Below are 56,003 nucleotides of genomic sequence, written 5' to 3' on the forward strand. Positions count from 1 at the left end.
CAAGGCGTCGCCGGCCATGCAGACGGCCACCACCGCCCCGATGTGCTCGCGCCGGATGCCCTGGCGCAGCACGAAGGCGTTCTGGGCGCCGATCGCCACGATCAGCGCCATCCCGGTGAGCATTCCCGTTATTCCAGCAGTCCACATACCTACTGACGGTAGGATCCGCATGACATACAGGCAAATGAATGATTCTTGGTATTCATTAGGATGTCTTCATGAATTTTGAGCACCTGAAGGCCCTGGTGGCTGTCATCGACGAAGGAACGTTCGAGGCAGCGGCCGATCTGCTCCGGATCACGCCGTCCGCCGTGAGCCAGCGGATCAAGGCACTGGAAGCGTCGGTAGGCCAGGTCCTGGTCCGCCGAAGGCTGCCCTGCACGGCCACCGACGCCGGCGCGCTGCTGCTGCGGATGGCCCGCCAGGTGCAGGTGCTGGAAGCGGAGACGGCGGCGGCACTGGGCGCAGGGTCGCCGGCCCGGGCCCAGCTGCCGGTGGCCGTCAACGCGGACTCACTGGCCACGTGGTTCGTCCCCGTCCTGCATCAGGCCGCCGCGTGGGAGGACTCAGCCCTCGATCTCCACGTTGAGGACCAGGGCTACAGCAGCCAGCTGCTCCGCGAAGGCGAGGTCATGGGAGCGGTGACGTCGGACCCTGCCCCGGCGAGCGGGTGCAGGGTGGAACTGCTGGGCTCCATGCGGTACGTTCCGGTGGCCACCCCCGGGCTGCGCCGGCGGTTTTCCGTGTCCGGCGGCGTGGATTGGGCGGCAATGCCGGTCCTGAAATTCAACACGAAAGACAACCTGCAGGAGCAGCTGCTCACGGCCAGGAGCCTGCGGCAGCTTCCTCCAACGCACACCGTCCCTTCGTCCCAGGGATTCCTCGCGGCAGTCAAAGCCGGTTTGGGCTGGGGGATGATTCCGGAGCTCCAGCTCACGGACGAGCTGGAGTCCGGCGCCCTGGTGCGGCTCGAGGACGGCCCCCACCAGGACGTGGCCCTGTACTGGCAGGCCTGGACCCTGGACTCGGAACGGCTCAACCGGATGACCGGAGCAGTCCGCGCGGCCGCCAAAGACCGGCTGCTGCCAGGAGATGCGCCGGAGGCTAGCGGCCCAAGTAGGGCAGGATATAGACGGCAAAAATGACGAAGGCCGCCAGCAGGGCAAGCTTCCCTCCACTGGTGCCGCCATGCTGCTGCGCTTTGCCGTTCCTGCCGCGGCGCGCCGATCCCGCCGACGCCCCGGTCCGCGTTCCGGCCGGCGCTCCCGCCCTGTGCCCTGTGGGTTGTCCTGCCTTCGTTCCGCCCGGGGGGAGGGCCCGCCCTGCGGGGTGCCGGGATGCACTTTGGCTGCGGCCCGTTTCGTCCGGGGAGCCGGGCTTCCCGCGGGGAGTTGCTGCGGGGCCGGCCGGGGGCAATGCTCCCGCCGGGCGCACCACGGTTCCCGGCCGTACGCTGCGAAAAGCGGTGATGCCTGGTTCCTGTTCATGGGTGAGCTGCTGGCCCAGGTGCGCGTACAGGCCCACCACTGTTTGCTGGTCGAGCACGGCCGGCAGCGCTTCGATGGCTCCCACCACCCGCTGGGAACCGGCCACGGCAACGTCGGATTCAGTCACCCCGAAAAGGTCGGGCTGCGCGGACATGCAGATGAGTGGACGCACCAGGCGGCGGTGCGGCGGAGTCAGCACCGAGGCCACGGCAGCACACTGGGCCAGGGCCCCTTCCACTGCCTGGGTTCGCGCAAAGCGGCCCTGCCACAGCACCCCGGAAGCCACCCGCACCTCACCGGTCCAGTTCTTCGAGTCGATCACCACCACGCCGCCGGGGCCCACCAGGACGTGGTCAAGGTTCGCTTTGGGCCGGCCGGGCCAGTGGACATCGTGGAGGACGTACCAGCCGCGCGGGACCAGTTCGCTGAGCTTGTCGGCCACCACCCGCTCCCCTGCGGCGCCGGCGTCCCACGCCTTCGTGGAACGTTCGGCCTGGTCCAGTTGGCGCTTCAGCCTCGCAACGCGCTCGGCAGCCAGCCTGGACTGCTCCGCTGCCCCGTCTCCTGCCCCCATTGGACGTCCCCGTTTCCTAGCCGGACAGGACTCCGGCGGCGGCCCGCCGTCGTCCGTTCCTTTCCCTTGTTTCCTGGAATTTTTTGAAAGGTAGCAGGGCGTCAAAGGGCCGGTATATAGGTACTTTCCGGGCCGGGTACTCAGGTGGACTACTTGGTTTGACGAGCACATTGCGCGTCACAGGGTCCGGATTATGGGCGGGTCGTTTGGACTCCTGCCAGGTTCTGGCATGCTGGAGCCATGGCTAGCCGCGCGGGTACAGTTGCCCAACCCCAGGACCTTGTTGACATCACTGCGCTTCTTGACGCGTATTACGACATTGCGCCGGACCTGGGTGATCCCGGCCAGCGCGTCGTCTTTGGCACCTCCGGGCACCGGGGCTCCAGCCTCAAGGCCTCGTTCAATGAACAGCACATCGTTGCCATCACGCAGGCAATCGTGGAATACCGGGCTGCGCAGGGCGTCACCGGCCCGCTGTTCCTGGCCAAGGACACCCACGCACTGAGCGAGCCCGCGCAGAACTCCGCGCTGGAGGTGCTCGCCGCGAACGGCGTCCAGGTCCTCGTCGACGCCAGGCACGGCTACACCCCCACCCCGGCGCTGAGCCACGCCATCCTGACCTACAACCGGAAAGCCGCACCGGGCGCCCCGCAGGCCGACGGCATCGTGGTGACCCCCAGCCACAACCCGCCCGGCGACGGCGGCTTCAAGTACAACCCCCCGCACGGCGGCCCGGCGGACTCGGATGCCACCGGCTGGATCGCCAACCGCGCCAACGAGCTGCTGGAGAACGGGCTGCGCGGCGTGAAGCGGATCCCGCTGGCGGACGCCCAGGCCGCAGACACCACCGGCAAGTTCGACTTCCTGAGCAGCTACGTGGACGACCTTCCGTCCGTCCTGAACCTGGACGCCATCCGCAATGCCGGGGTCCGGATCGGTGCCGATCCCATGGGCGGCGCGTCCGTGGACTACTGGGGCGAGATCGGCGAGCGCCACCACCTGGACCTGACCGTGGTGAACCCCACGGTGGACCCGCAGTGGGCCTTCATGACCCTGGACTGGGACGAGAAGATCCGCATGGACTGCTCTTCGCCGTCGGCCATGGCGTCGCTGATCCAGCGGATGTCCGATGCCGCCGCCTCCGGCCAGCCTGCATTCGACGTGGCCACGGGCAACGACGCCGACGCCGACCGCCATGGCATCGTCACCCCGGACGGCGGGCTGATGAACCCCAACCACTACCTGGCCGTCGCCATCGACTACCTCTACCGCAACCGCAGCGGCTGGAACCCCGCCTCGGTGATCGGCAAGACGCTGGTGTCCTCCTCCATCATCGACCGCGTGGCCGAGAGCCTGGGCCGCAAGCTCGTTGAGGTGCCCGTTGGCTTCAAGTGGTTCGTGCCCGGCCTGCTCTCGGGTGAAGGGGCGTTCGGTGGCGAGGAATCCGCCGGTGCCTCCTTCAACAAGCTGGACGGCAGCGTCTGGACCACGGACAAGGACGGCATCCTGCTGGCACTGCTGGCCTCGGAGATCACCGCGGTCACCGGCAGCTCCCCGTCCCAGCTGTACAAGGGGCTGACGGACCAGTTCGGCGCCCCCGTCTACGCCCGGATCGACGCCGCCGCCACCCGCGAGCAGAAAGCTGCACTCGGCAAGCTGTCGCCGTCGGACGTTACCGCCACGGAACTGGCGGGCGAGACGATCACCGCCAAGCTCACGGAGGCGCCAGGGAACGGCGCACCCATCGGCGGCCTGAAGGTGGTCACCGAAAACGCCTGGTTCGCGGCCCGCCCGTCCGGCACGGAGGACGTGTACAAGATCTACGCCGAGTCCTTCAAGGGCGAGGAACACCTGAAGCAGGTGCAGGCGGAGGCCAAGGCGCTGGTGGACAGCGTCATCGCCTAGTACTGCGAAGGTTCCTGGCTCCACAACCGGAGGATGCGCCTGATGGCGTGGTCGCCGCCGGGCGCCATGTCCACCAAAGCCACGCGGTCAAGCACGACGGCGTCGCCCCGGTGGAGGCGCTTGGCGTCCGGGCCTGGGGTGGCCTGGTGGGAGACGTGCGGCCGGTAGCCGGACAACGTGTGGCGCGGCGTGAGGATCCTGCCGCCCGCGTCCACCACCACCTGCACCAGCCGCTCATGCAGCTCCTGCAGGGCGGGGTGCGGCTCCACCAGGTTGACGGGGACGGACCCGTTGCGGCCAAAGGCGGCGTCCTCCCCCACGGTCAGCTCCGCGCCAAGCGCTGCGTTGGCCGGCCCATCTGCAAGCGCGGCGATGCTTTGGGCGACGTCGGCACCGTCCGCGGCGGCGGCGGCGGCGTCGAACCTCACCAGGGTGACGTGCAGCGGCCACTCCGTCCGCAGAAAAACCTGGCCGTCCGCCACCGGTTCCACGAAGGCCACAAAAATGAGGTTCCGCATCGGCATACGCCCAGTCTCCCACCGGCCCACCTCCACGCCTCTAAACGCCCCATCACATCCCGCCCAAAAAACCCAAACGCCCCATCACCAGGTGATGGGGCGTTTGGAGAAAAGACGCAGGAAGTGATGGGGCGTCAGACGGTGCGGACAGCCTCGTCGTAGGAGAATTTGGGCTTTGCCTCGCCCCAGGCGTCCTCGCCCGGCTGGCCGATGTTGACCACCAGGAAGCTCTTCTGGTCGCCGGCCGGGAAGAAGGCGGCGTCGATGGCGTTGAAGTCAGCGCCGGTCATGGGGCCGGCGGCGAAACCGAGCGAACGGACGGCCAGGATGAAGTAGCCGGCCTGCAGGTGGGCATTGTTGTTGCCCGTGGCTGCGGCGAGCTGCGGGTCGGCGTCGTACATGGCCTTGGGGGCGTTGTAGCCGGGGAGGAAGTCGTCCCACTTGCCGGCCCAGTCGGTGTCGTAGCTGAGGATGGCCACCAGCGGGGCGGAAGCCGTCTTGGCCTGGTTGCCGCGGGACAGGGCATCCACCAGGGTGGCGCGGGCCTCGGCCGAGCGAACATAGGTGACGCGCAACGGCTGGGAGTTGAACGCGGTGGGGCCGAACTTGGTGAGCTCGTAGATGGCCTGGGCCTGCTCCTCGGTCACCTCGCCGGTGAAGGAGTTGGCGGTGCGGGCCTGGGCAAAGATGGCGTCCACGGCTGCCGAATCGATAACCGCTTCTTCGTGGGCAATGGTCATTGGCTTACCTTTCGCTGCGCCGCCCGCCTGCGGGGGTGGCCTCTGATGCTTTCCATAGTTGCAACTTCAACTGCTTTCCTCCTCTTCCCGTGACGCCGGGTGACCTTGGCCACAGCGGGCCCGCACAAACACTTGGCGGTATTCTGGAGCGAGTTGATCTTCGCCCCCTCGCGGCACCCCCTGAAAGGCATTCCTTCCCATGAGCATGCTCGGAATCAAATGGAAGCTGCACGGCACCGGCAAAACCATCAAGCCCGGCCAGGTGGTGGCCCCGGATGAGCGGCTGGCGTGGCCCCTGACCATCGGCGTGGGCATGCAGCACGTGGTGGCCATGTTCGGCGCCACCTTCCTGGTTCCCATCATCACCGGGATGCCGCCCGCCACCACGCTGTTCTTTTCGGGGATCGGCACGCTGCTGTTCCTGGTGGTCACCAAGGGCCGGGTGCCCAGCTACCTGGGTTCAAGCTTTGCCTTCATTGCACCCATCACCGCCTCGCAGGCGCAGTTCGGCATCCCCGGCGCCCTGGGCGGCGTGGTGCTTGCCGGCGTCACCCTGGCCCTGGTGGGGGCCGTGGTGCAGAAGTTCGGCGCCGGCTGGATCAACCGGTTGATGCCGCCCATCGTCACGGGTGCCATCGTGGCACTGATCGGCCTGAACCTTGCCCCCGCCGCCAAGCAGAACTTCGACGCCGCCCCGATTACGGCCCTCATCACACTGGTCACCATCATCCTGGTCAGCGTCCTGTTCCGCGGAATCCTGGGCCGGCTCAGCATCCTGGTTGGCGTTGTGGTGGGCTACCTGGTGGCCATGCTCCGCGGCGAGGTGAAGTACGACAAGATGGACGCCGCAGCCTGGGTTGGGCTGCCGCATTTCCAGACCCCCGAGTTCCACATCGGCGTCCTGGGCCTGTTCGTCCCGGTGGTCCTGGTGCTGGTGGCAGAGAACATCGGCCACGTGAAGTCCGTTGCCGCCATGACAGGACAGAATCTCGACGGCGTCTCCGGACGCGCGCTGATGGCAGATGGTGCTGCCACCGTGCTGGCCGGCCTGGGCGGCGGATCGGGCACCACCACGTACGCGGAGAACATCGGCGTCATGGCGGCCACCAAGGTGTATTCGACGGCGGCCTACTGGGTGGCGGGCATGTTCGCCATCCTGCTCAGCTTCTCGCCGAAGTTCGGCGAACTGATCGCCACCGTCCCGGCAGGCGTGCTGGGCGGCGCCGCCACGATGCTGTACGGCATGATCGGCATCCTGGGCGTGAAGATCTGGGTCCAGAACAAGGTGAACTTCTCCAACCCGGTCAACCTGACCACTGCCGCAGTGGCCCTGATCATCGGCATCGCGGACTACACCTGGACCATTGGCGACCTGAAGTTCACCGGCATCGCCTTGGGTTCTGCTGCCGCCCTGGTGATCTACCACGGCATGAAGGCCGTCGCGAAGGCGCGCGGAACGGTGGCCGAACCCGAAACCGAGCAGGGCGTACTGCCTCCGGCAGCGAAGGCCGCGATGAAGGCCGCGGCCAAGCGCTCCCCCAGGAAGCGCTAAGCCACCCTGCCGGTTTCCACCCCGGGGTCCACTCCAGGCTGTCCGTCATAATCCGGTCCGGAGGTCCTGGCCGCGGGATGTCCGGGCGGGAAGGGACCGGGACGGCCAAGGCCGAACACCGGGACCGGCTGCGGCCGCTTGGCCGCCAACCCGCTGACCTGGTGGGGCCGCATCCGCTTCAGCACCCACGGCACAAAGTACTGCTTGGCCCAGACCAGGTCTTCGGCCCGGGCCTGCGTCCAGCCGTGCGCGGGAAGCGGCCGCGGCTGCAGCGGCCTGAGCGTATGCGGTACGCCCAGGGCGTTGAGGGTGGCCACCGCTACGGAATGGTGGCCCAGCGGGGACAGGTGCAGCCGGTCCGGGTCCCACATCAGCGCATGCTGCAGCTCCGGCAGGCACCAAAGGTCAACCATGATGGCGTGGTGCCGGGCCCCGATCCTGTGGAGATGTTCGTTGTAGACCGCCACGCGGCCGCGGATCTTGCCGAAGACCGGCGTGTTCCCCCAATCGGGACCTGCATACAGCAGGATGGTGGCGCCCGTGTCAGCCAGGATACCCACGGCCTCGTCGATCTTTTCCGCCAGCTTGTCCGGGTCGCCGTGGCGGAACACGATGTCGTTGCCACCGCCGGACATGGCAATCAGGTCGGGCTTCAACGCCAGGGCCGGTGCCAGCTGCCCGTCGAGGATTTGCCGCAGCAGCATGCCGCGGATGGCCAGGTTGGCATAGGCGAAGTCCGGCTGGCTGTCCGCCAGTTCCTCCGCCACGCGGTCAGCCCAGCCCCGGAGGCCGCCCAGGCTGTGCGGCTCGGGATCGCCGATCCCTTCGGTGTAAGAGTCCCCCAGGGCGACGAACCGGTGCCAGGGGTGCCTGCCCGGTCCTTCCGTGATGGAGCGCAGTTCCTGTTTCCCGATAGTCATGCTGTCCTCCCTTCCGCAGCAGGCGGGGGTTCCGTCCCCGCCGCAGCGTCCTTGCGGGCCGACCTTCCGGTTGGAAAGTCCCGCCCCGCCGGCGACGGCCGCGGGAGCTCCGCCACGCCGTCGTACGTTTCCTGCCGCAGCCCCGACGGCTGCCCAACCCCGAGGTCCATCCCTGCGGGGGCCACAACGTTCAATGCCACGTCCCGGAGATCCAGCTCGTGGTGCAGCGCCTGCGTCTGCAGGAACCGCAGCGCACCCTCCCGGGTGAGTCCGTATTCGTTCATCAGGCTGCGCACGGCGAGGTCCACCAGGACCAGGGAGCTTTGGACGACGGCGAGACCCGCCGTCGTTTCCGCGCGTTCGGCCACCCGGACCACAACATGCATGGCCCGCGCCACCTCACGGGCATAGCTTTGGCTGCGCACCAGGTCATCGCTGGTGAAGGCGTGCGGGAACGGCGCGTAAAGATTGATGGCGGCGCTGGTCCCGCCTTCGGTGAGGATGGGGACGGAGAGCAGGGACTGCACCCCATGGGCCGCGGCAGCGCTGGAATACCCCGGCCAGCGGCGGTCCCGGCTCAGGTCCGACACCAGGACGAATTCTGCGGTGCGCATGGCTTCCATGACCGGCCCGTCAGCGAACGAGCATTGCTCCCGGTCCGCTTCGCGTGCCTGCTCCGTACTGGCTGCGATGGTCCGCGCCGTGCCCAGGCGGAAGAGGGTGGCCGCCCAGCTGATGCTGCGGCGCTCACCTTTGATACCCGCCATGAAGTCGCGGGTGACGTCCCGGAGGTAGTCTTCAACGTCCTTGCTGTCGAAAACCGGCTGCGGGGTAACTGGAAGCGGTCCCCAGCCAACCTGCCCCGTGGGTTCAGCGGCCATGCTCCAGCCCTGCTATCAGCGCACCGGGCCCACTGCAAAACCTTGCTCTAAGAATACGACCGCTGGCCGCCATAGTGGGCAAAGTTGGCGAAACAAGGGGGTTTCGTCTGGTTGGGGACGGACGGCACGCCGGCGTCCCCTCCACCGGCTCCGCTGAGCAGTAGCATCGGGAGAGGGAACGCCGAATACTCCCTGTTGCCCTGGGTACGTTTCCTTGGGCAAGGGGTCTTGGAGCATCCATGCCAGCACGGAAACGAGCAATGGAAAGAGGAGCTTATGCCTGAGCCGGGCACCAGCGGGAACACTTCGGAAGCGGATGCAGCCGCCCCCATCGGGGAAGTGGAAGCGGGCGCTGCGGAGCCGTCAACGGAACTGGACGTCAATTTCGACGAGCAGTTCTTCGCGGCCAGGCCAAAGGCGCTGCGGCCCATCGCGCGCCGGCGCCAGTTCGTCGGCAGCAGGCCGTCCTTTGAGTTCGACGGGCGGAACGCGGCGTACGTGGACTGGCTCCGCAACCAGGCGATGCTCGGGGACGCGAACACGCTGGCCCGGCAGCTGTCCGGCCAGGCCAGCATGTGGCAGAACTCGTACGCCCATCCCAACCCGCGGGCCGCCGTCGAACGCGCCTCCGTGTGGTTCACCGCCTACCCGCTGTCCTTCATCACCCCGTCCGGCCAGTCATTCCTTTCGGCGCTGGGCGATCCGGCCATGTGGAAGGCGTTCCGCGAAATCGGTATCCGCGGAATCCACACCGGGCCCGTGAAGCTCGCCGGCGGCATCAGCGGCTGGTCCCACACGCCCAGCGTGGACGGGCACTTCGACCGCATCAGCATGGCGATCGACCCTGTTTTCGGCACCGAGGATGAGTTCCGGCGGATGTGCGAGGTGGCCGCCGAGCACGACGGCACCGTCATCGACGACATCGTCCCGGGCCACACCGGCAAGGGCGCGGACTTCCGCCTGGCCGAAATGAACTTCCGGGACTACCCCGGCATCTACCACATGATCGATATTCCGGAGGAGGACTGGAACCTGCTCCCGGACGTCCCGGAGGGGGCGGACTCGGTCAACCTCAGCCCCGACTCCGAGCAGGCGCTGCAGAAGGCCGGCTACATCATCGGCAGGCTGCAGCGGGTCATCTTCTACGAACCCGGGGTGAAGGAAACCAACTGGAGCGCCACGCGGCCCATCGTGGATACCACCGGCAAGACCCGCCGCTGGGTCTACCTGCACTACTTCAAGGCCGGCCAGCCCTCCATCAACTGGCTGGACCCCACCTTCGCCGGAATGCGCCTGGTGGTGGGCGATGCCCTGCATTCGCTGGTGGACCTGGGCACGGGGGCGCTGCGCCTGGACGCCAACGGCTTCCTGGGCGTGGAGAAGAGCGCCGAAGAACAACCCGGCTGGTCCGAGGGGCACCCACTGTCCGAGGCAGCCAACCAGCTCATCGGCTCCATGATCCGGAAGGTGGGCGGGTTCTCCTTCCAGGAACTGAACCTGACCATCGACGACATCAAGGCAACCTCCGATGCCGGCCCCGACCTGTCCTACGACTTCATCACCCGGCCTGCGTACCACTACTCCCTGGTCACGGCCGACACCGAGTTCCTGCGGCTGACCCTCCGGCTGTCGCTGGAAATCGGCGTGGACCAGGCGTCGCTGGTGCATGCCCTGCAGAACCATGACGAACTCACTTACGAGCTCCTGCACTTCGCCGCCGGGCACCGGGACGAGATGTTCGAGCTCAACGGCGAGGAACTCACCGGGGCGCAGCTGGCCGAACAGGTCCAGCAGACCCTGCGGGAACGGCTCACCGGCGAAAACGGGCCCTACAACGCCGTCTTCACCACCAACGGCATTGCCTGCACCTCGGTGAGCTTCATCATGGCCGCGCTGGGCATCAAGGACCCGTCCACCACCACCCCGGAGCAGGAAGCCCAGATCCGGGACGTCCACCTGCTCCTGGCCATGTACAACGCCCTGCAGCCGGGCGTCTTTGCCCTTTCCGGCTGGGACCTCACGGGCATCCTGGCCCTGGACCGGAGCAGCGTCCGCGAGCTCACCTCGCAGGGCGATACCCGCTGGATCAACCGCGGCGCCCACGACCTCATGGGAACCAGTCCGGACGCCACCACCTCGTCCGCCGGGATGCCCCGGGCCCGCAGCCTGTACGGGCCGCTGCCCGAACAGCTCAAGGACCCCGACTCGTTCGCGCGCCGGCTGCAGCGGATCCTCGCCGTGCGGGAAGAGAACGGGATCGCCACCGGCACCCTGCTCGACGTCCCGGACGTTTCCAACCGCAGCGCACTGGTGCTGGTCAACCGGCTGAAGGACGGCAGCCTGCAGGTCACGGCGCTCAACTTCTCCGGGCAGGACATCGCCGGCAGCATCCAGTCCAACGAGCTGCCGTCCGGCGCCAACGTCAAGGATCTGTTCAGCGGCGAGACGGTGGGGCAGGTGGATGACCTGCACAGCTTCTTCCTGGAGCTGCCCGCGTACGGCGGCACGGCACTGATCCTGGCCGAAGCGCCCGAGCCGGAGGCGGAGGCGTAGGGCCCACGCCGGGTAGGCCGGGGATTCCCGGCTTTACCCGGCGATGGCGCCTGCCAGCGTGGCTTCGATGACGGCCGGCGAGAGGACGTACTGGGTGACCAGTTTGCTTGCGCCAAGGACCGCCGCCTGGCTCCCGGCACGGGAGCCGTTGATGCGCAGGTGCGAGGTGGCCAGCGGCGGGGAGCGCCGGTACACCACCTCGCGGATGCCGGCCACCAGGTGCTCGCCCGTCTCGCCAACGCTGCCGCCCACCACAATCACGGACGGATTGAGCAGGTTCACCACGGTGGCCAGAACCTCGCCGATGTCCCGGCCGGCCTGGCGCAGCGCCTGGATGGCCTGCAGGTTGCCGTCGGCGGCGAGCCGGAGCACGTCCGAGCCCTTTGCCACGTCCAGTCCCTGGTCCCGGAGGGAGCGCACGACGGCGGGACCGGACGCCAGCGCCTCCAGGCACCCATAGTTTCCACAGGCACACAGGACATCCGCGCCGCGGGCCACCTGGACGTGGCCCAGGTCGCCTGCCGTGCCGTTGGCGCCACGCTGCAGTTCCCCGTTGCTGATGATGCCGGAGCCGATGCCGGTTGCCACCTTCACGAAGAAGAAGTTGTTGTGTTCGGGCCAGTGCGCGGACTGCTCCCCCAGCGCCATGATGTTCACGTCGTTGTCCACCAGCACGTGGACGGGCAGGGACCGCTGGACGTAGCTGACCACGTCGAACCCGTCCCAGCCCGGCATGATGGGCGGCTTGACGGGCTTGCCGGTGTCATGTTCCACGGGCCCGGGCAGCCCGATGCCGATCCCGGCCAGTTCCGCAACGGTCCGTCCGGTGGACGCCAGCAGTTCCTTGCCCTGCGCCACCACCTGGTCTAGCACGGCTTCCGGCCCGTCGGCCACCTGCTGCGCCAGCCGGTGTTCGGCCAGGATGTTTCCGCCGAGATCCGTCACCGCAACGATGACGTGCGTGGCGCCCACGTCCACGGCCAGCACCAGGCGGGCTGACGGGTTGAAGGCAAAGCGCGACGGCGGCCTGCCGCCGCTGGAGAGCGCCTCACCCGCGGGACCCACCAGGCCGGACAGCATCAGCGCATCGATCCGCGAGGCGACGGTTGAGCGGGCCAGACCCGTGCTCAGCGCAAGCTCGGCGCGGGTGCGGGCCCGGCCGTCACGAAGCAGTTGGAAGAGGTCCCCGGCGCGCGACAGGCTGCCGACATCGGACTCTTTTCCGGCCTGCTTACCTGTCACTGAAGTCATGTCTAAGTCATAACACTCTTACTTTCTGCTGTCACCAATCAGAAGAATGACGCGCAACAAACAACTTTTGCTTGACGTGCGTCAAAAGTAGTTCTACGTTGTGACTCAAGGCACATTCGCGGATCCGATGGTGAACATCAGCCGCACTGATTCCGGCACCGTAATCCGCTTACACCCCCAGAGTCCGCTTACAAAGAGGTAACTGACCTTGTCCCAGCAAGCAGCGTCCCAGCACGCAGCGCCGGCAGACCGGCCGCTCCTCGGCGTCGGCATCCTCGGCGCGGGGCCCGTCACGCAGGCCATCCACCTCCCGGCACTGGCCCGCCTCCAGGACATCCTGGAAGTACGGCACATCATGGATGTGGATGCCGCCGTGGCCTCGTCGGTGGCAGCCCGCGTTGGCGCCACGGCCGGCACCAGCATGGCTGCCCTGCTGGACGATCCCGCCGTGGACGTCGTGGCAATCTGCAGCCCCCACCAGTTCCACGCCGACCAGGTCATCGCCGCCTGCAGGGCCGGCAAGAAGGCCGTCCTCTGCGAAAAGCCTTTCGCCATGAACGCCGAAGAGGCCGCCCGCATCTCGGCCGTCAGCTCCGAAACCGGGGTCCCAATCGTCGTCGGGGCCATGCACACCTTCGACCCCGGCTGGCTCGCGGCCGAACAGAACTGGGGCGACCTTCCCGGGCAGGTCCACACCATCCGTTCCTCCATCGTCCTGCCGCCCAATGCCCGGTTCGAGGACTTCGCCACCGAGATCGTCACGCGGCCGGCCGCAGGCCGGCCCGACTACTCGGACCCGGACGTCATCAAGAGCGCACTCCGGGGCGGGATCATGGGCCTGGCCATCCACGACCTGCCGCTGGTCCGCCGGTTCACCCCGGACTTCACGGACCTCGAAGTCCTCCAGGTGTTCCACGTCCGCCCGTTCGGCTATGCCGTTTCGCTGCGCACCCCAACCCGCGTCATCGAACTGCGTGCCGTCATGAACGGCACCTGGAAGCCCGAGTGGACCTTCGAGGCCATCGGGGACGATGCGGCCCTTCACATCGACTTCACACCGTCGTATGTCCAGGCCGGCTCCGCAGTGGCCACCCTCACCCGCGGCAACGGCAGCGATACCCGCACGTTCGGCCCGTACGGCCACAACGGTTATGAGGGCGAATGGCGTGAACTTGCCGGGCTTGCCCGGGGAACCCGCCAGGCACCCGCCGCACAAACCCTGATCGACGACCTCACCTTTGCCCTCGCCATCGCCGACGCCACGGCAGCAAGCGCCGGGGCGGGGCATGCCGGTGCCGCGGAAAAAGCAGGAGTTACGCCATGAGCGGCCAGTACACGGTCTCGGCATCACCTGCCGCGCGGGAAGAGGGCGCGGTTACCCAAACGGTGGCCTCACTGCCTGCAACCTTCGGCCCGGCTCCGGAGAGCCGGCAGGGCACGGCCGACGTCCTGGTGGTCGCAGGCGGACCCGGCTGGACCACCGAAGCCCTTCACGCCGTTGCCGCCGGCGCCCGCGGCGTTGTGGTGGCCAACCCGGCACCCGAGGACACCACGGAATTGGCCGCCGCGGTTGACGCCGCAGGAACCGCCGTCGTCCTGGACCTCCGCTGGGCCTCCAACCCCGCCCTGGTGGCGGAAGGCAGCACCCCGGACGCCCGCGACGCAGTGCGCAGTGCCCTGGGCAGCGCGTCCCTGCTGGACAGCGTTGCGACGGCGGCCCCCGGCACCGACCCGCAGCGGCTCCTGGGCGAACACCTCGCCGCGCTGCTGGCCGTCAACGGACCGCTCGACGGCGTAAGCCTCCTCCGCAGCGACGCCACGGGATACACGGTGGCCGGCAGGCTGGCCAACGGCGCGCCCTTCACCGCCCAGGGCGTGCTGACCGCTGCCCGCCCGGCCGCCGTCGACATCCGCCTCTACACCGCGGACGGCGGGGTGTCCGTCCAGGTCCCGGATCCGGACGCCGCCTGGCCGGCCGAAGTCCGGGTCACCGGAGCCCATGGCGAACTTTTGCTTCCCACGCTTTACGAATCCGCCCACCGGTCAGCGTGGCGGCGCCTGAAGGACCATCTTGGCGCCGGCACCCGGCCGGACGATCTGGCCGGGTTCGCCCGGCTGACCGACCTCTACGCAACCCTCGCTGCCACGTAACCAGACCCACCGATACGCAACCTGAACAGCAGTCCAGTCCCACCTCCACTCTCGACGATGAGCAGGACCGCACCAACGGCGCACTGCGCCGGCCGGTCCCGAAAGGACACATCATGAACGCAACTTCCGAACAGCGCCGCCCCTTCTCCCGGCGCGGTTTCCTGGGCCTGACGGCTGCCGCCGCCGCAGCACCCCTCCTCGCCGCCTGCGGCGGCGGCTCGGCATCGCAGGGCGGCGGAGGCGGCGCGGGCGGAACGGTCAAGTTCTGGGACATGCCGTGGGCAACGCCCGCCTACAACGACGCCGCCAAGGGCATCGCGGAAGGTTTCTCCGGAGCCAACGGCGCCAAGGCCTCGTACCAGATCATCCAGTGGAACAACTTCTACCAGACCTTCTCCTCCGCGATCGCCTCGAAGACGGGCCCGGCTGTCTCCACCGGCGGGGGCTTCCAAGCCTTCCAGTTCGAGCAGCAGGGCCAGATCGCGTACGCGGACAAGGTGATCGAGAAGCTGAAGGCCAATGGCCAGTTCAACGACTTCCTGCCCGGCGTGCTGGACCCCTTCAAGTCGGACAAGGGCTACGTGGCGGTCCCGTGGCAGCTGGACATGCGCGTCTTCTGGTACCGCAAGTCGCTGTTCGAGAAGGCAAACGTTGCCCTCCCCACGGACTGGCCGTCCCTGCTGGAAGCAGGCAAGGCCCTGAAGAAGGTGGGCGCATTCGGCTTCACCACCGGCGCAGGCGCGGGCAACAACTACGCCAACCACTCCATGATCATGATGATGGTCAACAACGGCGGCGGTGTCTGGAACAAGGACGGCGAGCTGGACCTGATGAACGACCGCAACGCGGAGGCCATGGAGTTCGTCCTGGAACTCGTGTCCAACGGCATCGTCGACCCCGCCGCTGTCAGCTACACCACGGACAACATGTCCGCGCAGTGGAAGGACGGCAAGGCAGGCTACGGCCTGTTCCAGGTCAACGTTCCGCAGCGTGTGGGCGATACCTCGGGCGACCTGCTGGTGGCTGACCCCATCAAGGGTCCGCACGGCGACAAGGCAACGATCGTCTTCCCGAACAACATCATGATGTACACCAACACCCCGTCCCAGGAGGCGTCGGAGGAGTTCCTGGTGTACTACCTGGGCCAGCTCAAGCAGCTGTGGCAGAAGAAGCTGATGTCCGCCCTTCCGGTCTTCAAGTCGATCACGGAGATTCCCGAGTTCGCCAACGACCCCAACAACGTCAAGATCGTCAAGGACTGGCAGCCCATCGCCAAGACCTTCGCCGCCCAGGGCAGCAGGCTCAACGCCAACCTCGCCGCACTCGACGGCGGGCAGGCACTGAACCAGTTCAGCCAGACCATCATCACCGGAAAGGCCGACGCCAAGACTGCCCTGCAGACCTTCCAGTCCGGCCTCGAATCAGTCCTGAAGAAGTAGGACGGACCGCCCATGTCCAGCACCACCACCCAGTCCGGCCTGGCCCGGGCCCGCCGCGGGATTGCCCCCGGCGGGTCCGGGACCGCCCCCGGCAAGCGCAAGAGCAAGCTCTCCGCCCAGGCGACCAGGACCTTCTTTTGGCTCCTGCTTCCCTCCGTGGTCCTCCTTGTCCTGATCCACGGCTACCCGCTGATCTATGCGGCCATCCAGGCCACGCATGACGGGGACCTGCTCCAGACCGGCAACTTCGTGGGCGCGCAGAACTTCGCCACCGTCCTGACGTCGCCGGCCTTCTGGAAGGCAGCACAGTTCACGCTGTGGTTCACCATTGTGGGCGTCTTCGGGTCATGGCTCGTGGGCCTGGGCCTTGCCCTGCTCCTGCGGACCAGGATTCCGGCCGGCGGCACCTTCAAGGTCCTGCTGCTCCTGCCGTGGGTGGTGCCCATCGTGGTCTCCTCCACCGCATGGAACTGGCTGGTGGCCACCCCGGACAGCCTGATCCCGTCGCTGTTCCGGAACCTGGGCATGGGCACCCCGCTCTTCCTGGCCGACCCCTCCCTTGCTTCCATCACGGTGATGGTGTTCAAGGTCTGGGTCAGCTTCCCGTTCATGATGATGATGATCTCGGCCGCGCTGGCCTCCGTGGACACCACCGTTTACGAGGCAGCCAGCATGGACGGCGCCAGCCGCTGGCAGCAGTTCACGCAGATCACCCTGCCGCTGATTGCCCGCTCCACCTACATCAGCTGGATCCTGATGACCATCTTCTGCGTCAACGACTTCCCCACCATCTACCTGCTCACCGGCGGCGGCCCGGTCAACGCCACCACCTCCCTGGTGGTCCTGGCGTACCGGACCGTGTTCCAGGACTTCGCCACCGGCCCAGGCGTGGCCATCGCCTTCCTCATGACCATGACCCTGGTGGTCATCTCGGTTATCCTGTACCGCCAGATCCGAAAGTCGAGCGTCGAATAATGAGCGCAGTACTCCACGCCCATCCCGAATCCGGCCCCACGCTCGGCGTCGATGCCGGCAAACGCCGCAGGGTCCTCTCCGAGGCGGGACAGCGCGGCCGCTGGTGGCGGTTCGCCGCGATCCTCATCATCACGGGGATCGTGCTGGTGCCCATCATGGTCACCATCCTCCTGGCCTTCACGCCCGGGCCAAACAGCACGGCCACCGGCCTGACCTTTGAAAACCTCGGCAACGTCTTCTCCAAGACCCTGGCCGCCACCTGGCTGAAGAACAGCCTGATCACCACCCTTTCCACGGTGGTGGTGTCCGTGGCCGTGGCCGCACCTGCCGGCTACGTCCTCTCCCGTGGCCGCAGCAAGGCGGTTTCCGGATATTCGCTGCTCCTGTTCGTGATGCAGTCGCTGCCCATCATCACGTCCGTGGTGCCGCTGTTCATCCTGTTCGCCGGCATGGGCCTGGTGGACAACCTCCTGGGCCTGACCATCATCTACGTCGGCTCCACCATGACGGTTGCCACCTGGATGATGGCCGCCTACTTCGATTCCATCCCGATCAGCCTGGAGGAGGCGTCCTGGATCGATGGGTGCTCCGTTTTCGGCTCCTTCACCAAGGTGGTCCTGCGGAACTCCCTGCCCGGCGTCCTTTCCACCGCGATCTTCGCCTTCCTCCTGGCCTGGAACGACTACCTGGTGGCCATCGTGTTCCTGCGCTCGAATGAAATCTTCACCCTTCCCATGGGCGTGCAATCCTTCTTCCAGCAGAATGCAACGGACTGGACCTCGGTCATGGCCCTGGCCGTGGTCATGATGCTCCCGCCCGTCATCGTCTTCGCCACCTTGAACAAGTACTTCAGCGTGGGCGGCATCGGCGGCTCGCTCGCCGGCCGCTGACCCCAACCCCAACGACCTCTACAGAACCGCTAAGGAAACCCATGTCCTACTCACTGCAGCTTTACACGCTCCGCAATGCCATTTCCGAGGATCTTCCGGGGACCATCAGGAAGGTGGCGGAGATCGGCTTCACCCAGGTTGAACCGTACAACTTCGTGGCCACCGCCAGGGAACTCGGCGCCGCCCTGAAGGAGAACGGCCTCACCGCGCCGTCCGGCCACGCGCCCCTGATGAGCCAGGACCAGGACGAAATCTTCGCGGCGGCCAAGGAACTGGGCATCACCACCGTCATTGATCCTTTCCTTCCCGCCGAGCACTGGCAAAAGGCCGAAGACATCCAGGCCACCGCCGAAAAGCTCAACGCGGCCGCCAAAAAGGGTGCTGAATACGGCATCCGCGTGGGCTACCACAACCACGCCTGGGAACTGGAGTCCACCATCGAGGGCCGCACGGCCCTGGAGTACTTCGCATCCCTCCTGGACCCGGAACTGGTCCTGGAGGTGGACACCTACTGGGCAGCCGTGGGCGGCCAGGACCCCGTGGAACTCCTGGCCAGGCTGGGCGACCGGGTGAAGTTCATCCACATCAAGGACGGCCCCCTGAACAAGGACAATAAGGCCCAGCAGCCCGCAGGCCAGGGCAAAGTGCCCGTCATGGAGGTCATCGCCGCAGCAAAGTCGCTGGAGGTGGGCGTGGTGGAGTTCGATGACTACGCCGGCGACATTTTCGATGGCATCGCCCAGAGCCTTGCCTTCCTGAACAGCGACACCGACAGCAACACCGCAGCCGAAGGAGCCAACGCGTGAGCACCCCCGCAAGCAAGCCGGCCCGCACCGGGCCGGTGGGCGTTGGCGTCATCGGCGCCGGCGTGATCAGCAAGCAGTACCTGGACAACCTGACCGCGTTCCCGGACCTCAAGGTCCATGTGATCGCCGACCTCTTCGAGGAAGCCGCCGAGGCCCGGGCCAAGGAGTACGGCGTCCCAGAGTGGGGCGGCGTGGACAAGGCCCTGAACCACCCCGACGTCGAGATCATCGTCAACCTCACCATTCCCGCCGCCCACGTGGAGGTGGCCACCGCCGCCGTCAACGCCGGCAAGCACGTCTGGACGGAAAAGCCGTTCTCCCTGGACCGCGAATCCGGGCTGGGCCTGCTCAAGACCGCCGACGCCGCCGGGATCCGCCTTGGCTGCGCCCCGGACACCTTCCTCGGGGCCGGCATCCAGACGGCCCTGCGCCTGATCCAGCGCGGCGACATCGGCACGCCGCTGACGGCGATGACCACGTTCCAGACCCCCGGCCCGGAATCCTGGCACCCCAACCCCGCGTTCCTCTTCCAGCACGGCGCCGGCCCGCTGTTCGACATGGGCCCGTACTACCTCACCACCCTGGTCCAGGCCTTCGGCTCCATCCGCAAGGTGGCCGCCGTCGGGTCCAAGGCCAAGGATGTGCGCGTGATCGGTTCCGGGCCCAAAGCCGGCGAGGAGTTCACCGTCGAGGTGCCCACCCACGTCTCCGCGATGGCGCAGTTCGAATCCGGCGCCTCCTCGCACAGCGTCTTCTCCTTCGAGTCCCCCCGGACCCGGATGGGATTCGTGGAAATCACCGGGACCGAAGCCACCATCTCGCTGCCGGATCCCAACTACTTCACGGGCGACATCAAGCTCTGGCGCGCCGGCGACGAGGACTGGACCACCGTTCCGGCCACCGGGCCCGCCAACGGCCGCGGCATGGGCGTGCTGGACATGGCACGCTCGCTGCGGGCAGGAACAGCCCACAGGGCCACCGGCGAACTGGCGTACCACGTCCTGGACACCATGGTCTCGATCTCCGAGTCCATCGATGCGGGCACATTCGTGAACGTCGAAAGCTCGGCCCCGGTATCCCCCGCCCTCCCCGAGGACTGGGCACCGGAAACCGCCACCCTCTAAATCCAGCACGTAGTCCAGCCAGCAGGAAGCACGCAGGAACGCATCATGACCACACCCGCACACCCGTCCGAACCTTCGGCCTCCCAACCGGCTTCCCGCCCGCTGGGTGTAGCCGCGATCGGTTACGCCTTCATGGGCAAGGCCCACTCCAACGCGTGGCGGAACGTGGCCAGCTTCTTCGACGTCCCGGCCTTCGAGCAGAAGGTCCTCGTGGGCCGGGACGCCGGCGCCGTCGCCGAGGCGGCGGCCAAGTACGGCTGGGCAGAATCAGCCACCGACTGGCGCACGGTGATCACCCGCGACGACATCGACATCGTGGACATCTGCGCCCCGGGATGGATGCACGCCGAGATCGCCATCGCCGCCCTGGAAGCAGGCAAGCATGTCCTGGTCGAAAAACCCCTGGCGAACACCCTCGCGGAAGCCGAGCTCATGACCGCCGCCGCGGCCAAGGCCCGGGCCAAGGGCGTGCAGTCGATGATCGGCTTCAACTACCGGCGCGTCCCGGCACTGGCCCTGGCGAAGGAGCTCATCGCCGAAGGCCGCCTGGGCACGGTCCGGCATGTCCGCGCCGCGTACCTGCAGGACTGGCTCGCGGACGCGCAGGCCCCCATGACCTGGCGGCTGCGGAAGGAAACCGCCGGGTCCGGCGCGCTGGGGGACATCGCCAGCCACGCCATCGACCAGGTCCTGTTCCTCCTGGGCGACCAGGTCACCGAGGTCAGCGGCCGGCTGAACACCTTCGTGGGCCGCCGCCCCGGCACGGACGGCATCGAGGACGTCACGGTCGACGACGCCGCCTGGGCCACGCTGTCCCTCACCTCCGGGGCGGTCGCCTCAGTCGAGGTCTCCCGGGTGGCCACCGGGAGGAAGAACTCGCTGCAGATCGAGGTGTACGGGGACAAGGGCAGCCTCCTGTTCGACCTGGAAAACCTCAACGAACTCGGCTTCCTGGATGCCACCGTCCCGGTCCGCGAACAGGGCTTCCGCCGGATCCTGGTCAACGAGCCGGAGCACCCGTACCTGGACGCGTGGTGGCCGCAGGGCCATATCATCGGCTGGGAACACACCTTCACGCACCAGGTCCGCGACTTCCTGCTGGCCATCCGGGACGGAAACCAGCCCTCGCCGTCGTTCGAAGAAGGACTGAACGTCCAGTACGTCCTGGACGCTGTGGAGGAATCCGCCGCCAACAAGAGCACCCTCACCGTCGTCCGCCACTAGCACCCCGTCTTCCAAGGAGCCCTGAATGCCCCGCCCGTTCACCCTGTTCACCGGCCAGTGGGCCGACCTGCCCTTCGAAGAAGTCGCCCGCCTGGCCTCCGGCTGGGGCTACGACGGCCTGGAAATCGCCGTCTCCGGCGACCACCTGGACGCCTGGCGCTGGGACGAACCCGGCTACGTCGAGTCCAAACTGGAGATCCTGGGCAAGTACAACCTCAAGGTCTGGGCCATCTCCAACCACCTGAAGGGCCAGGCCGTCTGCGATGACCCCATCGACTTCCGCCACCAGGCCATCGTCGGCTCCAAAGTCTGGGGCGACGGCGACCCCGAAGGCGTCCGCCAACGCGCCGCCGAGGAAATGAAACACACCGCCCGGCTGGCCAAAGCCCTCGGCGTGGACACGGTCGTCGGGTTTACCGGCTCCTCCATCTGGCAGTACGTGGCCATGTTCCCGCCCGTCCCGGAAAAAGTCATCGACGCCGGCTACCAGGACTTCGCCGACCGCTGGAACCCCATCCTGGACGTCTTCGACGAATGCGGCGTCCGCTTCGCCCACGAAGTCCACCCCTCCGAGATCGCCTACGACTACTGGACCACCGTCCGCGCCCTCGAGGCCATCGGCCACCGCGAAGCGTTCGGCCTGAACTGGGACCCCTCGCACATGATGTGGCAGGGCATCGACCCCGTCTCCTTCATCTGGGACTTCAAGGACCGGATCTACCACGTGGACTGCAAGGACACCAAGATCCGCCAGACCGGCCGCAACACCGTCCTGGGCTCCCACCTGCCCTGGGGCGACCCCCGCCGCGGCTGGGACTTCGTCTCCGCCGGACGCGGTGACGTCCCCTGGGAAGCCTCCTTCCGCGCCCTCGCCGCCATCGGCTACACCGGGCCCATCAGCATCGAATGGGAGGACGCCGGCATGGACCGCCTGCACGGCGCCCCCGAAGCCCTCGCGGCCCTGAAAAAGTACGACTTCCCCGCCTCCCAAACCAGCTTCGACGCCGCCTTCAGCAGCAAGGACTAGGACGAACTGACGTGGTCCGCACCCTTCAACCAGGCCAGCGCTGCGAGGTGTGGACCGCGTCGGTCACCGGCGAATCCTCGCTGGTGTTCCGCACCGGGGACATGCTGCTCGAGGCGCCCAACTGGACCCTCGACGGCCGGGCGCTGATCCTTAACGGAAACGGGGAACTGTGGCGGCTCAACCTAGCGGCCGGTTCGCTGGAGCCCCTCCCGCTGACCGGCGCCCCGGACCTCAACAATGACCACGTCCTGGACCCTGACGGCAGCAGCATCTTCCTCTCGGGCGAGGACGGCCACATCTACCGCGCACGACTGGCAGGCGGGCGGGCCACCAGGATCACGGACGACGACGGATCCTTCCACTTCCTCCACGGCGTCAGTCCGGATGGGCGCAGGCTGGCGTACGTGGACATTGCGGCGGGAGACTTCACGCGGCCCGGCCGGCTGCGCACCATCCCCGCTGGCGGAGGCCCGCCCTGGGACGTGGAGGTGGGCGGGGGACACTGCGACGGGCCCGAGTATTCACCCGATGGCGACTGGCTGTACCTCAACACGGAGTCGTTCACCACGGCACCCGGCCATGCCCAGCTTGCCCGGGTCCGCCCGGACGGCAGCCAGTTCGAGCGGCTCGTCAGCAGTGACACCGTCGACTGGTTCCCGCACCTGTCCCCCGACGGGCGCCTGGCCAGCTATGTGCGCTTTCCCGCTGGAACCCGGGGCCACCCCGCAGACCTGCCGGTCGACGTCGTCCTTGTCTCCACCGGCGACTGGACCGCGCCGCTGCACACCTGGCCGCTGTTCGGCGGCCAGGGCACGCTCAACGTCAACAGCTGGGCGCCGGATTCGAAGCGGTTCGCGTATGTGGCCTACCCGCTGGACGCCGCGCAGGGCCACTAGGGCCTGGTCACACAGCGTCCTCGTTCAGGACCACGTCGTACGCCTCTACCCGCCGGTCCGTCACGGTCGTGGGCGGTTCAAGGTGGACCGCGCCGGACGGCAGGATCCCGGCCCCGCCGTACCGTTCCATCACCTGCCACTGCGCCACCACGTCCTCCCCGGCGTGGTCTGCAGGGAGCGTGCTCCAGAAACGGAACCCGCCGGCGTCGTCCAGCGCCTCCCTGCGGTAGAGCACACAGCCGCCCAGCCAGGCCACGTGGTAGGGCACCCACTCGCCGGGCTGCAGCGACAGTTCCGCGCAGACGTGGCTGAGGTTGGCGGCGCTGTGCAGCGGCCAGCGTTCAAAACCCGGGGCACCCGGACGGATGCGCTCCGGAGCCACCGGTCCGTCCCAGGCCTGGAAGGAGGCCGTCTGTTCCGGCCTGCGGTCGTCCAGGAAGGACAGGCCCTGCGGTGCCATCCCCACGAAACCGCACTGGAGCTGGTCCAGTGCCTTGCTCAGCCGTTCCACGGCACCGGGCTCCAGCCAGACGTCGTCGTCCAGGAAGAGGCACTGATCCGCGGTGGACTGGTCCAGCAGGAACTGGCGGTGTTCGGCCAGTCCGCGCCGCGGAAGGTGCCGCAGCAGCGTGACGGGCCGGCCCTGCACCTGCAGCACCCGCACCATGGCGGCGGCAGCGGGATGGTCCCAGGCCGGCTGTCCGGCTGACTGGTCGCTGATGACGACGGCGAACGCGGGCTCGGACTGTGCGGCCAGTCCCGCGAGGGTGACGGCGAGTTCGGCAGGCCGGTTGCAGGTGGGCACCAGGACGTCCACCGCTACCTTGTCCGGCCGGTCCTGCGGCCGCGCCCACTGTTCGGAAGATCTCCTGCCCACACTCCACCTTCCTGGCGTTGACGTTGGTGCCGGCGGCAGCGCAGGCTGCTTGCTGCTGCCTGCCGACGGGATGGGGTTCCGCGTGTTCCGTACCCCGAGGGACGGGATGTATTCGCCTTGGCGAAACCGCAAAGGCCCCCGCTTCCACTGCCCGGGGGCAGCGGAAACGGGGGCCTTTGGTCAGGAGGCTTTATCCGGCGTCGAAGCTCTCGTCGTCGTCATTGGGCGACTCTTCCTTCGGAAGGTCGTTTCCGCTGCCGTCGGGAAGGCCGGTCGCTTCCTGGCCCGACTCCGAGGACACCGGCGCCGACCCCTGGGAATCGTCATTGGACTCGTCGATCTCGGCCGCGCTGGACGGAAGATCCATGTCGTGCGGGACGGGAGCCTGGCCCGCGCCCGACTGCGGTTCGTTCGTGTCCGCGCCGGCCGTGGACGCGCCGCCGCCGGACTGCTGGCCACCCTGCGTGCCTGCCGCCTCCTGCTCGGCCGTGGGGGTGCCGTAGCCGCCCGGAGCCGTCTCGGGTTCAGCCTGCTGGTTTTCCTGCGTCATGCTTCCTCCTGTTGTTCGTTGCCGATATTGCTGGTCTGGTGATGCCGGCCCGGATGCCCCAGCGGGTGGGACCCCTATTAAAGCCCCTTGCCGCCCGTGACCGGGAGGACTGCACCGGAAATGTAGGACCCGTCCTCGGATGCGAGCAGCACGTACGCCGCGGCAAGCTCGGCCGGCTGCCCCGCGCGCCCCAGCGGCGTGTCCTGCCCAAAGGAGGGGAGCTTGTCCGGCCATTCGGTGGCCGGGATCAGCGGTGTCCAGATGGGGCCCGGGGCCACGGCGTTGACGCGGATCCCCTTGGGACCCAGTTCCTGGGCCAGGGCCTTGGTGAACGCCACCTGCGCCGCTTTGGTCATGGCGTAGTCGATGAGCCCGGGTGACGGGTTGAAGGCCTGGATGGAGGCCGTGGTGATGATCGAGGCACCCGCCTTCAGGTGCGGCACGGCCGCCCGCGCGGACCACAGCAGCGAGTAGAGGTTGGTGCGGAAGACCCTGTCGAACTCCTCGGTGGGGAGCGTCTCGAGGCTCTCGCGGTTCTTCTGGTACGCGGCGTTCAGGACCAAGATGTCGAGGCGGCCGAATCCGGAGACCGTCTCCTCCACGATGCGGGTGCTGAACTCCTCCTCACGTCCGTCACCGGGAAGCAGGAGCGCGCGGCGGCCGGTTTTCCGGATCCATTCCGCCGTGTCCTGCGCGTCGTCTTCCTCCTCAGGCAGGTACGAGATCGCGACGTCGGCCCCTTCCCGGGCGAAGGCGATGGCGGCAGCCTTGCCGATGCCTGAGTCCCCGCCCGTGATGAGGGCTGCCTTGCCGTCGAGCTTGCCGTGCCCCTCGTAGCTGCGCTCCCCGTGGTCGGGTTTGGGGTCCATGGGGCCGGTCAGCCCGGGCTGCTTCTGTTCCTGCTCGGGAAACGGGTCCGAGTGGTAGCCGCCGCGCGGATCCTTCGGCTGGTCTGTTTGCTTGTCGGTCTCGCTCATAGTCCGCCTGCCTGTGTCGGTTGACCTGTGTCGGTGCGAAGGGCCCGCCGTGCTCCGGCCCTTCGAAGCTATCCCGGGCGGAGGACCAAGTCCACCGCCCAAGACTAATAATCAGTAAACTTATCAAATGTAGGAGCACGCGCAACGGCCTGCCTTGTTTCTGGGTACGGGAGGAGTAGAAAGAAAGCCTGGGCCGCGGCCGGAGAGGAAGGAGGGCCGATGTCTGAGGTTGAGGACTACACGGGCCGGACGGGACGCAATGAAACCCGCGAGGAGCAGCTTGACCGCAACTGGGCGGAACTCCTGCAGGAGCTCCGCGTACTTCAGACCGGGGTGCAGATCCTGGCCGGCTTCCTGCTGACGCTGCCGTTCCAGCAGCGGTTCGAAAAGCTGGACGGCTGGGAGGTTGGCCTGTATCTCGTCAACGTCGTCATCGCCGCGCTCACCACGGCCTTCATCCTCCTCCCGGTCAGTGTGCACCGCCGGCTTTTCCGCAAGCGGCTCAAGGAAACACTGGTCTCCAGCGCCGACAGCATCACCAAGATCGCACTGGGCGGCATCGCCCTGCTGAGCGCCGGAACAGCCGCCCTGGTGTTCGATGTTGCCGCCGGGCGGTCTGCCGGCGTCACGGCCGGGGGTGCACTGCTGGGCGTCATGGTGGTCATGCTGGTTTTCGTTCCGCTCCGCCTGAACAAGCGGGCTACAGGCAGGATCCTCCCGCCACCATCGGACAAGGAGTAAGACATGCGCAAATGGGCAAGGGAACATGGCCTGCTGCTGGCCAACCTGGGCTGCTTCCTGGCGTTCTTCGTGGGCATGATCCTCTCCGGAGCCGCTTCCTACAGTGAAGACCAGCAGGCCCACGGGGAGCCCGCCGTCTCGGTCCTGGAGTTCCTGGGCACGGGCGCCTTCGTCGAGGCCACCTTCGAGAACTGGGAATCGGAGTTCCTGCAGATGGCCATGTACGTGGTCCTCACCGTGTTCCTGTTCCAGAAAGGCTCATCCGAATCCAAGCCAATGGGCAAGGAGGCGCCGCAGGATGAAGATCCCCGCCAGGCGGCCCTGCGGAAGGCCACGCCCTGGCCGGTGCGGCGGGGCGGAGTGGTGCTCAGGGTGTACGAGCATTCACTGTCGATCCTGCTGTTCTCCCTGTTCCTTGGCTCGTTCTTCCTGCACGCCGCCGGCGGTGTGGACGAGTACAACCAGGACCAGCAAAGCCATGGCCAGCCCGCCATCACGTACCTGCAGTACCTGGGCACCAGCCGCTTCTGGTTTGAGTCCTTCCAAAACTGGCAAAGCGAGTTCCTGGCCGTCGCGGTCCTGGTGGGCGCGTCGGTCTACCTCCGGGAGAAGGGGTCCCCGGAATCGAAGCCCGTTGCCGAACCCCACTACGAGACCGGGACCTGAAGGCCCGGCCCACCTGGCCGATCCAACACCCGGCCCAATCCAGCCGGCAATCCAACCAGCCCCACCCAAGTGGCCGTGGGCTAGGCCCCTTCGAGTACCTGGCTTGTTGCCCAGGCCAGGTACTTGCCGGCGTTCGCCACAGCGTCCTGTGGGCTGGATGCGACGTCCAGCAGCTGCGCCGCGGAAACCACGCCGTGCCCGGCAAGGTCCTCAAGGGTCACCAGGATCCTGCCGGCCACCACGATGACGGGAATTCCGCGTTCCCGGGCTGCGTCCGCGAGCGCGATCGGCGCCTTGCCGGTGAGTGACTGGGAATCCATGGATCCCTCACCGGTGATCACCAGGTCTGCCTGGTCCAGCTGCGCGGCCAGGCCGGTCAGTCCGGCCACCAGTGCGAAGCCGCCTTCCAGCGTGGCGTCGGTGAAGGCAAGGAACGACGCCGGGAAGCCGCCGGCGGCGCCGGCGCCTGGGACGTTCACGTCCCGGCCCGTTGCTTCCCGCAGCACTGACGCCCAGTTGCGCAGCCCGGCGTCGAGCATTTCCACGCTGTCCTGGTCCGCGCCCTTTTGGGGGCCGAAAACGTGCGCGGCGCCGGACGGCCCGTACAGCGGGTTGCGGACGTCGACGGCGATGCGGAACGTGGTTGCAGACAGCCGCGGGTCCAGCCCGGTGGTGTCCAGGGCGACGATGTCCGCCAGGGAACCGCCGCCCAGGGGCACCACGTTCCCCGCGCCGTCCAGGGGCTTCAGGCCGAGGGCGCGCAGGGCGCCGCTGCCGCCGTCGGTCATGGCCGAGCCGCCCAGGCCCAGGACGATCTCGGTGGCGCCCGCATCCAGTGCGGCAGCAATGAGCTGGCCGCAGCCATAGCTGTGGGCACGCAGGGCGTTGGCGGGCGTTGGTTCCATGTCCGCCAAACCGGAGGCCTGGGCCGTTTCGATCACTGCCGTAACCTTGCCGTCCCCGGCCTTGTGGATGGCCCAGGCAGCGCCCAGCGGGGCAAGGATGGGCCCCACCACGGCGTTCAGCCGCTCTTCGTAGCCTGCGGCCACGGCCGCCTCAAGGGTGCCCTCGCCACCGTCGGCAATGGGGAACTGCGTGACGACGGCGTCCGGGTACACCCGCAAGGCGCCTTCCGCGATGGCAGCGGCAGCCTCGGCCGCCGTCAGGGACCCCTTGAACTTGTCCGGAGCGATAAGAATGCGCATGCGGTCCATCATGCCAGCAAGCCACCGGAAAGCGCTTGCCAGATCCGCGATATGGACTCTGTGACTGCCCCACGCTCAGGAGAACAGCCAGCGACAGGCACAAGGGGCCTACGCTTCGCGCCAGTCGTTGCTGGTGATGTGCGATCCCGCCTGCGGACCCATCTGGAGCATCCCGCCGTCGACCACCCACGCCGCACCGGTCACGTAACTGGAGGCAGGCGAGGCGAGGAAGGCGATGACGTCGGCGATCTCCCGGGCATGCCCGGGCCGGCCCAGCGGCACCCCGGGGCGCTTCGTCGTCGTCGGATCCTGGTCCTCCTGCCCCGTCATTGGCGTGGCAATCTCCCCCGGCGCCACCGTGTTGGCCGTAATGCCGTACTGGCCCAGCTCCAGGGCGAGCGTCTTCATCAGGCCGCCCAGGCCGTGCTTGGACGCATCATAGGCGGACGATCCGACGCGCGGCTGGAACTCGTGCACGCTGGACACCGCCACCAGCCGGCCGCCCTTCCCGGCCTTGACCATGCGCCTTGCTGCCGCCTGCAGGCAGACGAACGCGCCGTTGAGGTTCGTGTCCAGGATCCTCATCCAGTCATCGATCCCCATGTCCAGGAACTTTGTGCTCGCACCCGTCCCGGCATTGTTCACGAAGACATCCAGGCCGCCCAGCTCCCCGGCGAGTTCATCGATCACGCCGGCAGCGGCGTGGAGCTCGGTGGTGTCCAGCTGCCGGACCACGGCCTTGCGCCCCAGGCCGCGGATTTCTTCGGCGGTACCCTCGGCGCCTGCCTTATCCGAATGCCAGGTGACACCCACGTCCATGCCGGCGCGGGCGAGCGCCACGGCGGTGGCCTTGCCGATTCCTGAGTCTGAAGCGGTGACGATAGCGGTGGTGGGCGTGAAGTTGCTGGTATCCGGCATGGCGGGGCCTTTCGTCAGGTCTGGCGGGTCTTGTCAGGGCGGGTCTTGTCAGGGCGGCTCTGGTTCGGGCGTGCCGGCTCTGTTCAGGCGGGGCGGCTCTGTTCAGGCCGGGCGGCGGAGATCGGGCTGGTAGGACTCGTCGGCGGCGGTGGCCGGGCTGCCGCCGGCTTCCCGGGGCTCCGGCTGTGGTTCGGGCACGGCCATCAACGGAACAGCGAAGGTCACCACCGGCCGGGCACCGCCGTCGTCCGCCGACCTGATGGTCAGGCTCCTGGTGCCGGGCGGCACCGACGGGGTAAACACCTGCAGGTTGCGGGAACCGACGGTGGCCGATTCCTGCAGGGTGTATTCCGTGCCGAAGTGGTCCTCCACGATGAGGTGCGGTTCAGCCGCGTCATCCGAGGGAAGGTGGATGTTGACCACCAGGCCGGATGCCCAAACCTCCACTGACAGGATGGTGAACTCCGTGGCGGAGGTGACGTGCCGCCCATAGGTGGGCGGAAGGAGCATCCGGCGCAGGGCGCCGGATGGAATGAAGTTGCTCATGATGGTTCCTGTAGGTCTTGCGCCGGCGGTCGGGGTGGCGGCGCCGGAGGGTGATCCGGTGGTGGCCGAACGTGGTGGCGCGGGTGCGGCTTAGGCGTCTTCGCGATCCGCAGCATCCGCATCGCGGATCCGGTTGCCTTTATCTCCTGCCATCGCAGTCTTCCCTCCATCCCCAGCTAACTAGTAAGTCTACTTACCATGGAGCCTCCGGATCCGGCCCCTGTCAAGGGGATGGAAGGCAGCCTGCGGCCGGACTGCGGGGATATGCGTGAAGTCTGCGGAACAGTTCGAACACCCCGTTGCCAGGGCTACCGGCGGGGGCGGACCACCGCGTAATACCCGGGCACCCTGTCCTGGCCCGGCACGCCGGTTACCGGGTTGGTTTCGATGGCCACATGGCCATCCTCAAGGAGTTCCCAGTCCGACGCCGGGAACGCACGTTCGCGCTCTTCCGGCCCGAAGTGCCCCGGCATGGGAAGCCCGCGGATGGCCAGCTCCAACGGCGCCGGAATGCCATGCGTGCTTGCCCCAAGATGGGTGACGTACTCCAGCGGGTTTCCCTGGAAGTTGGTTTCCGCCATGAAGACCGTCCCGCGGCCGCCCACCAGGATCCGCAGGTTGTCGACCATCGCCGTTTGGTGGGCCGGATCGAGGACATGCAGCACGCCGCGGATAAAGACGTTGGCGCCGTCAGGGCCCAACTGGAAGGACTCCGCCAGTTGCCCGGCAGCACCCTCCGCCGTCATGTCCCTGGCTTCAAAGGCGGCGTTTCCGATTCCTGCGGACTCCGCCCGCGCCCGGGCAACAGCATGGGGTGAGACGTCCACGCCGATGACCTGTGGAAAGATCCCGGCGAGCGCGCGGGTGAAGCTGCCGTGCCCACAGCCGGTGTCCACAACGGGAAGCGCAGGGTCCAGGTTACGAAGGAGGCTGTCCTGGTAGCCCTGGAACTCATGGTTGCTCCCCGAGTCCCAGAGGACCTCGCCGCCCGGACCGGTGGAAGTAATGCCGGCCCAGTACCGGTCCCACGCCTTGTGCCGGTCCTTGGGGGCGCTGCGTGAGAGCCTGATGAGCTTGGGGATCATCAGGTACTTCTGCCAGGTGGACCGTGGCGACGTTGTTGGAGACACGGCTCAAATATATGGTCCTGCCCGTCCCGGTGGCGGACCTTCGGCAACATTACGGCGTGCCACAACTCCCTGGCAGCGCGGAAAGCGGGGGTAGGGGTGCGCACGCCGTGGACCCGCTTCGCCCGCATCCCCCTAGAATGTAGTCAACTGGGAGGGAAGGGAGCACTGTGACGGCTGTCCCGAGTGACGCGCGCCTGCCCCGCACGGCCGTCGTGGCCGATCCCGACGCAGGCCGGAGGGCCCGTAACGCCCAGGCGCTGCGCGACGCCGGATACACCGTCCTCGAAGCCACCGACGCCGGCAGCCTCGCCGCGGTGCTGGACGGCGGTGAACCGTCAGTCGTCGTCGCCGATGCCTTCCTGTCCGGCGTCCTGTCAACCACCACGTCCGCCGCCCCGGTCCTGGTGATGGTGGACCTGGACAGCCCCGCGGAGATCGCAGCTGCCAACCCGCCAGGTGTCCACGACTGCATCACCAAGCCGCCTGCACCCCAGGAGCTGGTGCACCGCGCGTCCGTCCTCATCGACCAGGTATCCCGCCGCCGCGCCTCCAGGCAGGAAGCCGAAGCGCTCCGGGAGCAGTTGCGTGAAGTCTCTGCCGCGGTGCGCGCCACCAACGACCCCCAGGAAATCGCAAACCACGTCGTCGCGGGATTCGGCCGCACCTTCAAGGCCGACCACGTTGTCCTGGCAACCTTCGAGGATCACCGCGTCCCCGTAATCACGGCCGGGTGGCACAGGCGGGGCCTCGCGGAGCTGCCCGCTGACGCCCTTCCACGCGAGGAAGAGGCCCGTGCCACGGCGGACATGCTCTGGGCCGGGACCGAGACGCTCTCCGCCGACGGAAACGAACCGGCCGCCCGCAGCGAGGCGAGGCCCGGCCCCGGTCCCGCCATCGCTGGAGCCGCCTCAACCCTGGCGGTGCCCATCGGCGAAGGAAATTCCTCCCTGGGCATCATCTGGATCGCCATGATGGACCGGCCCCGGACCTGGTCCAGCGCTGAACTGGGGCTGATCCAGCACGTGGCCGGGAACGCCGCCTACGGCCTCATCCAAAGCCACCTGATCAGCAGCCAGCAGCAGGTGGTCAAGCAGCTGAGGGAACTCGACAAGGCCAAGACTGACTTCCTGGCAACGGTGAACCACGAGCTGCGGACGCCGCTGACCTCGATCATGGCGTACCTGGACATGATCCAGGAAAGCACCGAGCATCCGGTGTCCCGGGAGGTCCACCAGATGCTGGACATCGTGGTCCGCAACACCGAACGCCTCCGCACGCTCATCGAGGACATGCTCAGCGTCTCCCGCGGCGGGCTGGACAACGCCGCGATGCAGCTGGCACCCGTGCGGCTGGGTCAGACCCTGGATCTGGTGGCCGCGGCGCTCCGTCCGCTGGCCACGCTGCAGAACGTCACCATCGACGTGGACCCCGTTCCGGAGGATCCGGAGATACTCGCGGACGAAGTGCAGCTGCAACAGGTCTTCACCAACTTGGTGTCCAATGCCATCAAGTTCACGCCCAGCGGTGGACGGATCGAGGTGGGCAGCGAGTCCCATGCCGCCGCGGACGGCTCCAAATGGGCCACCGTGCGCATCGCCGACACCGGCATCGGCATCTCGAGCGATGAAATCAACCACGTATTCACCAGGTTCTACCGCGCCTCCAACGCGATGAACGGCGCCATCCCGGGAACAGGCCTGGGCCTTGCCATCTCCAAGGACATCGTGGACCGCCACGGCGGCCGGATCGACGTCGCCTCCACCCTGGGCTCCGGGACCACTGTCACCGTCAGCCTTCCCCTCGGCACCGACAACGTCCAGGCCAACTAGGCGCCGAAGGAGGACCTGCCATGTTTGCCGACGACGATCCCCGGCTTTCGCAGCTGCTGGAAGGCATTGTCCGGCTGGCTTCCGGGGACCTCAGCTCCCGGATCGAGGTCTCACCCGCCCGGGATGAACTGGACGCGATCATCATGGGCACCAATCTCCTGGCCGAGGACCTGCAGATCATCTACGAGGAGCTTGAGCAGCGGGTGCAGGTCCGGACCCAGCTGCTGCACGAGGCGCACCTTGAAATGCAGAAGATGGCAATGCAGGACCCGCTGACCGGCCTGGCCAACCGGTCCGCACTGATCGAAGCACTGCGCACCGCCCTGGAAGCCCGCACCGCGGCCGGCGGCGAGCCGGCGGATGAAGGCCCCGCCATCTTGCTGATGGACCTGGACGCGTTCAAATCCATCAATGACAGCCTGGGACACACGGCCGGCGACCAGGTCCTGGTGACTGTGGGCGAAAGGCTCCGGACCGCGGTCCGCGCGGCGGACGTCGTCGCCAGGCTGGGTGGTGACGAGTTCGCGATCGTCATGCCGTCGGCGTCGGCAGACCAGGCCGCCATCGTGGCGCACCGCATCCTGGCCGCGCTCACCGAACCCATCGAACTGCCCGGCCGCAGCGTGCGTTGCGGTGCCAGCATCGGGCTCAGCGTGGGCAGTGAAGGCCACAGCCCGGAGGACATGCTGATGGAGGCCGACGTCGCCATGTATGCCTCCAAGGCTGAAGGGCAGAACAGGCTGCACCGGTTCGAGCCGGCCCTGCTGCTGATGCGGCGGCTCCGCAGCCAGCTGGTGGACGACCTGCGGGCCGCCATCAAGGATGACGCGCTGACGCTTTACTACCAGCCCGTGGTGGAGCTCGCCACGGGACGGATCGAGGGCGTGGAGGCACTGGTCCGCTGGAACCACCCCACCCGCGGCTTCATCATGCCGGACGAGTTCATTCCCCTTGCCGAGGAGGCGGGACTGATCTCGGAACTGGGCCTGTGGGTGCTCAGGACGGCTGTGAGGCAGCTCCGGGCCTGGATCGACGCATGCCTGCTGGACAGTACGTTTTCCGTGCGCGTCAATATCTCCGCCACAGACCTGCAGAGCCTGCAGTTCATCGAGGACGTGCGGAACGTGCTCCAGGAGACCGGGGTCAGGCCCGACCAGGTGGTCCTCGAATTGACCGAAGTGGCCATCGTCAAGGGCAATGAACTGGACCGGTACTCGCTGGGCGGGCTGCGCGGCCTGGGCGTGGGCATCGAAATTGACGATTTTGGCACCGGCTACTCCTCCATCAGCTACCTCCGCCGGCTGCCCGTGGACCGGGTCAAAGTGGACAGAACGCTGATTACCGGGCTGGAGACCGATCCCAGCCAGCCTGCCCTGGTGGCCGCCGTGCTGCAGCTGGTACGGGCGTGCGGGCTGGAAGCCGTATGGGAAGGCGTGGAAACCGCTGAGCAGGCAGAAATCCTGCGCGGGCTTGGCTGCCGCAGCGCGCAGGGCTACTACTTCAGCCGTCCGGTTCCGCCGGACCAGATACCCCAACTGCTGGCTGACCAGCAGGAAAGCGCTAACCAGTAACGCAAAACTACTGCGCTTTTGTGGCCGCCGTTATACGATCAGCGTGCGGTGTCTGGTTTTTCGCCGCCGCGAAATTCAGGTCTGGCAACACCGTACTTTTATAAGGCGTTTGGAAATTTGAACATTATTGGGCCATTGGGTCATTACTTCGTCAACTGGGGGCGTTGCTAATGTCGGTTCGGGTACAGGCATGGGGAATTATCGCTGCCGTGCTGGCGGATACGGATCCTGCGGGAGCCGCTGTCCGGCAACGGCTGAGCAAGAGCCTCGACGAGAATCCAGGCGTGCCGGAACGCGCTTTGCTGGAGTATCTCCTGGAGACCCGGCGCAGCGATGCCAACACCGTGGAAACACTGGAAGCGGCCAGGGACATGCGCCTCACAGCGCCCACCCTGCCGCCGCAGTTCGCTGAGCAGCTGGACGCCATCCGCAGCATCTCACGGATCAGCGCCCTGCTCGAGAACCAAATGCTGATGACCGCATTCCAGCCCATTTACGGCCTGGAAGGAAAAACCGTGGTCGGCGCGGAAGCCCTCTCGCGCTTCGTCAGCGATGACGGTGCCGCTGCGGAACTGTGGTTCGCCGAGGCCGCGGCCGTGGGCCTGGGCGCAAACCTGGAGTTCTCGGCTTTGGGATCCGCCGCGGCGGCAGCCCGCGACCTGCCGGACAACCTTTATGTGTCCCTCAATATTTCGCCCACCTCCTGCATGGACCCGCGGCTGCCGGAACTGTTCGACCATATTGAACTCCCCATCGACCGCATAGTGCTCGAATTGACCGAGGACATTCCGGAAGAGGAATATCTGCAGTTCATTTCCGCGATCAATCCACTGCGGGAAAAAGGCCTGCGGATTGCCGTCGATGACACCCACACCGGGGCGGGCGCCCTCAGCCGCATGATCCACCTGCTTCCAGACTTCCTCAAGGTGGGACGCAACGTAATCGGCGACGTCGACAAGGACGGCCTCCAGCGGGCACTGTCGGCCTGCCTGGTGGACTTCACCGACCAGATCGGCACCATCCTGGTGGCTGAGGGGATCGAAACGGTGGGCGAACTCAAGGTCCTCACCGAACTTGGCATCAGCGCCGGCCAGGGTTACCTGCTGGGGCGGCCGTCAGTGCGGCCCCAGGACTGGGCCAACTGGAACACGCGGCTGGACGTCGACGGCCTGGAGCGCCATTTGGCGGGACCAGGGGAGTCGCGGGGCCGCCATGGCAAAGGGACTTCCTGACACACAGCACGCTCACACCTGAGGCGAGCAGCGCGGCGCATGGCATGACGCCAGACGCCGCGCCTGCCATTTAACCGCTATTCGGAGTGGCCCTGGTCCCGGCTCATCTGGCCCTCGGCCGGCGGCGTCTCTCCCGGGGGCACTCCCCCGCCCGGTTCCAGCCCGGTGACATTGCCCTCCGCCGGGTCGGGGTTTGGCGAACCGGCCGCCTCCCTGCTGCGCTGCTCCGCCAGGTGCGGCTGGGCGGAGCCAACGTCTTCCTTCCCCGGGCGGTCGGGGTTCGCGGGGTCATTCTCCGGATGGTAAGTGCTCATGCTGGTCTTCCTTCCTCTCCGGCTGCGGTCCGATTCCCCAGCACTGGACTAATTGTAAGCATGCTGATAATTCTGGAGGAGTAGGGCCGGTATGCCGCTGGGCGCCGGCACGCAATGTCGGAAGGAGCAGTCAGATGGGAATCGGCGACAGCATCGGCAAGGCAGCAGAAAACGCCATGGAGGACCTGGCCGGAACATCCAAGCCGACGGAGAAGATGGATGTTCCCGACCCCACGAACCCCAATGACGACGTGGAAGTCCACTCGTCCCTGAGTGAAGGTTCAAATGCCATGGAGGCGGAGAAGCAGAAGGCGCCCGGCCTCAAGACAGGGGCTGCCCCGGAACCGGTCTCCAACCGTCCCCTGGGCGGTGACACCGACGAAACTGACCCTGGCCAGGCGGACCGCGACGGCCTTACCGGCGACGCCACCGCGCCGTCCGGAGGCTAGGAACCCGGCACAGGCGGGTGGCCCTGCGGCCACTCCCCGCGCTCCATGAGCACTTCGCGAAGCAGGTCCGCGCGGTCCGTGACGATGCCGTCCGCGCCCAGGTCGAGGAGGCGGTGCATTTCCGCGGCATCGTTGATGGTCCAGACGTGCACCGCCAGGCCAAGGGCGTGGGCGCGGCGGATGAACCCGGCGGTGACCACAGGGATCCGTCCATAGCGGACGGGGACCTGCAGCGCATGGACGTCCCTGAGCACCCGGCGCATGAGCCGGTGGAACACCGGGCGTGGAAGCACGGGGCCCAGCAGGGTGAAAAGGGCATTGGAGGACACGCCGGCGGAGGAGGCAACCGGCCGGCTGAGCAGTTTCAGCACCGCCCGCCGTCGACGGTCCGAAAAACTGGTGACCAGCACCCGCTGGTGCACTTGGTGCCGCTCGATGGCGGCGGCCGTGCTGTGGACGGAGCCCCAGTCCTTGACGTCCAGGTTCAGCCGGGCGTGTGGCAGCTGGGTCACCAATTCATCGAACGTCGGGATGGGCTCGCGGCCGTTGATCCTGGCCTTGGCGACGTCCGCGGCCGGCAGGTCCGCCACGCGGCCGCTGCCGTCGGTCAGGCGGTCCAGGGCTTCATCGTGGAAGAGCAGCAGCACGCCGTCGGCCGTGGTGTGCACGTCCGTTTCCAGGTACCGGAAGCCCAGTTCGACGCCGGAGCGGAACGCGGCCATCGAGTTTTCCAGCCCCTCAGCCGAGAACCCGCGGTGGGCCATGGCGATGGGTAGCTGCCGCCCGGCGTCGTCCTTGTGCTCGAAAAAGGGCAGGGTCACAATGTGAGCGTACCCGAGCCGCGCGGGGTTGGGGCCGGCGGGTCAGTCAGCGCAGTCGGTTTCCCCGCATGGCACAATGTCCACCCCGTCGCCGCAGTGCAGGAGCGTCCGGCCGCGGCCGCCGTCCAGGTGGACCCAGACTGCCGTGTGGTCGGCGGTGATGGTGTCCACCACGCCGCCTGCCTCAAAACCGGGCGACAGCAGGACGCGGACCCGGTCGCCCTGGCGCAGCTGCTTCCAGTGCGGAGCCGGGGTTGCTGGCCGGTGCGGCCCATCGGCCATGTGCTGTTTGACGTTCCTTGCCATGGTTGCCCCCTATGAGCCGGCGTAAGTCGTGCCTGCTTTCCATGGTTCACGCTAGGGGGCGAAGGTAAACGCCAGGTGAGCGGCAGCTGTGAATACGGGGGGCTGCTGCGGTCAGGAAAACTGGACGCCCAGGGAGGCGAGCCGCGCCTCCAAAACCTGGGCCACGCCGTCGTCGTCAAAATGCGGTGCCTGCTGCCCCGCCGCGCGGATGGCCTCCGGATGGCCGCTGGCCATGGCATAGCCGTGACCCGCCCACCGGAGCATCTCGATGTCATTGGGCATGTCGCCGAAGGCCACCACATCCGCGGCATCAATGCCCAGCCCCGAAGCGTACTCGGCCAGGGTAACGGCCTTGTTGACCCCCGGCAGGGAGAGTTCCAGCATGGCAACGCCGGGCGAGGAGTGGGTCGTCGCGGCCAGGTGCTCGACGGCGGGTGCCACCTCGGCGAGGAAATCATCGGGTGTGCCGTCGCGGACGATGGCAAGGAATTTGACCACCGAATCGTCACTGGTGAGCGTGTCCTTCAGCGGGGCCGGGGTGAATTCGGCCAGCAGCTCGCTGGATTCATTTTCGATGAAGCCCGGTTCCAGATGGAATCCGGTGAGCGTTTCCGCTGCGAACAGGGCCGCGGGGCGGAGCGCCTTGATGATGCCGCGGACCTCCAGGACGGTGTGGATCGCCAGGGTGCGGGCGGAGACCAGGCGGTCCGCCTCCAGGTCCCAGACCACGGCACCGTTGGAGCAAATCACCCGTCCCGTGTGGCCCAGCTGCTCCTCGAGGGGGTGCAGCCAGCGCGGCGGACGGCCCGTGACAAACACGAGCTCGACGCCGGCATCGCGGCAGGCGTGGAAGGCGCGGATGGTGCGGGGGCTGATTTTTCCGTCGTGCCCAAGGATCGTTCCGTCAATATCGCTTGCTACCAGCCGCATGATGCCAGTCTACGTGGGGGTTTGCGCACCGTCGCCGCCGGAGCGTCCGCTTCGGGTCCGCGGGCTGTCCAGGGACGGCCGGGGTGGTGCCGTTGTCAGTCTCCGGGTCTACACTGAAACTATCGAACATATATTCGAATAAGGGTGTGTTGTGGGCGTTATTATCGGTCCCCGCGTGATAGATGCGGGCGCCTCGTTATTCACGGTACTGATCTCCCCCGTGGCGGTGGCGGCAGGGTTTCCGTCTCCTGCGCAGGACTACTTTGACGGGCGGATCGACTTGAACGCGCACCTCATCAAGGACATCACCAGCACCTTCGTGGTCCGGGTCACCGGGGACTCCATGGAGGGCGCCGGCATCAGCGACGGTGACGAACTGATCGTGAACCGGGCACTGGAGCCGAAGGACGGGTGTGTGGTGATTGCGGTGCTGGACGGGGAGCTGACGGTTAAGCGCCTCCGCATCACCGGCACCGGCGTGGTGCTGCAGGCGGAGAACCCCAAATATCCGGATATCCACGTCCCCGCCCTGTCCGAGCTGACCATCTGGGGTGTCGCCACCAGGTGCCTGCACCACGTCTGAGATATTCCACGTTTGAGGAGCAGCATGCCTAAGCCGGTGCTCATGCGGCGGATGCCGCAGATCGCCCACGTGGATGTCAACTGCTTCTACGCCTCCGCGGAGCGCGCCTTCGACCCCTCCCTGGAGGGCCGCCCGCTGGTGGTGCTGTCCAACAATGACGGCTGCGCGGTGACGCGCTCCCCCGAGGCGAAGGCCCTGGGCATCGCCACCGGCGAGCCCTGGTTCAAGCTCGCGCCGCGGGCCAAGGAGTGGGGCCTGGTGGCGAAGTCCAGCAACTATGAGCTCTACGGGGACATCAGCTCCCGGGTGATGGAGCTGCTGGGCAGGTACTCGGCGTGGCTGGAGGTTTACAGCATCGACGAAGCGTTCCTGGGCGTGAAGGGAAAACCGGACGAGCTGCTGGCCCTGGGCCGCAGGATGAAAGAGGCCGTGCGGCGGCACGTGGGGGTGCCGGTCTGCGTGGGCATCGCCCCCACCAAGACCCTGGCAAAGCTCTGCAACAAGTGGGCCAAGAACAACGCCGCTTTTGGCGGGGTCTGCCTCTGGGAGTCGGTCCCGGCCGACGTTCGCGAGGCCCTCATGGGCCGGTTGCCGGTGGACGAGGTGTGGGGCATTGCCGGGCGGCTGATGAAGCGGCTCAACGTGTTGGGCATCTTCACCGTGCTGGACCTGGTCCGGGCGGATCCGGTGGCGATCAGGGACAAGTTTTCGGTGGTGCTGATGCGCACCGTCCTGGAACTGCGCGGCACCCCGTGCATTCCCATGGAGGAGGAGCGCATCGGCCGCGACCAGCTGATATTTTCCCGTTCCTTCGCCACTCCCGTGACCACCGCCGCCGGCCTGCGCGAGGTTCTGAGCATCTACGGGCAGCAGGCGAGCGCCAGGCTGTCCAAGCACGGACTGCAGGCGAAAGTGCTGACGGCCTTCGCTGCCACGTCCCCCTTCAGGGATTACGAACAGGCCTACCCTTCGGTCTGCGTCTCGTTGCCCATGCCCACCGCGGATCCACTCCTGCTCACCAAAGCCGCCCACGCGCTGCTGCCCAATATCCGGGATGGACTGAAATATGCCAAAGCGGGCCTGATGCTCACCGACCTGCGGCCCACGGGAAACCAGCCCCCGCTCGAACTGTTCGAGAACCGGCACGAGGAACGCGGCATCGGGCCATTGCTTGAGGATGTGAGCCGCCGGTTTGGACGGGGGTCCATCGGGCTGGGGCATGCGGGCATCAAGTCGGGCCTGGACTGGACCATGAAGCGGGACATGCGTTCGCCCCGTTACACCACGCACTGGGACGAGCTCCCCCTGGTGAAGGCCGCGTAGGGGCACCAGGAGGGCCGAATCAAGACGCTCCGCGACGATTTTTAACGCCCTGCTACGCCGCATTGAGGCTTCGCGTCTCCCCGTGAACCACTGCGACACGAATGATTGTGGGGCCGCCGGGCGCTCCGTAATCTCGTCTCAGCATCAGCCCCAGCAAAGGATTTCCCCATGGCAAACCCGCAGGACAAGAGTCCGCAAAACCAGCAAGCATCCACCCGCATCGTCGCCGGCGGGTCAGCCAAGCCCCAGCGCCCGCTCGGCCTCAAAATCGGCATCGCGGCAGCCGCGCTGGCCCTGATCGGCGGGGGTGCCGCCGTCGCCTCCGCCGTCAACAACGGCACCGCTGCACCGGCAGCCGACGTGGCGCCCGCCGGCAACCCGGCGGCCGAGCTGAAGCTTGGCTACTTCGGCAACGTCACCCACGCCCCCGCCCTGGTAGGGGTCAGCAAGGGCTTCATCGCCGATGAACTGGGCAGCACCAAGCTCAGCACCCAGGTGTTCAACGCCGGCCCCGCAGCCATCGAAGCGCTGAACGCCGGCGCCATCGACGCCACCTACATCGGCCCGAACCCGGCCATCAACTCCTTCGTGAAGAGCCAGGGCGAATCCGTCAACATCATCGCCGGTGCCGCGGCCGGCGGCGCACAGCTGGTGGTCAAGCCGGAAATCGGCTCCGCTGCAGACCTGAAGGGCAGGACGCTCGCGTCGCCGCAGCTCGGCGGCACGCAGGACGTCGCCCTCCGGGCGTGGCTTGCCACCCAGGGCTACAAGACCAACGTGGACGGCAGCGGGGACGTCGCCATCAACCCCACCGAGAACGCCCAGACCCTAAAGCTGTTCCAGGACGGCAAGCTCGACGGCGCGTGGTTGCCTGAACCGTGGGCGTCACGCCTGGTACTGACGGCCGGCGCGAAGGTCCTGGTCGATGAAAAGGACCTGTGGGATGGCACACTGTCCGGCAAGCCGGGCGAGTTCCCCACCACCATCCTGATCGTGAACCGGAAGTTCGCCGCCGACCATCCGGACACCGTCAAGGCACTCCTGAAGGGGCATGTGAAGTCGGTCGAGTGGCTGAACGCGGCACCGGCCAACGAAAAGGCAACTGCCATCAACGCCGCGCTCAAGGAAGCCGCCGGGGCCGAACTGAAGGCCGACGTCATCGACCGTTCACTGAAGAACATCGTCTTCACCGTGGACCCGCTCGCCGGAACCTACCAGAAGCTCCTGGCCGACGGCGTGACTGCCGGCACCACCAAGCAGGCGGACATCAACGGCATCTTCGATCTGCGGGCCCTCAACAGCGTCTCGGACGGGAAGACCTCGGCAGCGGGGCTTGGCAAGGAGTAGGCCCTCCCTCCATCGGTTGCTCCGCAGGTGTCCTTTTGAGTACTCAGAACGGCACTTGCGGAGCAGCCGATTCGACTCTTAGCCCTCTTCGGCCGTTCCCAGCCGGTCCATCTCAGCCCGCGTCGGCGGGTTGGCGCCGGGCCGCGACACCGTGACAGCCGCTGCACGGGCAGCATGCGCAAGGAGTTCGGCCAGCCCTTCGGCAGGCAGGTCGCGCAGCGCCCCGCGGTTCTGCGCGCCGTCCAGGTCCCGGTCCACCAGGCCGGACAGCAGCGCCGCCATGAAGGAATCCCCAGCCCCCACGGTGTCCGCCACGTCAACTTTCGGTGCGGGAACGGACGCTTCGCCGGCGCGGCACACTCCCCACGGCCCATCCGCGCCCCGGGTCACCACCACAAGCGCCGGCCCCTCCGAGCCTCCCAGGGCCAGCCACTTCCGCGCCGAGTCCAGGACGTCCTGCCCCGGATAAAGCCATTCCAGGTCCTCGTCGGAGGCCTTGACCACGTCCGCCAGGGTGACGAACTTCTCCGCCTGCCGCCGCGCAAAGTCCACGTCGGTGATGATGCTGGGCCGGCAGTTGGGATCGAAACTGATGGTGGCCGAGGGGTGGGCGTACTCGACGGCGGCCAGGACTTCGGTGGCACCAGGCATCAGCATCGTGGCTATCGAACCCGTGTGCAGCAGCGTGGTGCCCTGCAGCATGAAGCCGAGCCGGTCCGCGAGGCCCGGGAGCTCCCAGGTGAGGTCGAACGTGTAGGTGGCGGCGCCGTCGTCGTCAATCAACGCGGTGGCCACGCTGGTGGGCAACTCATCCGGCGGTACCGGCAGCATGACGGAACTGGCGCGCAGGTGGGCAGCCACCGAATCGCCGTACGCGTCCCGGCCGTAGCGGCCAATGAACTGCACCGGATGGTCCAGCCGGGCCAGGCCCACCGCAACGTTCAGCGGGCTGCCGCCCACATGGGCCTCAATTCCGGAGGCGCGCTGGACAACGTCAACAAGGCCTTCGCCGATCACTGTGAGCATGGTCATACTCTGCCAGAAAGCGGACCGGTCAGCAGGTCGTGTCAGCGGAGCAGCCCGCCCACCAGTTCCCGGCACGTGAGATACGCCTCCGCCGTGACGTCGATCAGGGCGAAGTGGTCCCCCGGCACCCTGACCAGCTGTGCCGGCACGGGTCCGGCCTGGCTGGCCTCAACATAGGTGGTGGACATGCTGAGGGGGACGTCGTCGTCCCCCAGCGCGTGGACGGCATAGACGGGAACGTCCAGCGGCAGCGCGGCCATGGGGTCGGCCATGCGGTGGCGTCCGGGAAATTCCGACGACGGCCCGGCCAGCAGGTTTGCCACCGCACCATCGCTGAGGCTGAGCCGCTCGGCCCCGCCCAGGTTGAGGACCCCCGACTGGCTCACCACCCCGGTGAGGCGGACGCCGTCCGTGCTGTTTTCCACCTGGCTGCCCTCTGCGGGTCCGAGCCCCTCCAGCCTGTTCCTGCCTGCCGCCCACACCGCCAGGTGCCCGCCGGCGGAATGGCCCAGCGCCACTACTCTGCCCAGGTCCAGCGCGTGCGGTGCTGCCAGGTCGGCCAGCTTGTCGATGCCGGCCAGGATGTCCTGGAAGGTGCCCGGCCAGCCGCCGCCGTTGCCGGCACGCCGGTACTCGAGGTTCCAGGCCGCCATGCCGTGTTCCGCCAGGTCCTTGGCCAGCGGCTCCCCCAGTTCGGCCCCGTAAGTGGAGCGCCAGTACCCGCCGTGGATGACCACCACCACGCCCCGGTGCCTCCCGCCAACCGGAAGATCGGGAAGGAAGAGTTCGCCCCACTGGCTGGGGTCGTCGCCGTAGTCATGGCGGTAGCGTCGCGTCACACTGGCCCACTTTAGCGGCCCGGATCGCCGGAAGAGCCCCGTGTTTCCGCGGCCAGGCCCATCAAAACTGGGCCAGAAGCGCGCGGTGCCGCCGTGCCCTGCCGTTTAGCCCCTCACTTTTCTGGGCACGGTCCCTGGCATGGAGGAACCTGTAGTGACCACCCAAGGGTCAACGGTGGAAGAGTGGACGCGCGCGCTGGCGGAATCCACAGGCTCACCCGGCGGAGGGGCGGGGACAGGGCTGATGCTCGCCGTCGCCGCCTCGCTGACGTCCATGGTGGCCGGCTACAGCGGGGACGACGGCGAGGAGCCGGCCCGGATACGCGCCCGGGCGCACGCACTGCGCCAGGAAGCCCTGCGGCTGGCAGATGACGACGCGTCCGCTTCCAAGGCGTTCGGCGCCGCCTTCCGGCTGGAGCCGGGCCAGGAGCGGGAGGAGGCGATCCGTTCCGCGTCGCTGGAAGCCGCGGCGTCCTCCGCCCTCCTGGGCGAACGGGCCATCGGGGCCATCGACGACCTGGGCTGGCTGGCAACAAACGGCAACCGGTCGCTCGTGGCCGATGTCGTCGTCGCGTTCGGCGCCCTTCGGGCTGCCGTTGCCGGGGCACGCACCAACGTCAGCTTTGACCTCGGGTCACTGCGGTCCGCCGGTGCAACCCTGGACCAGGTCCGGGAACAGCATCCGGACCTGTGGGCCGCCGTCGAGAAACTCAACGGAGCCATGGAGCGCATCGACGAATTGACAGCTGCGATTGACCACCGCGCCGCCCCCACCGACGCCGTCTGACGCCGGGATACTGGTACAAACCCAGGAACAAGGGAGGGCCGCGCATGGCACGCGTTTTCATCACCGGATCCACCGACGGGCTTGGCCTGGCCGCGGCGGAGACGCTGCTGCAGGACGGCCACGACGTGATCGTGCATGCGCGGTCCTCCCGGCGCGTCCCCGCGGTGCAGCACCTGCTGGACCGCGGGGCGAACTGCGTCACCGGTGACCTCGCGGTTGCACAGGAAGTCCGGCAGATCGCGGACCAGGCCAACGCGATCGGCGGCATCGACGCGGTCATCCACAACGCGGGCGTACTCAACGGTGCGGCCCTGCTCCCGGTGAACGTGGTGGCCCCGTACCTGCTCACCGCCCTCATTCCCGGCCCGCGCCGGCTCATCTACCTCAGCAGCGGCATGCACCGCGGCGGCAGCATCGGCCTGGACGGCCTGGACTGGGCAGGACGGACGACGACGGCCTCCTACTCCACAACGAAGCTGCACGTCACTGCGTTGTCGGCAGCGCTGGCCCGCCTTGTCCCGCATGTCGCCAGCAACGCCGTCGACCCCGGCTGGGTACCCACGCGGATGGGCGGCCGGTCAGCTCCGGATGACCTGGAACTGGGGCACCGGACCCAGGAGTGGCTGGCCACCAGTGATGATCCCGGGGCCCTGGCCAGCGGGGGCTACTGGTACCACCAGCACCGGCAAACGCCGCATCCGGCGGCCACCGACCCCCGGTTCCAGGACGCCCTCCTGGCCCGCCTTGCGGACCACACCGGGGTCACCCTCGACGCGCTGGCCTAGCTGTACTGCCCAGGCAGGTTGGTTAAGCGGCTGATGGGCGGGTGGCCTCCGATTGCGGTGTGGGGCCTGTGGTGATTGTAGTGGTGCAGCCATGCCGGGAAGGCGTTTCTGCGGGCTGATTCCGTGGCGTAGAAGCGCTTGAAGGCCCACCCGTCGGCAAGGGTTCTGTGGAAGCGTTCGATCTTGCCGTTGGTCTGCGGGCGATATGGCCGGGTCTTCTTTGCCGTGATCCCCAGTTCTTGGCAGGTGTCCCGCCAGAGATGTGATTTGTAGGCCGCCCCGTTGTCAGAGAGAACCCGTTCCACGATGACGCCGCGGGCAGCGAACCAGGACACAGCCCTTTGCAGGACTGCTACTGCGGTGGCCGCTGTTTCATCGCCATGGATCTCCGCGTAGGCGACCCGTGAATTGTCGTCAATGACCGTGTGTACGTAGGCGGTCCCGATCAGCGGGCTACGGTGTCTGCTGCGCGGCTTTGACGGAGTCGCAGCACGGTTCTGCTTGCCTTGCTGCCGCCCGACGTAGCGCCAGCCGCCGCCGTCGGGGATGTTGCCGAGCTTCTTCACATCCACATGGATCATCGCTCCGGGAGTCACGTGCTCATAGCGGCGGATGACTTCTCCGGTGCGCTTGTCCACGTGATGCAGGCGGTTCAGCCGGCACCGGACCAGGACCGCGTGCACGGTCGAGGCCGGCATGGCCAGCTTCGCCCCGATCGCGACCGGTCCCAGCCGTTGCTTCCAGCGCAGGTGCACAACTTTGCGCACCAGCTGCTGCGGCGTCCGGTTGGCCACCCGGTACGGGCGGGAGGACCTATCAGCCATACCGGCCTCACCCATCGCGGCGTAACGGGCCGCCCACCGTTTCGCGGTCGGCCAGGAGCAGTTGAACTGCTCGGCAGCCCGGGATACCGGCCAGCCGTGGTCAACGACCAGACGCGCGACGCGTAAACGTTGGCGCGGAGTCAAAGCGGCATTAGCGTGGGACATGAGGACCTCCTGGTCGCTGCAGCGGTTGTCTAAGCAACTCCACTGTGCAACCGGAGGTCCTCACCTTTGGCTCAACGACTCCAGCGAGTCATCACATTCACCGAACCAACGTCCCTGGGCAGTACACCTAGCCCTTCACGCGGGGGCCGCCAGTTCCCGGATGGTGATGCCGGAAAAGATGGCCGGGCCGCCGTCGGTGTACAGCGAGATGCCGGTATCGCCGTCCGCAAAGTGCACCTGCTGCGACAGCACAGTGTGGCCGGCGTTAACGAACACTTCCACGCTCTGGGTATCCACCAGGACGCGCAGGTGGACGGACTTGGCGTTGAGGTCGATGGGCGCCGCCGCCCGTGTGTAGGGCACCAGCGAGTAGCCGGGGAGGTCCGAGGGCGCCCGGTCAACGTACAGTTCGGCCCCATACTTGCCGATGTTCGTGTGGCGGGTCCCGTCCGCCGAGCGGCCAACGGAGACCCCCACATTCGTGGCCGCCTCCCATGAGATGTCGAGCTCCAGCTCGTAGGCGCGGCCGTTCCAGGGCAGGACGGCACTCCCCTCCACGGTCCGGTCCGGGAGCCCGGTGGTGGCCGTGGCATAGCCGGCGAGCGCCCTGACGGGGCTGCTCAGCAGGCTGTACCAGCCCCCTGCCTGGCGCTCCAGGCGCAGTTCGCGCACCACCGAGTTCTGTCCGTTGTACCCGTCCGTGGCATCGGTGGGGACATCCCGGGCGGCGTACTTCCAGTTGTTCATCCAGGCAACGGCGTAGCGGCGCGTCTCCGGTGCTTCGGCCGCAGGCCAGGTCACCGCCGCGTACCAGTCCCAGCCCCAGTCCAGCCATTGCGGATTGTCCACGTCGTCGGCAAGGAACTGGTTACCGTCCCAGGTTCCCGTCCAGTAGGCGTAGGTCATGGGCAGCCCGATGCTGTACGCATCCATGCTGGCGCCAAGCACCCAATGCCAGGTCCCGTCGTCGGCCTTCATCTGGAACAGGTCCGGACACTCGATGCCGCCCAGCGCGTGGTTGGGGTAGTCGAAGTTGCGCTTCAGCTGCCAGTCCCGCAGGTTCACCGACGTGTAGAAGGCAGCGTAGCGCGCCCGGCCAATCACGCACACCCACTCCCCGCGGGCTGCGTCCCAGTGGATCTTCGGGTCGCGGAACCATTCCGCATTTTCAATTTCCGCCTGGGTAACGGCCGTACGCCCGTCGGTGTTGGCAATGACCGGTTCGGGCAGGGAGGTGAAGGTGTAGCCGCCGTCCGTTGACCAGTAGAGGTACTGCTCCTGGTACTTGCGGATGCCGCCCGTGGGCTGCGTTGCCAGCACAACGACGGCACCGGTTCCGAAGCCTGCGGTATTGCCCGTATCCACCACTGCGGAGCCGGACCAGACAGGAAAGTCCGGCTGCAGCGGAAGGGCAACCCCGTGGTGCGTGAAGGCCACACCGTCCGCGGTGGTGGCGTGGTCCCAGCCGCCGGGGCCGTTGTTCTGCGCGGAACGCAGGTAGTAGAGGTGGTAGGTGCCGTCCAGGTGAACCGGACGCTGCGGGTCGCAGAGCCAGCCCGACGGCGGAGTCATGTGGTAGGCGGCCCGCAGTGAGGTTTGGGCGCGCGCGGGGACGGTGAGTCCGTTGCCCAGGAACAGGGCGAGCGCGCCTGCTCCTGAACCTTGCAGGACGTGGCGGCGGGACAGGGCGTGGGTCATCGTTGACTTCCTCTCATGGCCGGCGTCATCGCCGGGGCGCTCGACGGCGCCGGGACCCTCGTCAGCCCAGGACTCACCGCCGTGCTTAAGCGCTTTAGCAGGAGAGGGTAATGTCCATCCATTCGACTGGTCAAGCGTTCCAGCAAAATGGCGCCCGTCACAATGCGGCCGAAAACGACAGGGGAAAGTATTTTTGCTAAAACGCTTGATCAAGTGGCGCATTCCACGCTACCTTCGTGGTGATCAAACGCTTTAGCAGAAATGGACATCACCGCTGATGAGCTATCCCGTCTTCTTCCAGCCCGCCGATGCCTGGGTTGGAGACCTTATCCCCTTCCAGAAGGACGGCGAGTTCTGGCTGTTCTACCTTCACGAAGTCCGGGCCGAACCCAAGCCGGGCACCGCCTGGAACCTGGTGACCACCAAGGACCTCACCCAGTTCCAGGACCACGGGGTGGCCCTCCCCCACGGAACAACGGAGGAGCCGGACTTCAACTGCTACACCGGCAGCATCGTGGCCGACGGGTCCGGGGTGCACCACCTGTTCTACACCGGACAGAACCCCGCCAACCTCGGCACCGACGGGCTGCCCCTGCAGCTGGTCATGCACGCCACCAGCACGGACGGCATGGACACCTGGACCAAGCACCCCGGGCTCACCTTCGGGGCACCCACCGGGTATGAATCCGCTGACTGGCGGGACCCCTTCGTCTTCCGCGACGAAGCCGCCGGCCTGTGGCGGATGCTGCTCGCCGCCCGCCACTCCGACGGGCCCGAGCGGCGCCGCGGCGTCATCGCCCAGTGCGTCTCCACCGACCTGATGACCTGGACGCACACGGACCCGTTCTGGGACCCCCGCCGCTACATCACCCACGAGTGCCCGGACGTCTTTGAATGGAACGGCTGGTGGTACATGGTCTACTCGGAATTCTCCGAAACCTTCACCACCAGGTACCGCATGGCCAAGAGCCCCACCGGCCCGTGGACCGTCCCCGCCCTGGACAGCGTGGACGGCCGCGCCTTCTACGCCTCCAAGACGGCAGAGCGGGACGGCCGGCGGTTCTTCTTCGGCTGGATTGCCAGCAAGGAAGGGAATTCCGACGACGGCGCCTGGCAGTGGGCGGGCACCATGGCGGTCTTGGAGGCGCGGCAGAACCCGGACGGGACTTTGGCGTTCGGGTTCGCCGACGAGCTGGTGGACAGCTTCTGGGACGACGTGCCGCTGGAGCTTGAAACCGGGCTGCCCCTCCGGCTGGACGTGCCGGACGGCTACGGCGCCGCCGTCGCCACCAGCAACCTGCCCGCCCAGTTCCATGCCAGGGCGGTGTTCGATATCCAGGCCGGAACCACCGAATGCGGAATGCTGCTCCGCTCCAGCCCGGACGGTGACCGCTCCTACGTCCTCCGCCTCGAACCGAAGCGCGGGCGCCTGGTGTTCGACCGCTGGCCCCGGACCATCACCGGCGACGCCCAGTGGCACGTGTCCGGCGATGTTCCCTTCGCCATCGAACTCGAACGCCCCTGCAACCTTCCACCCGGCCGGCACACGCTGGAAGTGGTGGTGGACGGGGACCTCTGCGTCGCCGTCGTGGACCGCCAGGTGGCGCTCAGCACCCGGATCTACGACCTTCCCGCCGGCGCAATCGGCGTGTTCGCCGGCGAAGGATGCGTTACCGTCACCGACCTCGAAGTACGCAAGCGCACCGACAACTGAATACCACTCCTCCGTTCCACCTGACCCGTTCCACATGATCCACTCCAATCAAGGGAGATTGCCGCAATGAAGAACCTGTTCCGCGCTGCCGCCGTCGCAGCAGTCACCGCCCTGGCCCTGACCGGCTGCGGGGGCGGAAGCTCCACCAGTTCCACCAACGTCGCCCCCACCGGCGAGATCAAGCCCCGCGAAATTTCGTGGCTGCTGTCCCGCCCGGCCGACGGCGCGGTCATCAACATCATGAAGAAGCTGGCCGACGACTACGGCAAGGACCACCCGGGCTTCAAGCTGAACCTGATCACCACCCCGGACCGCCCCTCCTACATCCAGAAACTCGAAACCCTGGCGGCGGCCAACAAGCTGCCCGAACTGTTCGACACCGACGCCACTCCGTTCGCGCAGCAGCTGGCGAAGCAGGGCAAGATGCTGGACGCCGAGAAGCTGCTGAAGACACTGGACATCTACGACAAATACCGCCCCGGGGCCCTGGACTACCAGCGGTTCGACGACGGATCCCTGTACATGATCCCGTTCCAGTACGAGCTGGAATACATCTGGTACAACAAGGCGCTGCTGGCAAAGGCCGGGGTGGCCGTGCCCAAGTCCCTGGACGACATTCCCGCCATGTGCACCGCCCTCCGCGGCGCCGGCATCACGCCGATTGCCATCGACGGCCAGGACCAGTGGCCGCTGGAACGGTACGCCGCCTACCAGCCCTTCCGGGCAGCCGGACCGGAGTTCGTCCAGAAACTGAAGAAGGGCGAGGCCAAGTTCACCGACCCCGCAGGACAGAAGACCGTCAACTGGCTGGCGGAACTGGGCAAGGCCAAGTGCTTCCAGGACGGGTTCTCCGCGCAGGGCTATTCAGACGCGCAGAACCAGTTCACCTCCGGCCAGGCCGCCATGTACAACATCGGCACCTGGGAATTGCCCAGCCTCGCCACGGACAAGCTCAACCCTGCCGTGCGCGACGACATCGACTTCTTCACCCTGCCCACCACAGCCGGCTCGGTGACGGCGGCCAACGAGTTCGTGTCCCCGTCGGGCATCGGCATGGCGGTCAACGCCAAGACCTACGATCCGCTGGTGAGCGACTTCCTTAAGTTCGCCCTCCAGAAGTACCCCGCTGAATACGCCGCCACCGGGGCACTCTCCCCCACCACCGACGTCGAAACCGCCATTCCTGCCAACGCCACGCCGCTGTACCGGAAGGCGCTGGACCAGGCCAAAGACCTGGGCGCCAAGCAGGCCATGCCCTGGGACACCCAGCTGGACCCCACCACCAACGGGCGGCTGCAGCAGGAGCTCGTCCTGCTGGTGCAGGGCGAAATCACGCCCCAGCAGTTCACGGAGACCATGGACAGCACCATCGCCCAGAACGCCCCCAAGTTCTTCAAGTAAAGGCCAGCCATGCTCCCCAACAGGATGCTTCCCAACAGATCGAGGACCTCAGTCCTGGTCTTCCTGCTCCCGCCGCTGCTGCTGTACGGCGCGGCCGTCCTCTTCCCCATCCTCCAGTCGCTGTTCCTGAGCTTCTTCTCCTGGAACGGCATCAGCGACATGGAATTCGTGGGACTGGAGAACTACCTCCGCATGTTCACCGCGGACGACATCTTCTGGCGGGCGTTCCTGAACGCCCTCCTCTACCTGGCCATCTGCCTGGTCCTGCAGCTGGGAGGCGCCCTGGTGGTGGCCAGCCTCCTCACCTCCCTCCGCCGCGGACGGGAGCTCATCAAGACCCTGTACCTGCTGCCTGCCGTGATCTCCACCGTGGCCATCGCCTTCCTCTTCGTGCGGATCTACTCGCTGGAGCCGGTGGGCCTGCTCAACCAGCTCCTGCACTGGATCGGGCTGGGCAGCCTGGAACGGCCCTGGCTCTCGGACGTCAATACCGTCCTGGCGGCGGTGTCCGCGCCGGAAGGCTGGCGCTTCACCGGGCTGTACATGCTCATCATCTACGCGGCGCTGCTGGCGGTGCCCAAGGAGCTGGAGGAAGCCGCGGTCCTTGACGGCGCCTCCCGGTGGACCCTGTTCACCAGGATCCGTTTCCCGTACATCCGCCCGGTGTGGATCACCACCACGATCATGGCCACCACCTACGGGCTGCGCGGCTTCGACATCCCCTACCTGATGACCAACGGCGGTCCGGGCCAGTCCTCGGAACTGCTCACCACCTACATGTACAAGACCGCGTTCACCAGCACGGACTTCGGCTACGCCAGCACCATCTCGGTGTTCATCGTGGTGGAGTGCCTCGTGGCCGTCGGCCTCATCCTGTTCCTGCTCAAGCGGAAGGCAGACGCATGATCACCCAGGCAGCCCCGCCCACCCGGCCCGCCGCCGTCGTCCCGCCCACACCGGCCGCACCACGCCGCAGGCGCCGGCCGGACCTGTTCCGGACCCTGTCCCGCGTGCTGATCATGCTGATCGTGATCGTGCAGGTCTACCCGCTCGCGTGGCTGTTCCTCACCAGCCTCCGCACCGAACACGACTTCGCCACCGGCGACCCCTTCGCCCTGCCCGGCGCCCTGACGTGGGACAACTACGCCAGGGCATTCGAAACAGGCGACCTGGGCCGGAACATCCTCAACAGCTTCGTGGTGACCATGGGCGCCAACATCCTCATCGTCCTGCTGGGCATGATGGCCGCCTACGCCATCCAGGTGCTGGGCTTCCGGCTCAGCAAACTGGTCCGCGGGCTGTTCCTGATCGGCATCATCGTGCCGGTCCAGATCGCCCTGGTCCCCCTGTTCATCGACTACTCCACGGTGAACCTACTGGACACGTACCAGTCCATGATCATCCCGCTGGCCGGGTTTTCCCTGCCCATGTCCGTGTACCTGTTCTGCTCGTTCTACGAGTACATCCCCAAGGAAACCTATGAGGCGGCCTCCCTGGACGGCGCCGGGCCCTACCGGATCTTCGGGCTGATCACCCTGCCGCTGTCCCTGAACACCGTGGTCACGGTGGTGCTGGTCAACAGCATCTTCATCTGGAACGACTTCATCTTCGCCAACACGTTCGTCCTGTCCGAGGAGCTGAAGACCATTCCGCTGGGCCTGCAGAACTACATCGGCGCCATGGGCAAGGTGGACTGGACGGCAACCTTCGCCGCCGTGTGCGTCACCATCACGCCGCTGCTGCTGGTGTTCCTGGTGCTCAACAAGGCCATGATCCAGGGCCTCGAAAGCGGGGCGACCAAGGGATGACCGCCACGGCAGGCAGATATACTCCAGACGGAGGCCAGAAGATGTCAACGGAGAACAAGCCAGGCGGGCCGGCGCCCAGCGCCCAACCGCCGCGGATGCCAGAACGCGCCCATCCGGTGACCCTCCGCGAAGTGGCCGAAGCCGCCGGAGTCTCCACGGCCACCGTCTCCCTGGTGGTCAACAAGAAGAAGAGCGCCAGGATCGCCGAGGAGACCCGGCAACGCGTCAAGGACGCCATCCGCACCCTCGGGTACCGGCCCAACGCCATGGCCAAGACGCTGGTCAGCGGGACTTCGAAGTTCATCGGGCTCGTGGCCGACGGCGTGGCAACCACCCCCTTCGCGGGCCAGATCATCCACGGCGCCCAGGACGAGGCATGGAAGCACGGGTACGCCCTGCTCATCGCCAACACCGAGGGCAACGGCGAACTGGAACAGGACGCCATCAAGATGATGCTCGAGTACAAGGTGCGCGGCATCCTGTACTCCACCTGGTTCCACCGGCAGACCGAGATCCCGGAGCCCCTGCGCGAAGCCGAGTTCGTCCTGGTCAACTGCTTCTCCGACGAGCCCGGCACCCGCGCCGTGGTTCCGGACGAGGTCCAGGGCGGCCGCTCCGCCACCGAAATCCTGCTCCGTAACGGCCACCGCCGCATCGCCTTCATCAACGCCACCATTCCCGCTCCGGCCAAGGACGGACGCCTGGCCGGCTACCGCGAAGCCCTCGAGGAGGCCGGGGTGGCGTTCGATCCCGGGCTGGTGATGGAGGCCTATCCGGACCAGGAGGGCGGCTACGGCGCAACCGCGGAACTCCTCACGCGCGACGTGACGGCGGTGTACTGCTACAACGACCGGATGGCCATGGGCCTGTACGACGGCCTGCGGGAGCGGGGCCTGTCCATCCCGGACGACATGGCGGTGGTGGGCTTCGACAACCAGGAGGTCATCGCCGCCCACCTTCGCCCGCCGCTGTCCACCGTGTCCCTGCCGCACTATGAGCTGGGCGCGGCCGGTGTGCGGACCCTCTTGGGCATCGACGCCGCCACAGACGGGGCCGCCAAGATCCACTGCCCGCCAGTGGAGCGGGCCTCGGTCCGGGCCCAGGCGCGGGCCTAGCCTCACCGGCGCCCCGCCGGCGGCGTCAGGACGCGCGGAGGCGGCGTTCGACGTCGGCCGTGTCCGGGTACGCTGCCTGGGTCCCTTTGCGGGTGGTTGCCAGGGCCGCGGCAACGGAGGCGAAGGCGGCGGCATCGGCGAGCGCATCCCCCGCCGCAAGCCGCACGGCAACTGCTCCCGTGAACGCGTCCCCGGCACCGGTGGTGTCCACCGCGTGCACCTGGGTGGGTTGAACGGACGTCACGCGGGAGCCGGGAGACGCCAGCGAGTCCAGCACCACGGAGCCCTGCGAACCGAGCGTCACCAGTACCTGCTGGATGCCCCGGGCGGCAAACCGCTCCCGCGCCGCTTCCCACTCGTCGGCGGGCGCCCCGGCACCCGGCACGGAAACACCAAGGAACAGCGCGGCCTCGTGGGCGTTGACCAGCAATACGTCAGCCAATCCGGCCAGGGCTGACGGAATCTCCGCGTAAGGCGAGAGGTTCAGCAGGACCGTTGCGCCGGCGTCGTGCCCTGCCCGGGCTGCGGCCAGCACCGTGTCCATGCCGACCTCAAGGCAGAGGCTCACCACGGCGGCCTCCTCCAGCACGTCCCCGGCGTCCGCGACGTCGGCCGGGGACAGAGTGCCGTTGGCCCCGGCGGAGATGATGATGTTGTTCTCGCCACGGGCGTCCACGGCGATGACCGCGACGCCGGTGGGCTCAGTGGAGGTCCGCACGTGCCCCACATCCACGCCGGCCCCTGCCACCGAGGCCTCGAGCATGGCTCCGTTGGCGTCCTTTCCCACGGCACCCACCAGGCTGACGTGGCCGCCCAGTCGGCCGGCGGCCACCGCCTGGTTGGCGCTCTTGCCGCCCGGGTTCACGGCAAACCCATTGCCCTGGACGGTTTCGCCCGGCTGCGGCAGGCGTTCGCAGTAGATGGTGAGGTCGGCGTTGAGGGAGCCGACGACGACGATCCGGCCCGTGCTACTCATTCAGCCACCTCAGCCTCAACCGGCTTGGGGATCAGCAGGGACGCGGCGAAGGCGGCGACGGTCAGTGCCAAGCCGACGACCACGACGGTGAGGTAGGAGGCCTTCGCGTCGCCAAGTGCCGACGTCGCCACCAGCACGGCCGGCAGGATCAAGAAGCTGAGGCCTGCGCCCAGGTTGAACGCGCCCGCGTTCATGCCGGGCAGGAAGCCGGGGTTTCCGGCGGGCGAGAGGACAACACCGAGTCCGTTGAGCATGATGTTGACCGTACCGGCGTACATGATGCCCAGCAAGACCGTGCCGGCGATCATCAGGGGCAGGCTGTCCAGGCCCAGGAAGGCAATCAGCGCCAGCGCCGCGATGCTGCCCAGGAGGCCGATCCGGAGCACCTTGGTGTAGCCAAGGACCGGAGCCAGTTTTCCGCTGATCGGGCCCACCAGCCAGCCCAGCAGGGCGTACGGGGTGAGGATGATCAGCGACATTTCGGTGGGGCCTACGCCGAACCCGGGGTTGGCGGCCTGGACGTAGGCGGGAACGATGCCGTTGATGACGGCGAAGATGCCGGTCATGGTCAGCGTGGTGGTGAGCAGCGGAGCCCAGGTGGAGCGCTGGCGCAGGTGCACGGTTTCCACCATGGGCTGCGCGGCGCGCTGTTCGGTGCGCCAGAAGGCGAAGAACGCGACGGCGGACACCAGTACCAGCGCCAGGCTCAGCATCAGCGTTGTGGCGGAGAAGCCGCCCACCAGCTTGGAGGCCTCGTTCAGTGCGGTCAGCAGGGCGCCGACGGCCACCACGATGAAGAACACGCCCAGCCAGTCCATCCGGGTGCCGGCGGCAGGCTTGCTTTCCGCCGCGAGGACCATGATCAGGGCGGTGGCGGCGGCGGCCAGCACCACCATGAGCCAGAAGATGCTGCGGAAGCCGAAGTGCTCCGCGAAGTAGCCGCCCACGAAGGAGTCCACGCCGGCCACGCCGCCGTTGACCGCGGTGATGAGGCCCATCAGGGTGCCGTATTTCCGCGGGTTGCTGACCGCAGAACGCAGCATGATCAGGCACAGCGGCACGGTGGGTCCGCTGACGCCCTGGATGATGCGGCCCACGAAGAGCCACGTGACGTCCGGGGCGAGGGCCGCGATGACGGACCCCGCGGCCATCAGCACCATCATGCCCACCAGGACCTTCTTGCGGCCCACGATGTCGCTGAGCCGGGGCAGGAACAGGGAGAAGAGGGCGGCGGCGGTGAAGAACCAGGTCTGGGAGAGGCCGATGACGGCCTGGTCGGTGTTGAGCTCCTCGCCCATGGTGACCAGGGCGGGGCTGAGCATGGAGGCGTTGAGCTGGAAGGCCACGCAGGCTGCCAGCAGTGCGGTCATGAGGGCGGCGATGTTGCCGCGGCCGGTCTTGGTTTCGGTCATCGTGGCAGTCATTTACTTGACCCCTCCGGCGGTGAGGGAGGCACTGGCCTGGCGTTCGACGTCGGACGCGTTGCCTTTGGTGATTGGCTCGCCGATGCGTTCCAGCGCGTCGGTGACCAGGTCCCAGAAGCGCGCGTGGTCCAGGTCCACGGCCACACTGGTGTGGCAGTCGGCGGGGGCGGGGGCGCGGAAGTCCGCCACGGTCATGCCGAGCGTGAGGGCGCC

General features: G+C 67.3%; 55 protein-coding genes (2 of these 55 only partly in view). 30 read left to right on the forward strand and 25 right to left on the reverse strand.

Annotated elements, in window-relative coordinates; all coding sequences use genetic code 11:
* Nucleotides 1-123, reverse strand: partial view of a LysE/ArgO family amino acid transporter gene (locus ASG79_RS03465; protein ID WP_056388440.1) — the start only. 450 nt of this gene lie to the left of the window's left edge; only the first 123 of its 573 coding nucleotides appear in the window; its start codon is at nt 121-123; the stop codon falls past the left edge of the window.
* A 95-nt stretch (nt 124-218) separates the two neighbouring features.
* On the opposite strand from ASG79_RS03465, the gene ASG79_RS03470 reads away from it, so the two are divergent.
* The gene (locus ASG79_RS03470; protein WP_056388442.1) at nt 219-1,145 is read left to right on the forward strand and encodes a LysR family transcriptional regulator ArgP; all 927 of its coding nucleotides are present in this window, start codon (nt 219-221) and stop codon (nt 1,143-1,145) included.
* On the opposite strand, the gene ASG79_RS03475 is transcribed toward ASG79_RS03470, so the two are convergent.
* Entirely contained in the window at nt 1,105-2,061 is a 957-nt protein-coding gene (locus tag ASG79_RS03475; RefSeq protein ID WP_056388444.1) for a nuclease-related domain-containing protein, read from the reverse strand. The genes ASG79_RS03470 and ASG79_RS03475 overlap by 41 nt on opposite strands.
* Before the next feature lie 240 nt (nt 2,062-2,301).
* Between ASG79_RS03475 and pgm the strand changes: the two genes are divergently transcribed.
* Nucleotides 2,302-3,966, forward strand: a complete 1,665-nt coding sequence (gene pgm, locus ASG79_RS03480; protein ID WP_056388446.1) for a phosphoglucomutase (alpha-D-glucose-1,6-bisphosphate-dependent) — start codon at nt 2,302-2,304, stop codon at nt 3,964-3,966.
* Here pgm and ASG79_RS03485 read toward each other — a convergent pair.
* On the reverse strand, nt 3,963-4,484 hold the full coding sequence (locus ASG79_RS03485; protein WP_056388448.1) for a 2'-5' RNA ligase family protein: 522 nt from the start codon (nt 4,482-4,484) through the stop codon (nt 3,963-3,965). The two genes, pgm and ASG79_RS03485, sit on opposite strands and share 4 nt — an antisense overlap.
* A gap of 134 nt (nt 4,485-4,618) precedes the next feature.
* Nucleotides 4,619-5,224, reverse strand: coding sequence for a malonic semialdehyde reductase (locus tag ASG79_RS03490; protein WP_018770293.1), 606 nt, complete (start codon nt 5,222-5,224; stop codon nt 4,619-4,621).
* A gap of 199 nt (nt 5,225-5,423) precedes the next feature.
* Here ASG79_RS03490 and ASG79_RS03495 point away from each other — a divergent pair, with 199 nt between their 5' ends.
* Entirely contained in the window at nt 5,424-6,776 is a 1,353-nt protein-coding gene (locus tag ASG79_RS03495; protein WP_056388450.1) for a uracil-xanthine permease family protein, read from the forward strand.
* Here the strand turns inward: ASG79_RS03495 and ASG79_RS03500 are convergent.
* Both ASG79_RS03500 and ASG79_RS03505 read right to left on the reverse strand, forming a co-directional pair.
* The gene (locus tag ASG79_RS03500) at nt 6,773-7,696 is read right to left on the reverse strand and encodes an SGNH/GDSL hydrolase family protein (protein WP_056388452.1); all 924 of its coding nucleotides are present in this window, start codon (nt 7,694-7,696) and stop codon (nt 6,773-6,775) included. The genes ASG79_RS03495 and ASG79_RS03500 overlap by 4 nt on opposite strands.
* Entirely contained in the window at nt 7,693-8,577 is an 885-nt protein-coding gene (locus ASG79_RS03505; protein WP_056388454.1) for a GAF domain-containing protein, read from the reverse strand. The genes ASG79_RS03500 and ASG79_RS03505 overlap by 4 nt, the downstream gene beginning before the upstream one ends.
* Nucleotides 8,578-8,853: 276 nt before the next feature.
* Here ASG79_RS03505 and treS point away from each other — a divergent pair, with 276 nt between their 5' ends.
* A complete protein-coding gene (gene treS, locus ASG79_RS03510) occupies nt 8,854-11,130 on the forward strand; it encodes a maltose alpha-D-glucosyltransferase (RefSeq protein ID WP_056388456.1) in 2,277 nt (758 codons plus the stop codon).
* A 33-nt stretch (nt 11,131-11,163) separates the two neighbouring features.
* Here the strand turns inward: treS and ASG79_RS03515 are convergent, their stop codons facing one another.
* A complete protein-coding gene (locus tag ASG79_RS03515; protein ID WP_018770298.1) occupies nt 11,164-12,381 on the reverse strand; it encodes an ROK family transcriptional regulator in 1,218 nt (405 codons plus the stop codon).
* 208 nt (nt 12,382-12,589) lie between these two features.
* Here ASG79_RS03515 and ASG79_RS03520 point away from each other — a divergent pair, with 208 nt between their 5' ends.
* From ASG79_RS03520 to ASG79_RS03565, 10 genes are all read left to right on the forward strand, one after another.
* A complete protein-coding gene (locus tag ASG79_RS03520) occupies nt 12,590-13,705 on the forward strand; it encodes a Gfo/Idh/MocA family protein (RefSeq protein WP_056388458.1) in 1,116 nt (371 codons plus the stop codon).
* Entirely contained in the window at nt 13,702-14,532 is an 831-nt protein-coding gene (locus ASG79_RS03525; protein WP_018770300.1) for a hypothetical protein, read from the forward strand. Before ASG79_RS03520 ends, ASG79_RS03525 begins: the two co-directional genes overlap by 4 nt.
* Before the next feature lie 113 nt (nt 14,533-14,645).
* Nucleotides 14,646-15,971: an ABC transporter substrate-binding protein gene (locus tag ASG79_RS03530; protein ID WP_056388460.1), complete on the forward strand. Its 1,326-nt coding sequence runs from the start codon at nt 14,646-14,648 to the stop codon at nt 15,969-15,971.
* Nucleotides 15,972-15,983: 12 nt separating this feature from the next.
* Nucleotides 15,984-16,946, forward strand: a complete 963-nt coding sequence (locus tag ASG79_RS03535; RefSeq protein WP_018770302.1) for a carbohydrate ABC transporter permease — start codon at nt 15,984-15,986, stop codon at nt 16,944-16,946.
* Nucleotides 16,946-17,836, forward strand: a complete 891-nt coding sequence (locus ASG79_RS03540) for a carbohydrate ABC transporter permease (protein ID WP_018770303.1) — start codon at nt 16,946-16,948, stop codon at nt 17,834-17,836. The genes ASG79_RS03535 and ASG79_RS03540 overlap by 1 nt, the downstream gene beginning before the upstream one ends.
* A 41-nt stretch (nt 17,837-17,877) precedes the next feature.
* Nucleotides 17,878-18,642 carry a sugar phosphate isomerase/epimerase family protein gene (locus ASG79_RS03545; protein ID WP_056388462.1) on the forward strand — a complete coding sequence of 255 codons (765 nt, stop codon included), beginning with the start codon at nt 17,878-17,880 and terminating at the stop codon, nt 18,640-18,642.
* The gene (locus ASG79_RS03550) at nt 18,639-19,766 is read left to right on the forward strand and encodes a Gfo/Idh/MocA family protein (RefSeq protein WP_018770305.1); all 1,128 of its coding nucleotides are present in this window, start codon (nt 18,639-18,641) and stop codon (nt 19,764-19,766) included. Before ASG79_RS03545 ends, ASG79_RS03550 begins: the two co-directional genes overlap by 4 nt.
* 45 nt (nt 19,767-19,811) lie before the next feature.
* Nucleotides 19,812-20,990 (forward strand): Gfo/Idh/MocA family protein, encoded by a 1,179-nt coding sequence (locus ASG79_RS03555; RefSeq protein WP_056388464.1) that lies wholly within the window; start codon nt 19,812-19,814, stop codon nt 20,988-20,990.
* Between the two features lie 25 nt (nt 20,991-21,015).
* On the forward strand, nt 21,016-22,017 hold the full coding sequence (locus tag ASG79_RS03560; protein WP_056388466.1) for a sugar phosphate isomerase/epimerase family protein: 1,002 nt from the start codon (nt 21,016-21,018) through the stop codon (nt 22,015-22,017).
* A gap of 11 nt (nt 22,018-22,028) precedes the next feature.
* Nucleotides 22,029-22,913, forward strand: a complete 885-nt coding sequence (locus ASG79_RS03565; RefSeq protein ID WP_056388468.1) for a TolB family protein — start codon at nt 22,029-22,031, stop codon at nt 22,911-22,913.
* 7 nt (nt 22,914-22,920) lie between these two features.
* Here the strand turns inward: ASG79_RS03565 and ASG79_RS03570 are convergent, their stop codons facing one another.
* The 3 genes from ASG79_RS03570 to ASG79_RS03580 form a co-directional block, all read right to left on the reverse strand.
* Entirely contained in the window at nt 22,921-23,790 is an 870-nt protein-coding gene (locus ASG79_RS03570) for a glycosyltransferase (protein ID WP_056388470.1), read from the reverse strand.
* Between the two features lie 190 nt (nt 23,791-23,980).
* Nucleotides 23,981-24,340: a hypothetical protein gene (locus tag ASG79_RS03575; RefSeq protein ID WP_056388472.1), complete on the reverse strand. Its 360-nt coding sequence runs from the start codon at nt 24,338-24,340 to the stop codon at nt 23,981-23,983.
* 77 nt (nt 24,341-24,417) lie between these two features.
* The gene (locus ASG79_RS03580) at nt 24,418-25,317 is read right to left on the reverse strand and encodes an SDR family oxidoreductase (protein ID WP_056388474.1); all 900 of its coding nucleotides are present in this window, start codon (nt 25,315-25,317) and stop codon (nt 24,418-24,420) included.
* Between the two features lie 219 nt (nt 25,318-25,536).
* On the opposite strand from ASG79_RS03580, the gene ASG79_RS03585 reads away from it, so the two are divergent.
* Nucleotides 25,537-26,058 carry a DUF6328 family protein gene (locus ASG79_RS03585; RefSeq protein ID WP_056388476.1) on the forward strand — a complete coding sequence of 174 codons (522 nt, stop codon included), beginning with the start codon at nt 25,537-25,539 and terminating at the stop codon, nt 26,056-26,058.
* A gap of 3 nt (nt 26,059-26,061) precedes the next feature.
* Nucleotides 26,062-26,724, forward strand: coding sequence for a DUF6766 family protein (locus tag ASG79_RS03590; RefSeq protein ID WP_056388478.1), 663 nt, complete (start codon nt 26,062-26,064; stop codon nt 26,722-26,724).
* Between the two features lie 80 nt (nt 26,725-26,804).
* Here the strand turns inward: ASG79_RS03590 and ASG79_RS03595 are convergent, their stop codons facing one another.
* The 4 genes from ASG79_RS03595 to ASG79_RS03610 all read right to left on the reverse strand — a co-directional run bounded on the left by ASG79_RS03595 (nt 26,805) and on the right by ASG79_RS03610 (nt 30,478).
* A complete protein-coding gene (locus ASG79_RS03595) occupies nt 26,805-27,929 on the reverse strand; it encodes a glycerate kinase (RefSeq protein WP_056388612.1) in 1,125 nt (374 codons plus the stop codon).
* A 108-nt stretch (nt 27,930-28,037) separates the two neighbouring features.
* Complete coding sequence (locus tag ASG79_RS03600) at nt 28,038-28,847, reverse strand: SDR family oxidoreductase (protein ID WP_018770315.1); 810 nt, start codon at nt 28,845-28,847, stop codon at nt 28,038-28,040.
* Nucleotides 28,848-28,949: 102 nt separating this feature from the next.
* The gene (locus ASG79_RS03605) at nt 28,950-29,393 is read right to left on the reverse strand and encodes a hypothetical protein (protein WP_018770316.1); all 444 of its coding nucleotides are present in this window, start codon (nt 29,391-29,393) and stop codon (nt 28,950-28,952) included.
* A gap of 308 nt (nt 29,394-29,701) precedes the next feature.
* On the reverse strand, nt 29,702-30,478 hold the full coding sequence (locus ASG79_RS03610; protein ID WP_056388480.1) for a class I SAM-dependent methyltransferase: 777 nt from the start codon (nt 30,476-30,478) through the stop codon (nt 29,702-29,704).
* A gap of 212 nt (nt 30,479-30,690) precedes the next feature.
* Here ASG79_RS03610 and ASG79_RS03615 point away from each other — a divergent pair, with 212 nt between their 5' ends.
* The 3 genes from ASG79_RS03615 to ASG79_RS03625 all read left to right on the forward strand — a co-directional run bounded on the left by ASG79_RS03615 (nt 30,691) and on the right by ASG79_RS03625 (nt 35,155).
* Nucleotides 30,691-32,352: an ATP-binding protein gene (locus ASG79_RS03615; RefSeq protein ID WP_056388482.1), complete on the forward strand. Its 1,662-nt coding sequence runs from the start codon at nt 30,691-30,693 to the stop codon at nt 32,350-32,352.
* 20 nt (nt 32,353-32,372) lie between these two features.
* Nucleotides 32,373-33,923 (forward strand): putative bifunctional diguanylate cyclase/phosphodiesterase, encoded by a 1,551-nt coding sequence (locus ASG79_RS03620; protein ID WP_056388484.1) that lies wholly within the window; start codon nt 32,373-32,375, stop codon nt 33,921-33,923.
* Nucleotides 33,924-34,093: 170 nt separating this feature from the next.
* Nucleotides 34,094-35,155 carry an EAL domain-containing protein gene (locus ASG79_RS03625; protein ID WP_235509719.1) on the forward strand — a complete coding sequence of 354 codons (1,062 nt, stop codon included), beginning with the start codon at nt 34,094-34,096 and terminating at the stop codon, nt 35,153-35,155.
* A gap of 77 nt (nt 35,156-35,232) precedes the next feature.
* Here the strand turns inward: ASG79_RS03625 and ASG79_RS03630 are convergent, their stop codons facing one another.
* Nucleotides 35,233-35,469, reverse strand: coding sequence for a DUF6480 family protein (locus tag ASG79_RS03630; RefSeq protein ID WP_056388486.1), 237 nt, complete (start codon nt 35,467-35,469; stop codon nt 35,233-35,235).
* Nucleotides 35,470-35,603: 134 nt separating this feature from the next.
* On the opposite strand from ASG79_RS03630, the gene ASG79_RS03635 reads away from it, so the two are divergent.
* A complete protein-coding gene (locus tag ASG79_RS03635; RefSeq protein WP_056388488.1) occupies nt 35,604-35,918 on the forward strand; it encodes a hypothetical protein in 315 nt (104 codons plus the stop codon).
* Here the strand turns inward: ASG79_RS03635 and ASG79_RS03640 are convergent.
* The 3 genes from ASG79_RS03640 to ASG79_RS03650 all read right to left on the reverse strand — a co-directional run bounded on the left by ASG79_RS03640 (nt 35,915) and on the right by ASG79_RS03650 (nt 37,975).
* The gene (locus ASG79_RS03640; protein ID WP_056388492.1) at nt 35,915-36,739 is read right to left on the reverse strand and encodes a glycerophosphodiester phosphodiesterase; all 825 of its coding nucleotides are present in this window, start codon (nt 36,737-36,739) and stop codon (nt 35,915-35,917) included. The two genes, ASG79_RS03635 and ASG79_RS03640, sit on opposite strands and share 4 nt — an antisense overlap.
* Before the next feature lie 42 nt (nt 36,740-36,781).
* On the reverse strand, nt 36,782-37,045 hold the full coding sequence (locus tag ASG79_RS03645) for a hypothetical protein (RefSeq protein ID WP_018770324.1): 264 nt from the start codon (nt 37,043-37,045) through the stop codon (nt 36,782-36,784).
* 111 nt (nt 37,046-37,156) lie between these two features.
* Nucleotides 37,157-37,975 (reverse strand): Cof-type HAD-IIB family hydrolase, encoded by an 819-nt coding sequence (locus tag ASG79_RS03650; protein ID WP_056388493.1) that lies wholly within the window; start codon nt 37,973-37,975, stop codon nt 37,157-37,159.
* Nucleotides 37,976-38,126: 151 nt separating this feature from the next.
* On the opposite strand from ASG79_RS03650, the gene ASG79_RS03655 reads away from it, so the two are divergent.
* The 3 genes from ASG79_RS03655 (at nt 38,127) to ASG79_RS03665 (ending at nt 41,228) form a co-directional block, all read left to right on the forward strand.
* Entirely contained in the window at nt 38,127-38,558 is a 432-nt protein-coding gene (locus ASG79_RS03655; protein ID WP_056388494.1) for a LexA family protein, read from the forward strand.
* A gap of 24 nt (nt 38,559-38,582) precedes the next feature.
* A complete protein-coding gene (locus tag ASG79_RS03660; RefSeq protein WP_200953133.1) occupies nt 38,583-39,881 on the forward strand; it encodes a Y-family DNA polymerase in 1,299 nt (432 codons plus the stop codon).
* Nucleotides 39,882-40,049: 168 nt separating this feature from the next.
* Entirely contained in the window at nt 40,050-41,228 is a 1,179-nt protein-coding gene (locus ASG79_RS03665; RefSeq protein WP_056388496.1) for an ABC transporter substrate-binding protein, read from the forward strand.
* A 78-nt stretch (nt 41,229-41,306) separates the two neighbouring features.
* Here ASG79_RS03665 and ASG79_RS03670 read toward each other — a convergent pair whose 3' ends face one another.
* Both ASG79_RS03670 and ASG79_RS03675 read right to left on the reverse strand, forming a co-directional pair.
* Nucleotides 41,307-42,254 (reverse strand): carbohydrate kinase family protein, encoded by a 948-nt coding sequence (locus ASG79_RS03670; protein ID WP_056388619.1) that lies wholly within the window; start codon nt 42,252-42,254, stop codon nt 41,307-41,309.
* 41 nt (nt 42,255-42,295) lie between these two features.
* Nucleotides 42,296-43,093 (reverse strand): alpha/beta hydrolase, encoded by a 798-nt coding sequence (locus tag ASG79_RS03675; RefSeq protein ID WP_056388497.1) that lies wholly within the window; start codon nt 43,091-43,093, stop codon nt 42,296-42,298.
* A gap of 139 nt (nt 43,094-43,232) precedes the next feature.
* Between ASG79_RS03675 and ASG79_RS03680 the strand changes: the two genes are divergently transcribed.
* Together ASG79_RS03680 and ASG79_RS03685 are read left to right on the forward strand one after the other, a co-directional pair.
* Nucleotides 43,233-43,880, forward strand: a complete 648-nt coding sequence (locus ASG79_RS03680; protein WP_056388498.1) for a cyclodeaminase/cyclohydrolase family protein — start codon at nt 43,233-43,235, stop codon at nt 43,878-43,880.
* A gap of 44 nt (nt 43,881-43,924) precedes the next feature.
* Nucleotides 43,925-44,665, forward strand: coding sequence for an SDR family NAD(P)-dependent oxidoreductase (locus ASG79_RS03685; RefSeq protein WP_056388500.1), 741 nt, complete (start codon nt 43,925-43,927; stop codon nt 44,663-44,665).
* Here ASG79_RS03685 and ASG79_RS03690 read toward each other — a convergent pair.
* Complete coding sequence (locus tag ASG79_RS03690; RefSeq protein ID WP_056388502.1) at nt 44,662-45,654, reverse strand: IS481 family transposase; 993 nt, start codon at nt 45,652-45,654, stop codon at nt 44,662-44,664. The genes ASG79_RS03685 and ASG79_RS03690 overlap by 4 nt on opposite strands.
* Nucleotides 45,655-45,789: 135 nt before the next feature.
* The gene (locus tag ASG79_RS03695; RefSeq protein WP_056388503.1) at nt 45,790-47,352 is read right to left on the reverse strand and encodes a glycoside hydrolase family 32 protein; all 1,563 of its coding nucleotides are present in this window, start codon (nt 47,350-47,352) and stop codon (nt 45,790-45,792) included.
* Nucleotides 47,353-47,629: 277 nt separating this feature from the next.
* On the opposite strand from ASG79_RS03695, the gene ASG79_RS03700 reads away from it, so the two are divergent.
* The 5 genes from ASG79_RS03700 to ASG79_RS03720 all read left to right on the forward strand — a co-directional run bounded on the left by ASG79_RS03700 (nt 47,630) and on the right by ASG79_RS03720 (nt 53,390).
* Complete coding sequence (locus ASG79_RS03700; protein ID WP_018770334.1) at nt 47,630-49,066, forward strand: glycoside hydrolase family 32 protein; 1,437 nt, start codon at nt 47,630-47,632, stop codon at nt 49,064-49,066.
* Nucleotides 49,067-49,132: 66 nt separating this feature from the next.
* Nucleotides 49,133-50,467: an ABC transporter substrate-binding protein gene (locus tag ASG79_RS03705; protein ID WP_018770335.1), complete on the forward strand. Its 1,335-nt coding sequence runs from the start codon at nt 49,133-49,135 to the stop codon at nt 50,465-50,467.
* Nucleotides 50,468-50,491: 24 nt separating this feature from the next.
* Nucleotides 50,492-51,373, forward strand: coding sequence for a carbohydrate ABC transporter permease (locus ASG79_RS03710; protein ID WP_056388621.1), 882 nt, complete (start codon nt 50,492-50,494; stop codon nt 51,371-51,373).
* On the forward strand, nt 51,370-52,275 hold the full coding sequence (locus ASG79_RS03715; protein ID WP_018770337.1) for a carbohydrate ABC transporter permease: 906 nt from the start codon (nt 51,370-51,372) through the stop codon (nt 52,273-52,275). Before ASG79_RS03710 ends, ASG79_RS03715 begins: the two co-directional genes overlap by 4 nt.
* A gap of 95 nt (nt 52,276-52,370) precedes the next feature.
* Complete coding sequence (locus ASG79_RS03720; RefSeq protein ID WP_056388622.1) at nt 52,371-53,390, forward strand: LacI family DNA-binding transcriptional regulator; 1,020 nt, start codon at nt 52,371-52,373, stop codon at nt 53,388-53,390.
* A 25-nt stretch (nt 53,391-53,415) separates the two neighbouring features.
* Here the strand turns inward: ASG79_RS03720 and ASG79_RS03725 are convergent, their stop codons facing one another.
* The 3 genes in view from ASG79_RS03725 to ASG79_RS03735 are tightly spaced (each overlapping or abutting the next) and all read right to left on the reverse strand, a layout consistent with a single transcriptional unit that may run on beyond the window.
* A complete protein-coding gene (locus ASG79_RS03725; RefSeq protein ID WP_056388505.1) occupies nt 53,416-54,366 on the reverse strand; it encodes a ribokinase in 951 nt (316 codons plus the stop codon).
* Nucleotides 54,363-55,790 carry an MFS transporter gene (locus ASG79_RS03730; protein ID WP_056388506.1) on the reverse strand — a complete coding sequence of 476 codons (1,428 nt, stop codon included), beginning with the start codon at nt 55,788-55,790 and terminating at the stop codon, nt 54,363-54,365. Before ASG79_RS03730 ends, ASG79_RS03725 begins: the two co-directional genes overlap by 4 nt.
* Nucleotides 55,791-56,003: the end of a nucleoside hydrolase gene (locus ASG79_RS03735; RefSeq protein ID WP_056388509.1), read on the reverse strand. 852 nt of this gene lie beyond the right edge of the window; the window shows 213 of its 1,065 coding nt (coding positions 853-1,065); the start codon falls outside the window, past its right edge — the gene reads right to left on this strand; it ends in the stop codon at nt 55,791-55,793.

Source organism: Arthrobacter sp. Soil761 (assembly GCF_001428325.1).
Lineage (GTDB): Bacteria > Actinomycetota > Actinomycetes > Actinomycetales > Micrococcaceae > Arthrobacter.

Coding starts and splice junctions, on each gene's coding strand:
- ASG79_RS03470 (WP_056388442.1), top strand. CDS start 219: ATGAATTTTGAGCACCTGAAGGCCCTGGTGGCTGTCATCGACGAAGGA.
- ASG79_RS03475 (WP_056388444.1), bottom strand. CDS start 2,061: ATGGGGGCAGGAGACGGGGCAGCGGAGCAGTCCAGGCTGGCTGCCGAG.
- pgm (WP_056388446.1), top strand. CDS start 2,302: ATGGCTAGCCGCGCGGGTACAGTTGCCCAACCCCAGGACCTTGTTGAC.
- ASG79_RS03485 (WP_056388448.1), bottom strand. CDS start 4,484: ATGCGGAACCTCATTTTTGTGGCCTTCGTGGAACCGGTGGCGGACGGC.
- ASG79_RS03490 (WP_018770293.1), bottom strand. CDS start 5,224: ATGACCATTGCCCACGAAGAAGCGGTTATCGATTCGGCAGCCGTGGAC.
- ASG79_RS03495 (WP_056388450.1), top strand. CDS start 5,424: ATGAGCATGCTCGGAATCAAATGGAAGCTGCACGGCACCGGCAAAACC.
- ASG79_RS03500 (WP_056388452.1), bottom strand. CDS start 7,696: ATGACTATCGGGAAACAGGAACTGCGCTCCATCACGGAAGGACCGGGC.
- ASG79_RS03505 (WP_056388454.1), bottom strand. CDS start 8,577: ATGGCCGCTGAACCCACGGGGCAGGTTGGCTGGGGACCGCTTCCAGTT.
- treS (WP_056388456.1), top strand. CDS start 8,854: ATGCCTGAGCCGGGCACCAGCGGGAACACTTCGGAAGCGGATGCAGCC.
- ASG79_RS03515 (WP_018770298.1), bottom strand. CDS start 12,381: ATGACTTCAGTGACAGGTAAGCAGGCCGGAAAAGAGTCCGATGTCGGC.
- ASG79_RS03525 (WP_018770300.1), top strand. CDS start 13,702: ATGAGCGGCCAGTACACGGTCTCGGCATCACCTGCCGCGCGGGAAGAG.
- ASG79_RS03530 (WP_056388460.1), top strand. CDS start 14,646: ATGAACGCAACTTCCGAACAGCGCCGCCCCTTCTCCCGGCGCGGTTTC.
- ASG79_RS03535 (WP_018770302.1), top strand. CDS start 15,984: ATGTCCAGCACCACCACCCAGTCCGGCCTGGCCCGGGCCCGCCGCGGG.
- ASG79_RS03540 (WP_018770303.1), top strand. CDS start 16,946: ATGAGCGCAGTACTCCACGCCCATCCCGAATCCGGCCCCACGCTCGGC.
- ASG79_RS03545 (WP_056388462.1), top strand. CDS start 17,878: ATGTCCTACTCACTGCAGCTTTACACGCTCCGCAATGCCATTTCCGAG.
- ASG79_RS03555 (WP_056388464.1), top strand. CDS start 19,812: ATGACCACACCCGCACACCCGTCCGAACCTTCGGCCTCCCAACCGGCT.
- ASG79_RS03560 (WP_056388466.1), top strand. CDS start 21,016: ATGCCCCGCCCGTTCACCCTGTTCACCGGCCAGTGGGCCGACCTGCCC.
- ASG79_RS03575 (WP_056388472.1), bottom strand. CDS start 24,340: ATGACGCAGGAAAACCAGCAGGCTGAACCCGAGACGGCTCCGGGCGGC.
- ASG79_RS03580 (WP_056388474.1), bottom strand. CDS start 25,317: ATGAGCGAGACCGACAAGCAAACAGACCAGCCGAAGGATCCGCGCGGC.
- ASG79_RS03585 (WP_056388476.1), top strand. CDS start 25,537: ATGTCTGAGGTTGAGGACTACACGGGCCGGACGGGACGCAATGAAACC.
- ASG79_RS03590 (WP_056388478.1), top strand. CDS start 26,062: ATGCGCAAATGGGCAAGGGAACATGGCCTGCTGCTGGCCAACCTGGGC.
- ASG79_RS03595 (WP_056388612.1), bottom strand. CDS start 27,929: ATGCGCATTCTTATCGCTCCGGACAAGTTCAAGGGGTCCCTGACGGCG.
- ASG79_RS03600 (WP_018770315.1), bottom strand. CDS start 28,847: ATGCCGGATACCAGCAACTTCACGCCCACCACCGCTATCGTCACCGCT.
- ASG79_RS03605 (WP_018770316.1), bottom strand. CDS start 29,393: ATGAGCAACTTCATTCCATCCGGCGCCCTGCGCCGGATGCTCCTTCCG.
- ASG79_RS03610 (WP_056388480.1), bottom strand. CDS start 30,478: ATGATCCCCAAGCTCATCAGGCTCTCACGCAGCGCCCCCAAGGACCGG.
- ASG79_RS03620 (WP_056388484.1), top strand. CDS start 32,373: ATGTTTGCCGACGACGATCCCCGGCTTTCGCAGCTGCTGGAAGGCATT.
- ASG79_RS03625 (WP_235509719.1), top strand. CDS start 34,094: ATGTCGGTTCGGGTACAGGCATGGGGAATTATCGCTGCCGTGCTGGCG.
- ASG79_RS03630 (WP_056388486.1), bottom strand. CDS start 35,469: ATGAGCACTTACCATCCGGAGAATGACCCCGCGAACCCCGACCGCCCG.
- ASG79_RS03635 (WP_056388488.1), top strand. CDS start 35,604: ATGGGAATCGGCGACAGCATCGGCAAGGCAGCAGAAAACGCCATGGAG.
- ASG79_RS03645 (WP_018770324.1), bottom strand. CDS start 37,045: ATGGCAAGGAACGTCAAACAGCACATGGCCGATGGGCCGCACCGGCCA.
- ASG79_RS03650 (WP_056388493.1), bottom strand. CDS start 37,975: ATGCGGCTGGTAGCAAGCGATATTGACGGAACGATCCTTGGGCACGAC.
- ASG79_RS03660 (WP_200953133.1), top strand. CDS start 38,583: ATGCCTAAGCCGGTGCTCATGCGGCGGATGCCGCAGATCGCCCACGTG.
- ASG79_RS03665 (WP_056388496.1), top strand. CDS start 40,050: ATGGCAAACCCGCAGGACAAGAGTCCGCAAAACCAGCAAGCATCCACC.
- ASG79_RS03670 (WP_056388619.1), bottom strand. CDS start 42,254: ATGCTCACAGTGATCGGCGAAGGCCTTGTTGACGTTGTCCAGCGCGCC.
- ASG79_RS03680 (WP_056388498.1), top strand. CDS start 43,233: ATGGAGGAACCTGTAGTGACCACCCAAGGGTCAACGGTGGAAGAGTGG.
- ASG79_RS03685 (WP_056388500.1), top strand. CDS start 43,925: ATGGCACGCGTTTTCATCACCGGATCCACCGACGGGCTTGGCCTGGCC.
- ASG79_RS03690 (WP_056388502.1), bottom strand. CDS start 45,654: ATGTCCCACGCTAATGCCGCTTTGACTCCGCGCCAACGTTTACGCGTC.
- ASG79_RS03695 (WP_056388503.1), bottom strand. CDS start 47,352: ATGACCCACGCCCTGTCCCGCCGCCACGTCCTGCAAGGTTCAGGAGCA.
- ASG79_RS03700 (WP_018770334.1), top strand. CDS start 47,630: ATGAGCTATCCCGTCTTCTTCCAGCCCGCCGATGCCTGGGTTGGAGAC.
- ASG79_RS03705 (WP_018770335.1), top strand. CDS start 49,133: ATGAAGAACCTGTTCCGCGCTGCCGCCGTCGCAGCAGTCACCGCCCTG.
- ASG79_RS03710 (WP_056388621.1), top strand. CDS start 50,492: ATGCTTCCCAACAGATCGAGGACCTCAGTCCTGGTCTTCCTGCTCCCG.
- ASG79_RS03715 (WP_018770337.1), top strand. CDS start 51,370: ATGATCACCCAGGCAGCCCCGCCCACCCGGCCCGCCGCCGTCGTCCCG.
- ASG79_RS03720 (WP_056388622.1), top strand. CDS start 52,371: ATGCCAGAACGCGCCCATCCGGTGACCCTCCGCGAAGTGGCCGAAGCC.
- ASG79_RS03725 (WP_056388505.1), bottom strand. CDS start 54,366: ATGAGTAGCACGGGCCGGATCGTCGTCGTCGGCTCCCTCAACGCCGAC.
- ASG79_RS03730 (WP_056388506.1), bottom strand. CDS start 55,790: ATGACTGCCACGATGACCGAAACCAAGACCGGCCGCGGCAACATCGCC.